Source organism: Chloroflexus islandicus (genome assembly GCF_001650695.1).
GTDB lineage: Bacteria > Chloroflexota > Chloroflexia > Chloroflexales > Chloroflexaceae > Chloroflexus > Chloroflexus islandicus.
Genome location: NZ_LWQS01000056.1, coordinates 1 through 53395, shown reverse-complemented (window position 1 = coordinate 53395; position 53395 = coordinate 1). Strand labels below are relative to the sequence as shown.

Annotated in this window: 49 protein-coding genes, 1 tRNA gene and 1 other RNA gene; 26 read left to right on the top strand and 25 right to left on the bottom strand. The window is 60.9% G+C overall.

The window, feature by feature from the left end; all coding sequences use genetic code 11:
• The 8 genes from A6A03_RS21095 to A6A03_RS10900 all read left to right on the top strand — a co-directional run.
• The coding region (locus tag A6A03_RS21095) for an EF-Tu C-terminal domain-related protein (RefSeq protein ID WP_156525324.1) at nt 1-78 on the top strand (78 nt) is incomplete at its 5' end.
• 120 nt (nt 79-198) lie between these two features.
• Nucleotides 199-378: a preprotein translocase subunit SecE gene (gene secE, locus A6A03_RS10930; protein ID WP_245668954.1), complete on the top strand. Its 180-nt coding sequence runs from the start codon at nt 199-201 to the stop codon at nt 376-378.
• A gap of 24 nt (nt 379-402) precedes the next feature.
• On the top strand, nt 403-960 hold the full coding sequence (gene nusG, locus A6A03_RS10925) for a transcription termination/antitermination protein NusG (protein WP_066787822.1): 558 nt from the start codon (nt 403-405) through the stop codon (nt 958-960).
• 83 nt (nt 961-1043) lie between these two features.
• Nucleotides 1044-1469 (top strand): 50S ribosomal protein L11, encoded by a 426-nt coding sequence (rplK, locus tag A6A03_RS10920; RefSeq protein WP_066787819.1) that lies wholly within the window; start codon nt 1044-1046, stop codon nt 1467-1469.
• A 57-nt stretch (nt 1470-1526) separates the two neighbouring features.
• The gene (gene rplA / locus A6A03_RS10915) at nt 1527-2240 is read left to right on the top strand and encodes a 50S ribosomal protein L1 (protein ID WP_066787816.1); all 714 of its coding nucleotides are present in this window, start codon (nt 1527-1529) and stop codon (nt 2238-2240) included.
• 223 nt (nt 2241-2463) lie between these two features.
• Nucleotides 2464-3006: a 50S ribosomal protein L10 gene (rplJ, locus tag A6A03_RS10910; RefSeq protein WP_066787813.1), complete on the top strand. Its 543-nt coding sequence runs from the start codon at nt 2464-2466 to the stop codon at nt 3004-3006.
• Nucleotides 3007-3104: 98 nt separating this feature from the next.
• Nucleotides 3105-3503, top strand: a complete 399-nt coding sequence (gene rplL, locus A6A03_RS10905) for a 50S ribosomal protein L7/L12 (protein WP_066787811.1) — start codon at nt 3105-3107, stop codon at nt 3501-3503.
• Nucleotides 3504-3593: 90 nt separating this feature from the next.
• On the top strand, nt 3594-6551 hold the full coding sequence (locus A6A03_RS10900; RefSeq protein ID WP_066787808.1) for a hypothetical protein: 2958 nt from the start codon (nt 3594-3596) through the stop codon (nt 6549-6551).
• Nucleotides 6552-6609: 58 nt separating this feature from the next.
• Here A6A03_RS10900 and ffs read toward each other — a convergent pair.
• An RNA gene (gene ffs, locus A6A03_RS10895) (signal recognition particle sRNA small type) lies at nt 6610-6708 on the bottom strand.
• A 90-nt stretch (nt 6709-6798) separates the two neighbouring features.
• Here ffs and A6A03_RS10890 point away from each other — a divergent pair.
• Entirely contained in the window at nt 6799-7446 is a 648-nt protein-coding gene (locus tag A6A03_RS10890) for a hypothetical protein (protein ID WP_066787799.1), read from the top strand.
• Nucleotides 7447-7552: 106 nt separating this feature from the next.
• Here A6A03_RS10890 and cdd read toward each other — a convergent pair whose 3' ends face one another.
• From cdd to A6A03_RS10870, 4 genes are all read right to left on the bottom strand, one after another.
• Entirely contained in the window at nt 7553-7963 is a 411-nt protein-coding gene (cdd, locus tag A6A03_RS10885; RefSeq protein ID WP_066787796.1) for a cytidine deaminase, read from the bottom strand.
• Nucleotides 7944-9296: a hemolysin family protein gene (locus A6A03_RS10880; protein ID WP_156525323.1), complete on the bottom strand. Its 1353-nt coding sequence runs from the start codon at nt 9294-9296 to the stop codon at nt 7944-7946. The genes cdd and A6A03_RS10880 overlap by 20 nt, the downstream gene beginning before the upstream one ends.
• Nucleotides 9297-9384: 88 nt before the next feature.
• The gene (locus A6A03_RS10875; RefSeq protein ID WP_066787793.1) at nt 9385-10323 is read right to left on the bottom strand and encodes a ribose-phosphate diphosphokinase; all 939 of its coding nucleotides are present in this window, start codon (nt 10321-10323) and stop codon (nt 9385-9387) included.
• A 150-nt stretch (nt 10324-10473) separates the two neighbouring features.
• Nucleotides 10474-10547: transfer RNA gene (locus A6A03_RS10870), tRNA-Gln, on the bottom strand.
• Nucleotides 10548-10662: 115 nt separating this feature from the next.
• Between A6A03_RS10870 and ettA the strand changes: the two genes are divergently transcribed.
• From ettA to A6A03_RS10840, 6 genes are all read left to right on the top strand, one after another.
• The gene (gene ettA, locus A6A03_RS10865; RefSeq protein WP_066787790.1) at nt 10663-12339 is read left to right on the top strand and encodes an energy-dependent translational throttle protein EttA; all 1677 of its coding nucleotides are present in this window, start codon (nt 10663-10665) and stop codon (nt 12337-12339) included.
• 179 nt (nt 12340-12518) lie between these two features.
• Complete coding sequence (locus A6A03_RS10860; protein WP_156525322.1) at nt 12519-14384, top strand: hypothetical protein; 1866 nt, start codon at nt 12519-12521, stop codon at nt 14382-14384.
• Nucleotides 14385-14716: 332 nt separating this feature from the next.
• A complete protein-coding gene (locus A6A03_RS10855) occupies nt 14717-16066 on the top strand; it encodes an acetyl ornithine aminotransferase family protein (protein ID WP_066787784.1) in 1350 nt (449 codons plus the stop codon).
• Nucleotides 16067-16203: 137 nt separating this feature from the next.
• Complete coding sequence (locus A6A03_RS10850; RefSeq protein WP_066787781.1) at nt 16204-17631, top strand: serine/threonine protein kinase; 1428 nt, start codon at nt 16204-16206, stop codon at nt 17629-17631.
• A gap of 7 nt (nt 17632-17638) precedes the next feature.
• Nucleotides 17639-18259 (top strand): GNAT family N-acetyltransferase, encoded by a 621-nt coding sequence (locus A6A03_RS10845; RefSeq protein WP_066787778.1) that lies wholly within the window; start codon nt 17639-17641, stop codon nt 18257-18259.
• A gap of 10 nt (nt 18260-18269) precedes the next feature.
• Entirely contained in the window at nt 18270-18821 is a 552-nt protein-coding gene (locus A6A03_RS10840; protein WP_066787776.1) for a nucleotidyltransferase family protein, read from the top strand.
• A gap of 7 nt (nt 18822-18828) precedes the next feature.
• Here A6A03_RS10840 and A6A03_RS10835 read toward each other — a convergent pair whose 3' ends face one another.
• From A6A03_RS10835 to gatA, 3 genes are all read right to left on the bottom strand, one after another.
• The gene (locus A6A03_RS10835) at nt 18829-19311 is read right to left on the bottom strand and encodes a Fur family transcriptional regulator (protein WP_066787775.1); all 483 of its coding nucleotides are present in this window, start codon (nt 19309-19311) and stop codon (nt 18829-18831) included.
• Between the two features lie 96 nt (nt 19312-19407).
• Nucleotides 19408-19653 (bottom strand): 30S ribosomal protein S18, encoded by a 246-nt coding sequence (rpsR, locus tag A6A03_RS10830; RefSeq protein WP_066787774.1) that lies wholly within the window; start codon nt 19651-19653, stop codon nt 19408-19410.
• A 103-nt stretch (nt 19654-19756) separates the two neighbouring features.
• Nucleotides 19757-21217: an Asp-tRNA(Asn)/Glu-tRNA(Gln) amidotransferase subunit GatA gene (gene gatA / locus A6A03_RS10825; RefSeq protein ID WP_066787773.1), complete on the bottom strand. Its 1461-nt coding sequence runs from the start codon at nt 21215-21217 to the stop codon at nt 19757-19759.
• Nucleotides 21218-21242: 25 nt separating this feature from the next.
• On the opposite strand from gatA, the gene A6A03_RS10820 reads away from it, so the two are divergent.
• Nucleotides 21243-23966: a clostripain-related cysteine peptidase gene (locus tag A6A03_RS10820; protein ID WP_066787770.1), complete on the top strand. Its 2724-nt coding sequence runs from the start codon at nt 21243-21245 to the stop codon at nt 23964-23966.
• Nucleotides 23967-24445: 479 nt separating this feature from the next.
• On the opposite strand, the gene A6A03_RS10815 is transcribed toward A6A03_RS10820, so the two are convergent.
• The 4 genes from A6A03_RS10815 to A6A03_RS10800 all read right to left on the bottom strand — a co-directional run bounded on the left by A6A03_RS10815 (nt 24446) and on the right by A6A03_RS10800 (nt 31008).
• The gene (locus tag A6A03_RS10815) at nt 24446-26341 is read right to left on the bottom strand and encodes an ABC transporter ATP-binding protein (protein ID WP_066787765.1); all 1896 of its coding nucleotides are present in this window, start codon (nt 26339-26341) and stop codon (nt 24446-24448) included.
• Complete coding sequence (locus A6A03_RS10810; RefSeq protein WP_066787760.1) at nt 26338-28263, bottom strand: ABC transporter ATP-binding protein; 1926 nt, start codon at nt 28261-28263, stop codon at nt 26338-26340. The genes A6A03_RS10815 and A6A03_RS10810 overlap by 4 nt, the downstream gene beginning before the upstream one ends.
• Nucleotides 28264-28326: 63 nt before the next feature.
• The gene (locus tag A6A03_RS10805; RefSeq protein WP_066787757.1) at nt 28327-28758 is read right to left on the bottom strand and encodes a MarR family winged helix-turn-helix transcriptional regulator; all 432 of its coding nucleotides are present in this window, start codon (nt 28756-28758) and stop codon (nt 28327-28329) included.
• Between the two features lie 213 nt (nt 28759-28971).
• The gene (locus A6A03_RS10800) at nt 28972-31008 is read right to left on the bottom strand and encodes a S9 family peptidase (RefSeq protein ID WP_066787754.1); all 2037 of its coding nucleotides are present in this window, start codon (nt 31006-31008) and stop codon (nt 28972-28974) included.
• 234 nt (nt 31009-31242) lie between these two features.
• On the opposite strand from A6A03_RS10800, the gene A6A03_RS10795 reads away from it, so the two are divergent.
• Both A6A03_RS10795 and A6A03_RS10790 read left to right on the top strand, forming a co-directional pair.
• The gene (locus A6A03_RS10795) at nt 31243-31953 is read left to right on the top strand and encodes a helix-turn-helix domain-containing protein (RefSeq protein ID WP_066787751.1); all 711 of its coding nucleotides are present in this window, start codon (nt 31243-31245) and stop codon (nt 31951-31953) included.
• 84 nt (nt 31954-32037) lie between these two features.
• Nucleotides 32038-33171 carry a glycosyltransferase family 4 protein gene (locus A6A03_RS10790; RefSeq protein WP_066787748.1) on the top strand — a complete coding sequence of 378 codons (1134 nt, stop codon included), beginning with the start codon at nt 32038-32040 and terminating at the stop codon, nt 33169-33171.
• 14 nt (nt 33172-33185) lie between these two features.
• Here the strand turns inward: A6A03_RS10790 and A6A03_RS10785 are convergent, their stop codons facing one another.
• Nucleotides 33186-33755 carry an SH3 domain-containing protein gene (locus A6A03_RS10785; RefSeq protein ID WP_066787741.1) on the bottom strand — a complete coding sequence of 190 codons (570 nt, stop codon included), beginning with the start codon at nt 33753-33755 and terminating at the stop codon, nt 33186-33188.
• A 12-nt stretch (nt 33756-33767) separates the two neighbouring features.
• Nucleotides 33768-34652: a GNAT family N-acetyltransferase gene (locus tag A6A03_RS10780; protein ID WP_066787738.1), complete on the bottom strand. Its 885-nt coding sequence runs from the start codon at nt 34650-34652 to the stop codon at nt 33768-33770.
• Between the two features lie 55 nt (nt 34653-34707).
• Here A6A03_RS10780 and A6A03_RS10775 point away from each other — a divergent pair, with 55 nt between their 5' ends.
• Nucleotides 34708-35235: a dual specificity protein phosphatase family protein gene (locus A6A03_RS10775; protein ID WP_066787736.1), complete on the top strand. Its 528-nt coding sequence runs from the start codon at nt 34708-34710 to the stop codon at nt 35233-35235.
• On the opposite strand, the gene A6A03_RS10770 is transcribed toward A6A03_RS10775, so the two are convergent.
• From A6A03_RS10770 to A6A03_RS10745, 7 genes are all read right to left on the bottom strand, one after another.
• A complete protein-coding gene (locus tag A6A03_RS10770; protein ID WP_066787734.1) occupies nt 35213-36130 on the bottom strand; it encodes a DUF2156 domain-containing protein in 918 nt (305 codons plus the stop codon). The two genes, A6A03_RS10775 and A6A03_RS10770, sit on opposite strands and share 23 nt — an antisense overlap.
• 71 nt (nt 36131-36201) lie before the next feature.
• On the bottom strand, nt 36202-36831 hold the full coding sequence (gene udk / locus A6A03_RS10765; RefSeq protein ID WP_066787830.1) for a uridine kinase: 630 nt from the start codon (nt 36829-36831) through the stop codon (nt 36202-36204).
• A gap of 72 nt (nt 36832-36903) precedes the next feature.
• A complete protein-coding gene (locus A6A03_RS20390; protein ID WP_156525321.1) occupies nt 36904-37044 on the bottom strand; it encodes a hypothetical protein in 141 nt (46 codons plus the stop codon).
• 3 nt (nt 37045-37047) lie between these two features.
• Nucleotides 37048-37755, bottom strand: coding sequence for a zinc metallopeptidase (locus A6A03_RS10760; RefSeq protein ID WP_066787733.1), 708 nt, complete (start codon nt 37753-37755; stop codon nt 37048-37050).
• Between the two features lie 138 nt (nt 37756-37893).
• Nucleotides 37894-38112 (bottom strand): hypothetical protein, encoded by a 219-nt coding sequence (locus tag A6A03_RS10755; protein WP_066787731.1) that lies wholly within the window; start codon nt 38110-38112, stop codon nt 37894-37896.
• Between the two features lie 236 nt (nt 38113-38348).
• Entirely contained in the window at nt 38349-39632 is a 1284-nt protein-coding gene (locus A6A03_RS10750) for a Glu/Leu/Phe/Val family dehydrogenase (RefSeq protein WP_066787722.1), read from the bottom strand.
• A 111-nt stretch (nt 39633-39743) separates the two neighbouring features.
• The gene (locus A6A03_RS10745; protein WP_066787719.1) at nt 39744-40808 is read right to left on the bottom strand and encodes a M42 family metallopeptidase; all 1065 of its coding nucleotides are present in this window, start codon (nt 40806-40808) and stop codon (nt 39744-39746) included.
• 207 nt (nt 40809-41015) lie between these two features.
• Here A6A03_RS10745 and A6A03_RS10740 point away from each other — a divergent pair, with 207 nt between their 5' ends.
• From A6A03_RS10740 to A6A03_RS10730, 3 genes are all read left to right on the top strand, one after another.
• The gene (locus tag A6A03_RS10740) at nt 41016-41369 is read left to right on the top strand and encodes a metallopeptidase family protein (RefSeq protein ID WP_066787718.1); all 354 of its coding nucleotides are present in this window, start codon (nt 41016-41018) and stop codon (nt 41367-41369) included.
• Nucleotides 41370-41401: 32 nt separating this feature from the next.
• Nucleotides 41402-42649, top strand: coding sequence for a glycosyl hydrolase family 18 protein (locus tag A6A03_RS10735; protein ID WP_066787717.1), 1248 nt, complete (start codon nt 41402-41404; stop codon nt 42647-42649).
• A 111-nt stretch (nt 42650-42760) separates the two neighbouring features.
• Nucleotides 42761-43825 carry a tetratricopeptide repeat protein gene (locus A6A03_RS10730; RefSeq protein ID WP_066787715.1) on the top strand — a complete coding sequence of 355 codons (1065 nt, stop codon included), beginning with the start codon at nt 42761-42763 and terminating at the stop codon, nt 43823-43825.
• A 688-nt stretch (nt 43826-44513) separates the two neighbouring features.
• Here A6A03_RS10730 and A6A03_RS10725 read toward each other — a convergent pair.
• Both A6A03_RS10725 and A6A03_RS10720 read right to left on the bottom strand, forming a co-directional pair.
• A complete protein-coding gene (locus tag A6A03_RS10725; protein WP_245668952.1) occupies nt 44514-46019 on the bottom strand; it encodes a carboxypeptidase M32 in 1506 nt (501 codons plus the stop codon).
• 57 nt (nt 46020-46076) lie between these two features.
• The gene (locus tag A6A03_RS10720; protein ID WP_066787710.1) at nt 46077-47282 is read right to left on the bottom strand and encodes a methionine aminotransferase; all 1206 of its coding nucleotides are present in this window, start codon (nt 47280-47282) and stop codon (nt 46077-46079) included.
• A 130-nt stretch (nt 47283-47412) separates the two neighbouring features.
• On the opposite strand from A6A03_RS10720, the gene A6A03_RS10715 reads away from it, so the two are divergent.
• Entirely contained in the window at nt 47413-47805 is a 393-nt protein-coding gene (locus A6A03_RS10715) for a hypothetical protein (protein ID WP_066787707.1), read from the top strand.
• Here the strand turns inward: A6A03_RS10715 and A6A03_RS10710 are convergent.
• Complete coding sequence (locus A6A03_RS10710) at nt 47783-48607, bottom strand: DUF3352 domain-containing protein (RefSeq protein WP_066787705.1); 825 nt, start codon at nt 48605-48607, stop codon at nt 47783-47785. The genes A6A03_RS10715 and A6A03_RS10710 overlap by 23 nt on opposite strands.
• 91 nt (nt 48608-48698) lie before the next feature.
• Between A6A03_RS10710 and A6A03_RS10705 the strand changes: the two genes are divergently transcribed.
• From A6A03_RS10705 to A6A03_RS10695, 3 genes are all read left to right on the top strand, one after another.
• Entirely contained in the window at nt 48699-49697 is a 999-nt protein-coding gene (locus A6A03_RS10705) for a molybdopterin-binding protein (RefSeq protein ID WP_066787703.1), read from the top strand.
• 151 nt (nt 49698-49848) lie between these two features.
• Nucleotides 49849-51201 carry a tetratricopeptide repeat protein gene (locus tag A6A03_RS10700; RefSeq protein ID WP_066787700.1) on the top strand — a complete coding sequence of 451 codons (1353 nt, stop codon included), beginning with the start codon at nt 49849-49851 and terminating at the stop codon, nt 51199-51201.
• 414 nt (nt 51202-51615) lie between these two features.
• Nucleotides 51616-52896 carry a glycosyltransferase family 4 protein gene (locus A6A03_RS10695; protein WP_066787697.1) on the top strand — a complete coding sequence of 427 codons (1281 nt, stop codon included), beginning with the start codon at nt 51616-51618 and terminating at the stop codon, nt 52894-52896.
• Here A6A03_RS10695 and A6A03_RS10690 read toward each other — a convergent pair.
• A partial coding sequence (locus A6A03_RS10690) for a DUF3267 domain-containing protein (RefSeq protein WP_342673058.1) occupies nt 52845-53395 on the bottom strand: 551 nt, incomplete at its 5' end. The two genes, A6A03_RS10695 and A6A03_RS10690, sit on opposite strands and share 52 nt — an antisense overlap.

The following is a 53395-nucleotide window of genomic DNA, read 5'->3' as shown; positions in this document are numbered from 1 at the left end:
GAAGAGGGTCTCCGCTTCGCCATCCGCGAGGGTGGCCGCACCGTCGGCGCCGGCGTCGTGACCAAGATCCTTGATTAACGCCTGAGGCCGGATTCGCTGAGCTGCCGGTGGCCTTGCCGCCGCCGGCAGCTTCAAAGTGAAGGGTATACAATGGCCGTGGCCAAAGATACAGAGCGCGACATTCAAGAAAACATCCTCGTGCGCACGTTTCGCGAGACGCGCAGCGAGTTACGGCAAGTCGTTTGGCCAAGCCGCGAAGAGACGATTCGCCTGACGGTGCTCGTGATTGCGGTGTCGTTGGTGATCGGGTTGCTGCTGTTTATTGGTGATTCGATCTTCACCTTCCTCTACACGAGCCTCGTGAGCCTCGTCCAGTAAGCTGTTCGCGAACGGGGGCTGCCCATGTCTGAGGAAAAAGAAAAAGAGACTGATGATCGGCGCTGGTACGTGATTCACACGTACTCCGGCTACGAGAATAAAGTGAAGCAAAATCTGGAGCATCGCATTGCTTCGATGGAGATGCAAGACCAGATTTTCCGTGTCATTGTGCCGACCGAAGAAGAGATTGAAATCAAGAATGGCCAGCGCCGCACGGTCAACAAGAAGATCTACCCCGGTTATGTCTTGGTGCAAATGCGCCTGACCGATGATTCGTGGTATGTGGTGCGCAATACGCCGGGTGTGACGAGCTTTGTCGGGCATGGGAATAAGCCGACCCCGCTTGAGGATGAAGAGGTAAAGGCCATCCTGCGCCAGATGGAGGGCGAAGCGCCGAAGGTGCGCGTCAGCTACCAGAAGGGGCAGGCCGTCAAGATTATCGATGGCCCGTTCACCGATTTCGAGGGTATTGTTGATGCAATCGACCACGAGCGGGGCCGCGTGCGGGTGCTGGTCTCGTTCTTCGGTCGCGAAGCGCCGGTAGAACTTGACTTCTTGCAAGTGACCCGGTTGGTTGAATAAGGTTGTTCCGTTGTCCGTGACCTCGCCGGCTGCGCGAGGGAGGGAAGCATTCCACTGCTTCCCGCTATGTAAGGAGTAGTGTTGTGGCTAAGAAACTTGTCGCAGTTGTCAAGCTGCAATTGCCGGCCGGTAAGGCGACCCCGGCGCCGCCCGTTGGCCCGGCGCTCGGCCAGTACGGCATTAATATCATGGCGTTCGTGAAGGAGTACAATGAGAAGTCGGCTTCACAAGCCGGCAGCATTGTCCCGGTCGAAATCACGATCTATAGCGATCGCTCCTTCGTTGCACGCCTGTTGACGCCGCCGGCTGCTGACCTGTTGCGCAAGGCTGCTGGCATTCAGAAAGGCGCGAGCAATCCGAAGCGCACGACGGTGGGCTCTATTACTCGTGCCCAGTTGCGCCAGATTGCCCAGCAGAAGCTGCCCGATATGAATGCGAATGATATCGAGGCGGCGGAACGGATTATTGCCGGCACTGCCCGCAGCATGGGCATCAAGATCGTTGAATAAGCGTTGTTAGTTGGTGGGAGGATCAATCGATCCGCCATCACCACCCGGAGTGTTACCATGCCAAAGCACGGAAAAAAGTATCTCGCCGCGCTGGCGAAGATTGATCGCTCGCGTCTCTATACCCCAGCCGAGGCACTGGCGCTGGTGAAAGAGACGTCGTATGCCAAGTTTGATGCGACGGTCGAAGCGCACCTGCGCCTTGGCATCGATCCGCGTCACGCTGATCAGAATATCCGCACGACGGTTGCATTGCCCCACGGTACCGGTAAGACGGTGCGGGTGCTCGTCTTCGCCCAAGGTGAGGCGGTGCAGGCAGCGCTCGATGCCGGCGCTGATTACGCCGGTGGCGATGACTTGATTGCCAAGATCGATCGCGAGAATTTCTTTGATTTCGATGTGGCGATTGCAACCCCCGATATGATGGGGAAGGTTGGTCGCATTGGCCGCAAGCTCGGTCCCCGCGGTCTGATGCCGAACCCCAAGAGCGGTACGATTGTGCCGGCTGCTGATCTCGCTCGCACCATCCGCGAAGTGAAGGGTGGTCGTGTTGAGTTCCGCAATGACAAAACCGGTATTTTGCACGTGGCGATCGGGAAGGTGAGCTTTACCCCGCAGCAGTTGGCCGAAAATTTTGTCGCCTTGATGGATGCAGTCAAGGCAGCGAAGCCAAGTGGTGCGAAAGGAACGTATATCCGTACCGTGACCCTGACCAGCACGATGGGTCCCGGTGTGCCGGTTGATCCGGCAGCGGCGCAAACCTTTAAGCCGTAATAGGTGAATATATCTCATAGCTGCCTGAGACAGCCGGTGAGCATGCGCTCCTAATGGCCCGTTGGGCCGCCGGCCGAGGTGGCGTCTGAGGTGCGATAGTCGTGAGCGTTGTGCTCGCTCTGTCGATAGTGCGCAGTGTTTGGCTGCGCTCATCTCGGTCGCTCGGTCTCAGGACGCGAGCGACCATTTTTATTGTGACTTCAACAGAGAGGAGGTGAGATAGATGCCAACGCAGCGCAAAATTGAAACAGTGCATGAGCTGACCGAGAAGCTGAGCCGCGCCCAGTTGGTCGTGGTGGCCGACTATCGTGGCGATGGTCGCGGCATGAGCGTGGCTGATATGACTGAACTGCGCCGGAAGCTGCGCGAGCACGGCGGCGAGGTCGTGGTGGCGAAGAATACGCTGCTCAAGATTGCCGCCAATCATACCGGTCGCGAGGCGCTTGATTCGTTGCTCTCTGGCCCCACCGCGGTGACCTTTGCATACGATGATGCTGGCAAGGTGGCCAAGGCGCTGCTCGATTATCTCAAGTCGGGCAACAAGAGCTTTACTGTCCGTGGCGCGTTGCTCGGCAAGACGCTGCTGCCAGCCGATGCCCTCGAGCAGGTGACGAAGCTGCCGTCGCGCGAGCAGGCGCTGGCACAGGTGGTCGGCGGAATCGCAGCGCCGGTTTCCGGTGTGGTTGGCGTGCTCAACGCCGCGATCTCCAATGTGCTGTACGTCTTGCAGGCCCGGATTGATCAATTGCAGCCGCAGAATTCGTAATTCGTAGCGGCACAGCGTTGCTGTGCCGTTGGGCACAGCAACGCTGTGCCCGTACCGGGAATTAGGTTATTAGTATCACATAAAGGAGTATACATACCATGTCGAAGATTGATTCGATTATCGAGATGATCGAGGGCCTGAATGTCCTCGAGCTGGTCGAGCTGAAGAAGAAGATGGAGGAGAAGTGGGGCGTGACCGCAGCAGCGCCGGTGATGGCGATGGGTGTGGCTGCGCCGGTGGCTGCCGCCGGTGATGGCGCTGCCGCTGCCGCTCCGGTTGAGGAGAAGACTGAGTTTGATGTCATCCTCAAGGAGGCTGGCCCCAACAGGATTCAGGTCATTAAGGTGGTGCGCGAGCTGACCAGCCTTGGCCTGAAGGAGGCGAAGGATCTGGTTGAGGGTGCGCCCAAGCCGGTGCGCGAGGGTGTGAGCAAGGAAGAGGCTGAGGCGGCCAAGGCCAAGCTGACCGAAGTCGGCGCTGTGGTTGAGGTGAAGTAAGCCGGTTTGCCGCACCTTTGAGTTGGTACGGGCACAGCAGCGCTGTGCCCGTACACTGTTTTAGCAAGGGTGTGGTATAGTACATACCCGATGACGCCAATAGTACCGCGCGCCTTTCGCGCTGTCGAGCAATTTAGCGAACTTTACGCCACCGTCGCGCCGGCGTTGCGCGCGCAGCAAGAACGGGTGCAGGCATGCTTGCGCTCGGCGATCGACCGGCCGGCGTTGCTTGATGCTGCGGTCGCCACGGTGCGCGATCAGCAAGGGATTGTCGCCCTCGAGGCGCCGATCGGCGCTGGCGCAACGACCTTGCTCTGCCAATTGGCGGTACGCTACGATTGGCCGCTCTGGCTAGCCGATGATGATGACGGCGGCGGCGCACTGGCGTTCTACGCTCAAATAGCTGCTCTGCGCCGGCCCTCGCTCCCGTTGATCGATCCAGCGGCGCTGACCGATCCGGCCGCGTGTGAACGGCTGTTGGCCGAAGTGGCCGATCCTTCCCAGCCGTTGGTGTTGCTGGTCAGCGCTCCCGACCGCGATCGGCAGCCGTTACGCTCGCTACCCCTGCCGTTGCCGTTTGATCTCCCCGCCGGGGTGACGCTGGTGATGCACGGTTCATTGCCAGTCGAACCGGATGCGCGTCTCGTTTTACCTGCTGCTGATCGTGAGTTGATCCAAACCCAGACGGCCTTGCTCGAACGGCGCCATTGTCCGCTGGCATGGCGCGCGCCGTTGCTAGCCGCGGCGCAGGGTAATCTGCTCTACTTGAGCTGGGCTGAACGCTGGCTCCATCTCGGGTTGCTCACGAGCGCCGATCTGCCTGCCGATTTAAACCATTTGCTGCTGGATTGGTGGCAAGCGCTGAGCCCAACCGAACGGCGGCTGGCGGTGTTGCTGGCTGCGAGCGGCGAACCGGTGCCAGTAGCGGCGCTGGCCGAGATTAGCGCCGAGTATCCGCATTTGGTGCTCGATCGGTGGGAAGAGCAGGGACTGGTGCATATCAACCTTCGTCGCTTGAGCGATGAAGATTCTCTGTTGCTGGTGCGTTATGCTCATCGCGCTGTGCGCCTCTTTCTGGCGCGCCACGTGCCCCGTGAGATGGATGCCGCTCACGGTGAATTGGCGCAGTGGTGCGCCGAACGCTTGCGGCGCAATCCCCTCGATCCGGTGAACCGGTACCTTGTGCGCCAATTGGCGCGCCATACCGCGCTGTGCCCGCCGGCTCAGCGACCGGCTCATCTGCCGACTGCTGACCAAACTGCGTGGTTGCGCGAACGCGAGTTGCGCGAAGGCTTGGCAGGCGCGTTGCGCGATGCCGGGTGGATGCTGCACGATGCCGCGCATGGCTCACCGTTAGCCTTAGCCCGCACCGCGGCGATCACCGGTACCCTCGCGACCCGGGCTCGCCAACTGAGCGGTGAATTGGTGACGGCGGCATTCCTCACTGCGGTTCAAACCGGTGGTCGCGAGGGCAGCCTGCGCCGGGTGACGGCCATCGTCGAGCAATTGCCCGATGGCGTGCCGAAAGCCGCTGTGCTGCGCCAGCTCGGTGAGGCGTGCTATAGCGTCAATATGCGCAGCGCCGCCATGCGGCTGCTCTCGCGCGCGCTCGATCTTGAGGCGCAACCGGTGTCACGGGCATGGCGCGATGCGCGCGATCAGGCGATCGAGGCCTTGGCGACGGCATGTCTTGAGGCGGGGGATATTGAGCGGGCCTTGGCGTGCGCTGAACAGATCGATCTGCTCGAACGGCGCGCTCACGTTGAGACGCTGGTCGTGCGCCGGTTATTGGCCGATGGCCAGTATGACCACGCATGGCGGCTGTCGCGCGCGATTCTGCACGAGAACCGGGCCGCATGGGCGCAGGCTGAAGTGGCGGTTGCACTAGCCCGGATCGGCGATCCACGGGGCGAGATGCTGCTCGAAGAATTGAAGGTGGAGACGGCGCGGGCATGGGCCGAGATTGAGTTGGCATGTGACCTTGCGTTGCGTAACGAAGAGGCGGCGTTACAACGCATAGCGGCCTTGGCTAGCCCGCATCAGCGTGATCGGGGCTTAGCCCGCCTTGCCCGGGTCTTTGCGCTGGCCGAGAAGGACGGTGATGCGCTGGCTGCCGCCGAACGGATTAGCAACCGCGAGTTACGGGTAACGACGCTCCTTGAGTTGCGGTTGTTGTTGCAAGGGTTGGTCGCCAATCTCGCCACCGAGCGCGCAACACGCGAGATCGATGCCTTGCAAGGCGAAGATCGACCGATCTTGCTTGCGGCCTTGGCTTCGGCCCACGCCGCCATTGGCCGTAAGGATCGGGCGCTGGCGATTGCGTATCAGTTAAGCGGCGAAGAATTGGAGCGCGCCTTGTCGCGGGTCGCGGTAGCCTGCGCGCAGGCCGGTGATTACGCCGGCGCGCAAGAGGTGTTGGCTGCGATGACCGATGATGATGAGCGTGACTGGGCCCGCGACGAAATTGCGCGCGCTTTGGCCGCTATCGGTGATTGGGAGGCGGCGAGCGCGCAAGCCGCGGCGATTGTGGCCGACGACCAGCGGGCGCGTACCAGCGCTGATCTAGCGATTGCGCGCGCGCGGGCTGGTGATGTGCTGGTTGCCGTCGATATGATCCGCGCAATCGAGGTGGCTGCCGAACGCGGGCGGGCGTTGGTTATGATTGCGCCGTTGTTGGCGGCAACCGATACCGGCTTGGCCGACCGTTTGGCTGAAGCATTGCTGGCTGGCGAGGCGCGCAATCGCTACCGCGCAGCCTTGGCTGTTGCGCTCGTCGAACGTGGCGAGGTGACAACGGCTGCCGCTATTGCGCGCCGGATTCGCCGCCGCAATGAACGGGTGCGCGCTGAATTGGCGATCGTAGCGGCGCTCGATCCATCCGATCCGATAACGCTGCACCGGCTGGCGAGCACACTGGCCAAGGCGGCGATTGGGCGCGAGGAAATGTTTCATGCGCTGAGCTTGGTTGTGCCGATGTTGCAGCGCATGGGTGGTACGCCGTTGTTGGCCGAACTGGCGGCGGCGATTGTCGCCGATGATCGCGCTTAGCGTATCCGGCTTTTAGCTAGCCGGCAACAGCGTCTCCTCAACCTGCTTCGCACCGGCCAAAAACAAAGCGCCGCGAACACCCAGAGGAACTCGCGTACCGTTGCTACCTCTCGGTCCTGGCGGGGTTCCGCAAGTATCTGCCGTTCGCGGCACTAGTTCATTATACCCCAAAATCGCGATTGCGCAACTCTTGCATCTACGAATAGGCGTGGTATTATTCGAGACAACTGTAGTTGTAGGAGGATGCATGAGCAACGAAACCACGCCTCGCCCCGTCAAGCGTTATGCGCGCATTGCCCCCCTCTACAAAGCGCTGATCTGGACATCGTTCATCATGAACGCGGTGCTGCTGGTGGTGCTAGGGATTGTGATTGGGATTTTGGCGATGAACCAGCGCCAAGTGGCGCAATTGGCCGAGAATTTGCCGGCCTTCGCCGCCAATAATCTGGCTGAGCTGCAAGATGTCGTGAACCATCTTGAGTCAGCGACGATTGTCTACACGGTGCCGCTAAGCACACGCTTGCCGATCGAGCTGGATGTGCCGATCAATGGCGCAACGATTATGACCGAGCGCAATGTGGTGAAGTTGACCGAGCCGGTTTCGTTGCAGGCGCCGGCCCAAATCGCGTTTCCCGGCGGCGGCGGCAATCTCAATGCCAGCGTGGCGATTGTCTTGCCCGCCGGGCTTGAGTTGCCGGTCGATTTGAATATGAATGTCAAGCTGGTGACATCGATCCCGGTTGAACTTGATGTGCCGGTGAACATCCCGCTTGCCGAGACCGAACTGGGACCGCAGTTCACCCGGCTTAGCGCGATTGTCGACCGGCTGGTCGAGCCGGTCGCGCCGCTGTTGCCGATGCCGGAGACCCCGCCGGATAGCAGCAAGCGGCAATAACACCCAATCGCGAAGGGTTTACCCGGATGGCGCTCGCTGCCAAAGGTGGCGTCACCGGATGGATGGCGGCAGGGTAGCTGCCGTCATCCATCCCTGTCGCCTGCGCTCACTCCCCCCGCAGTTGGTCAGGGCCAAAACCGTAGGGCAACAACTCAGCCGGCGTGGTGAGGCGGCGTTCGCTGGCATCGGCGTTGAGCAGAATGATCTGCGCGCGCGGCGCTAACTCAAAGATCACCTGCCGGCACGCGCCGCATGGGCTGGCGACGGTGGCGGTCGGCGTCACCACTGCTAGCGCCGTCACCGGCCCGGCAGCGGCCATGTGCGCGCTGAATAGCGCCACCCGCTCGGCGCAGATGGTCAGCGGGTACGAGGCATTCTCAATGTTTGCGCCGCTAAAGATGTGCCCATCCGCCGTGAGTACGGCTGCGCCAACGGCAAACTGCGAATAGGGTGCGTAGGCGCGGCTTTGGGCCGCTAACGCTGCGGCCACGAGTCGATCAAGGACTGCTTGATCCATGCGCTTCTTTGGTCAGCGGCAACATAGGCTTCTCGGCCTCCGCCGGCGCTGCCGCCTCTACCTCTTCCGGCGTTTGCCGCACAATGCGCAACCGTTCAGCGCGGATGCCTTTCAATGAGAGCACCGTGATCGTGACATCACCGCATGTCACTTCGTCACCCACCCGCGGAATCCGCCCCAACTGCTCGTACACCAAGCCGCCAATCCGGTCGGCAGTCGTTTCCGGGAATTCGACTTCCAGCAGTTCGGCCACATCATCAATCGGCACACGGGCATCGACGATGAACTCGCGCGGCCCTACTTCCACAATCGCCGGCTCTTCGGTGTCGTACTCGTCGCGGATTTCGCCCACGATCTGCTCGATCAAATCCTCTAGGGTGACAATGCCGGCGGTGCCGCCGTATTCATCAACCACGATCGCCATGTGAACGCGCCGGCGTTGCAAATCTTCCAAGAGCGCCTTGACCTTCATCGTCACCGGCACAAAATAGGCCGGGCGCAGCAGATCGCGCAGCGGTGTATCGCGCTTGCCGTCGCGCAAGACGGGGATGAGGTCTTTGGCGTACAGAATGCCGACCACATTGTCGATCGTCTCTTCGTAGACCGGAATGCGCGAGTGGCCGCGAGTGATCGCCATATCGAGCGCGCGCTCAAGCGAGCTATTGACTTCGAGCGCAGCCACATCAACCCGCGGGATCATAATCTCGCGCACCAGCGTATCGCCAAAATCCATCACACCCTCGATCATCTCACGCTCTTCGTGCTCGATCCAACCCGCCTCTTCACCGGCGCTCATCATCAGGCGCAGCTCTTCTTCCGTCACCAATGGCGTCGGCGGGGCCGGTTTGCCGCTCAAGAGGGTGAAAATGGGACGGGTAATGGCGTTGATCACGGCCATTAACGGCCACAAGATCGTGGCGACGATCACCAGCGGGCGGGCTAGCACCACCACGGTGGTGTCGGGGTTGCGGCGCGCGAGCGCCTTGGCCACCACTTCGCTGAGCAACAGAATCGCAAACAGCAGGGTGGCTAGACCGCCGATCATCGCGTTGGCGCCATACGGCGCGGTGAGTTGGATGGTCAGCGCGGTTACGGTGATGGTCAAAACGGCATTCAGAAAGATAATAGCCGACTTGATCCGGTACGGTTCATCGAGGAAATGGGCTGTGAAGCGGCGCGAGCCAAGACCAGCCGAGGCGAGCAGGGCGCTCAGGCGCGGACGGCTCACCGTCATCAAGACCGTATCGGCTGCCGAGGTAATGCCGAGGAACATGAGGCACAGGCCAATGCCGATCATCAGCGAACTAGGGCCGGGGTCCTCCAAGCGAATCATCCTCCTTTCCGCGGAACAGAGTGGCGCGCATCACTCTGCGGGTGCGCCCGAATGCTCCGTTGCCTTCGGGCGCATCATTGCCGCGTGATTACGAAAACAGCGCGCTCAGCGACAGATCTTTGTGGATCCGCATAATCGCTTCGGCAAACAGCGGCGCGACGCTGATCGTGCGTACCCGCGCGGCGGTTGCCTCAGGCGGTTGAGGAATGGTGTTGGTGATAATTGTCTCGATCAGATCAGATTTGGCGATCAGTTGCAATGCATTATCGGCGAAGATGCCGTGGGTTGCGCAGGCGTAGACGGCGCGCGCGCCGCGGGCCAGCAGGGTCTGGGCCGCTTCGATCAGCGTGCCGCCGGTCGAGATCATATCATCAACAATGATGGCCGTCTTGCCCTCGACTTCGCCGACCATTTCGATCACTTCGGCGGTGTCGGGTTCGAGCCGCTGCTTGGCGATAATCGCCAACCCGGCCCCGATTCGTTCGCGGAAGCGGTTGGCCCGCCCCACGCCGCCGGCATCGGGCGAAACCACCACCGGATTGGGCAGGTTCAGCTCGCGAATATAGTCGGCCAAAAGCGGCGACGCCTGCAAATGATCGACCGGAATGTCGAAGAAGCCTTCGATCGCTGGCGCGTGGAGATCCATCGTCAGTACCCGGTCGGCGCCGGCAGTGCGGATCAAGTTGGCGACCAGCTTCGCCGTAATCGGCTCGCGACCCGATGTCTTCTTTTCTTGCTTGGCGTAGCCGTAGTACGGAATGACCGCCGTTACCCGCGCCGCTGACGCGCGCCGGAAAGCGTCGATCATAATCAACAGTTCCATCAGATGGTGATCCACCGGCGTGCAGGTGGGCTGGATCACAAACACATCGCAGCCGCGCACATTGTCGTGGATCTTGACCCGCGTCTCGCCGTTCTTGAACGTGCCGACCAGCGCCCGCCCCAGATTGATGCGCAGGTTGCGGGCAATCTCTTGCGCTAACGCCGGGTTGGCGTTGCCGGTGAAAATGAGCAGGCGACCATCCATGATGCAGTCGTTCTTTCTTGAATAGAAACGCGCAGCGAGCATGCTCACTGCGCACGTATCAATTGGCCGAGCCAGAGATCCTGACCACCATCGCCGAGAGCAGATTGTGTGGGTTCAGTCGTTTCATTGCCTGTGGCACGGTTGTTGCCGTGGCTGCCGGGCTAGGACTCGAACCTAGACTAACGGATCCAAAGTCCGCTGTGCTACCATTACACCACCCGGCATCACGCTGAGTATTATACCATAAGCTTGAAATTGTGTTGTCAATCGCGCGCTGTATGTGGTTGGCCGCTCTATGCTACACTAAGAGCGGTATCACCCAATCCAAGGAGTGTTCGCATGACCGATACCCAAAAGATCATCTTCTCGATGTACCGGGTGGGCAAGGTGGTGCCCCCCAATCGCGAAATCCTGAAAGATATCAGCCTCTCGTTTTTCTACGGGGCCAAGATCGGCGTGATCGGCGCCAATGGTTCGGGCAAGAGTTCGCTCTTGCGGATTATGGCTGGTCTCGACCACGATTACAACGGTGAGATTACCCGCGCTCCCGGCTATACGGTTGGCTTGCTCGAACAAGAGCCACACCTCGATAATGCCAAGACGGTGCGCGAGGTGGTCGAAGAGGGCATGGCCGAGACGGTGGCTCTGCTGCGCCGTTACGACGAGATCACCGAGCAGTTTAACAATCCCGATGCCGATTACGATACGCTGATCGCCGAGCAGGCCGAACTGCAAGACAAGATCGATCACGTTGACGGCTGGAATCTCGATAGCCGGCTAGAACTGGCGATGGACGCGCTGCGCTGCCCGCCGGGAGATACGCCGGTGGCGGTGTTGTCGGGCGGCGAACGCCGCCGGGTGGCGCTCTGCCGGTTGCTGTTGCAGCAGCCTGATATTCTGCTGCTTGATGAGCCGACCAACCATCTGGACGCCGAATCGGTGGCGTGGCTGGAACGGCATCTGCAAGAGTACAAGGGCACCGTGATCGCGGTCACCCACGATCGCCACTTCCTCAACAATGTCGCCGGTTGGATTCTCGAACTCGAACGCGGGCAGGGCATTCCGTGGCGTGGCAACTATTCGAGCTGGCTTGAGCAGAAGCGGCAGAAACTGGCCGAAACCGAGAAGGCCGAATCGCAGCGCCAAAAGGCTCTCCAGCGTGAGTTGGAATGGATCAATATGGCTCCCAAGGGCCGCCATGCCAAGTCGAAGGCGCGTATCGCCGCCTACGAGCGCCTGCTCAGCGAGAGCCAAGATCAGCGTGATCGCGAGCTGGAAATCTATATTCCACCCGGCCCTCGTCTCGGCGATCTGGTGATCCGGGCCACCAATGTGACCAAAGCCTACGGCGACAAGCTGCTCTACGAAAACCTGAGCTTTGATGTGCCGCCGGGAGCGATTGTCGGCATTGTCGGCCCCAACGGCGCCGGCAAGACAACCCTCTTCCGCATGATCGTCGGCCAAGAGCAACCTGATAGCGGCACGCTCGCCGTTGGCGCGTCCGTCAAGCTTGGCTACGTCGATCAGAGCCGCGAGGTGCTCGATCCCAAGCAAACCGTCTGGGAAGCGATCACCGAAGGGAACGACCAGATTGTGCTGGGGGGGCGGCAAGTCAACTCACGCGCCTACTGCGCCCGCTTCAACTTTAGCGGCAGCGATCAGCAGAAACTGGTGGGCAGCCTTTCGGGTGGCGAGCGCAACCGCGTCCACCTTGCTCGCATCCTCAAGTCGGGGGCGAACGTCTTGCTGCTCGACGAGCCGACCAACGATCTCGATGTGCATACCCTGCGCGCACTGGAAGAAGGGTTAGAGAATTTTGCCGGCTGCGCGCTGATCATCTCGCACGACCGCTGGTTCCTCGATCGCGTTGCCACCCACATTCTCGCCTTTGAAGGCGATAGCCAAGTGGTTTGGTTCCCCGGCACCTATTCGGAATACGCCGCCGATTATCGCCGCCGCAAAGGGGCCGAGGCCGATCACCCGCACCGGATTGTCTACCGTAAATTGACGCGGTGATGGCGACGGTGGGGGCGCACGGAAGTGCGCCCCTACCTTTTTAGTGGATTGTTACCGGGAAGGGGGCGCGTATGCGTGCTCTCGTTACGTTCCTGCTCGTAGGGCTACTCGCCGGTTGCGTATTGCCTCTTGCTACGGAGCCAATTCCCACTGCCACGCTACCCCCATCGCCGCATCCAATGCCAGTGGCGATGTTAGCACCCACTCCTACAGTGACGATGATCGGCGAACCGTCAACGCCGCCCAGCTTCGATGGATTTAACGCTGAACGGGCCTTGGCAGCGCCGTTGCTGCAGGTCGATGCGGTGCGTGCCGTTCAACTTGATCAAACTGGCGAGGCATGGTTTCGCATTGACTTGCCAGCCGGCCAAGCCTATGAATTGTTTACCACCAATCGTTCTGAGGGTTTTGACCCGGTCTTAGCTCTCTTTAACCAACATGGAGATCAGCTAGCATATAACGATGATATTGATGGGGCGTCATCACGCATCGTCTATTGGCCGGATGAATCAGTGACGCTCTTTGTCTGGTTAGGCAGCGTTTCGCCCTCACCTGCTGGCGCCTCCTGTCAATTGCACCTGCGCGCGGTAGCGTTGCCGCCTGCTGATGCCTTTGAACCCGATGACACTCGCGATCAAGCGCAACCAATCGCTCTTGGCGAGGTGCAACATCGGCGCTTTACCCATTCCGGCGATGTTGACTGGGTGCGCTTCGAGGCTCAAGCTGGTCAAATCTACCTCTTCCGCACCTTCGATCTGGGAGAAGGAGTGGATACGGTATTAGAGCTCTATGATGGGCGTGGTCGTAAGCTGGCTGACAATGATGATACGTCTGAAGGAGTTGCTTCAGCCATCGTCTATGCCAGCGACGTAACTGAAACGTTGTATCTAAAAGTGTCGTTGCATGCTCCGCGTCTGTTAGACTCGACGTACCGGCTAACGGCCACGATCTTTGCTCCCGCGCCGCCCGATGCGTACGAACCAAACAATGGATTCGCCGCTGCGCATCCGATTATGGCGGGCGAAACGCAGCAACATACCATCAGCGACGAGCAAGATAGTGATTGGTTGGCGCTCACAACACGCGCTGGCTACGCCTATCGCGTTACCTTGCAAGCAGATCAGTTCGGAGTCGATATTGGGCTGAAGCTGATCGATCCTGCTGGTGCGGTGCTGGCTTTTCCTAAATGTGTTAATGAAATCACTTGTGAAGTGACTTATGTAGCTGATGACGATACAACCGTTTTTCTCGTTATTCAACCTTTACGCCTCTTCATCAACAATACTGGTTATCTGGTGCGTGTCGAAGAGGTGTTAGCGATTGCTCCTGATGCCTACGAGCCGGACAATGAGGTTGGCGCTGCGCATCCCATCGCCGTTGGCGAGACTCAACAACGCACGCTCCGTTCGACCTATGAGGCGGATTTCGTGCGTGTTCGTGTACGTGCCGGCGAAGCGTACCTCTTGCGCGCAACGTCTATGCGAGATGAATTAGCGCTATCGCTTCAGTTGCTCAATAGCGAGGGGGTCTCTCTTGTGGCTGATAGTTTGATTGAAACGGATGATGGTATTCAACTGCGCTACTTAGCCAATGCTGATGCCACCCTCTATCTCCGCATCACGGCCAGTAGGGCGCCCCTGATCGGTGCGCCGTATCAATTGTCGCTAGACACGAGCCCGCTTCCCCAACCCGATCCTTACGAACCTGACAACGACGACCAAAGCGCACGCCCGATCGCAGCAGGTGAAACCCAACAGCGCAATTTTCTTGGTTATGGGGATGAAGACTGGCTCAGGCTTGATCTCCAAGCCGGCCAGACCTATCTCATCGAGACGTTTGATCTTGCCGAGGGGGTTGATACCCGCATCGTGCTGTTCAATGAGCACATGAGTACGCTTGTTGCCAACGATAATAGCAATAGCGATGGTTACGCTTCACGGATCGAGTTCCGCCCGCCGCGCAGTGCGACCTACTATCTCTGCATCAGTAATCTTGGCCATACCTATTCCGGTGAACGATACCGCGTGCGGCTCAGCGTGCGGTAGCCGGTTGGCGTGGTGCGTTGCCCGATGCGCTCTCCGCTTGTCATTGCGAGCCGCGCGTAGGGGCAGAGCGTTGCTCTGCCCGCGCGCGGCGAAGCCATTGCAATGCGCTCAGGCATGGGTTGCGCTAAAGAGGAAGATTACTTCGGTCGGGTGGCGCCCGCTGCGCTGGTCGCCACCACTCCCGCGCAATGACAGGAGGGGCGCTACGCGCTTGCGCAATGACATAAGCTACCCTTCGCGCCCTTGCTATGCCCCTGCCTTGACGCCCTTAGCGCATGTCGGCTACAATATTTTGCCTGCAACTATCGTCACGATCTGCAAAGGAGCGCGTCATGACTGCTCATACCGACACGGCAAGGATGCCTGCTGAGTATATGCCCGAACCGGTGCCCGGCCCGCGCGCACAGGCGCTGGTGGCCCGCGATCGCGAAGTGATTGCGCCGTTGGGGCGCGTGTATCCGCTCGCCATCGATCATGCGCAGGGTTGTGAAGTGTGGGATGTCGATGGGAACCGGTTCCTCGATATGAACGCGGGGATTGCCGTGCTGGCCGCCGGTCATTGCCATCCGCGCCTGATCAAGGTGGCGCAAGAGCAGTTGCAGCGGTTTACCCACATGGCCGGCACCGATTTTTACAACGAGCCGATGGTGCGGGCTGCCGAGAAGCTGGTTTCGCTCATGCCCGGCGGCAAGGATTGGCAGGTCTTTTTCACCAATAGCGGCACCGAAGCGGTCGAGGCGAGCATTAAATTGGCCCGCTACGCCACCGGTCGCCAGAATATTATCGCTTTCTACGGCGCATTTCACGGGCGCAGCTACGGTAGCCTCTCGCTGACGGCCTCGAAGCCGCGCCAGCGCCGCGGCTTTTTCCCGCTCTTGCCCGGCGTGAGCCATACCTATTACCCGAATTGTTATCGCTGTCCGATTAACCTCCAATTCCCTTCGTGCGAAATCGCGTGTCTTGATTTGATCGAGCGCACGCTCTTCAAGACCACCACGCCGCCGGAAGAGGTAGCCGCGATTATCATTGAGCCGATTCAAGGCGAAGGCGGTTATGTCGTCCCTCCTCCCGGTGCGCTGGCCCGCTTGCGCTCGATCTGCGATCGCTACGGCATCCTGCTGATCGTGGATGAAGTGCAGAGCGGCATTGGCCGCACCGGCAAGATGTGGGCCTTCGAGCACGAGGGCATTGTGCCTGATATTGTGGCCTCGGCCAAAGGGTTGGGCGGCGGCTTGCCGCTCGGGGCCATGATCGCGCGCACCGAATTGGCGCGCCAGTGGCAACCCGGTTCGCACGGCAATACCTACGGCGGCAATGGCCTCACCTGCGCCGTGGCGTATGAATTGCTCTGTATGGTCGAAGAGGAATTGATGGCGAACGCGGCAACGGTTGGCGCGTATCTGCTTGAACAATTGCAGGCGTTGCAGCAACGCTTCCCGCAGATTGGCGCCGTGCGCGGGCGCGGGTTGATGATCGGGGTCGAGTTTGTTGATGACCAAGGCAACCCTGCCGGCGCGCTGGCCGATGCCGTCATGGAAGAGAGCTTCCGCAAGGGGTTGCTGGTGTTGACCTGTGGCGCTTCGACCATCCGGTTCTGCCCGCCGCTGACCGTGACCATGGCGCAGGTAGATGAGGCCGTGGCCCGGTTTGCGTTGGCGATTGAAGCATGCGTTGCTGGCTAAGGTAGCGCCGCCGATGATGCATAGTTGGCGTCTTAGCGGTATACTGGTAAGAGAAGATAAGCTGGCCGGCCCAACTGCAATCAGGCAGTGATGGCGGCTAGTCTGCTGTGGGTACGCCGTTTTGATGGATTAATCGCATGACCGCTCCTGAAGCGACAAAGGAACCAGTCCTCTTTGGCCGGTATCGTGTTCACGAAGCGCTTGGTGAGTCACGGTTGGCTGTGGTCTATAAGGCGACTGACTTGCGTCTGCAACGGACGGTCTTGATCCATCTGTTGCGCAAGGAATTGCGCGATAATCCGCGCAAACGAGCGCAATTCATCGCTGAGGCGGCCCAGAGTGCGCGCCGTTCGCATCCGGTGTTGCTCGAGGTGTTTGATAGCGGTGAGAGTGGCGACCGGCCCTTTGTGATCACCGAAGCGGTGGAGGGCCGGCCTTTGTTTGGCATCGGCGCATTGAGCGTGGCGCAGGCGCTCTTGATCGTGCGGCAAGTGGCCGAGGCGGTTGCGCTCTGCCAGCGCCATCGTTCGGCTGAATTGCCGCTCGGTCTTTTTCATCCGCCGATCAGCAGCGCCAACCTCTTGTTGATTGGTGATGGGCAGGTTAAGTTAGTGGACGGCTGGTTCTTCGCTCCGGCGCTGATTCCAGCCGATCTGGCGCACTATCGCGCGCCCGAACTCAGCGCCGGCCAGCCGCCGCAGCTTTCTAGCGCGGTATACGCTTTAGGCATTTTACTCTTTGAGCTGATCACTGGCCAACGCCCGATTCACGGCGACGATGCGCAGGCCACCGCACTGGCCCATCTTACCCAATCGGTGCCGCCACTAGCCCGTGTCCGCCCGACGATGTACCTGCCATCGGTGGAACGGCTGATCGCGCAGGCGACCGCTCGCGATCCGGCCCAGCGTTTCCCTGATGCGCAAGCGCTGGCATTAGCGATTAACGATCTCTGGCGTGAGTTGACGGTGCAGACCCGCCGGTTAGTGGTGGAACCGGCAGCCACTGCCCGTCCTCCTGTCGATCGCGCGGCCCAGCGCCAGCCGGTAACGCCGCCGGCAACCCCTCCTGTCCGTCCGGCGCCAACTCTTCCAGACGATCTGCGCAGCCGGGTGAGCCGTGCGCTGACTAATTCCTTTGACATCGACCAGTTTCGTCGCTATAACTTAAGCCGGAGCGTGATGGGTTGGGTGGTCATGGTCGCGCTCTTGCTGATGGTGGCCGGGGGGTCATTTTGGGCCGTGACGTGGGCGATTGGGCGGTTTAATTGGGGCGAAGCGCCGCGCTTGCCCGACCTGCCGGCGTGGTCGTTGCCCGATCTGAGCTGGCCGGGCAATGCTGCTCCTGAACTCTATGTGGTCAATATTGCTGAAGGGTTGAATCTCCGGTCGGCGCCAAACGCCCAACCTGACAACATTATCACCGTTGTGCCCAATGGGCTAGTGGTGCGCAAACTGGAAGGGCCGGTAATGGCCGATAATATCCCGTGGCTCAAAGTGCAGGTTGAGCTGAATGGCCAGACCATCGAGGGTTGGATGTCGCTCAACTATTTACGTCCGCAACCGTAGGAGAGAGATGGTGGCAGAGGAAGCGGAAATACGCGAATTGCTCGGCGAGCGGGTTCGCATCCGGCCATGGCGGCGAGCCGATACGCTGATGCAAGAGCGCTGGCCGCGTTATAGCGAACCGTTCAGCTCGCTATGGAATATTCCGCGCCCATACCAACCCGGTCAAGATGATAGTCATTGGACGGGTGCGACCGAGGCATGGGCGATTGATCTGCGGTCGGGCCCACTCATCGGGCGCATCTCGTTGCGCGAGATTGACCGGCAGTGGCAATCGGCCCGGTTAGGAATTTCGTTGGCCCAGCCGTATGTAGGGCAGGGGCTAGGCGGCGAGGCGTTGCGCCTCTTTCTCGCTTACTATTTCGGCTCGCTCGGTTATCGGCGGATGGTGCTCGATGTCGCTGCTTTTAACCTGCGCGCGGTGCGGTGCTATCAGCGACTCGGTTTTGTCGGCGTAGGCAGCGAATGGCGGCGCATTGGTAATGAACCGGTGCTTCGCTTGTTGGATGATCAACAATATCAACACCTGCGTCCCCATTTTCGGCGCAACCGGTTTGATGCGCAGGTTGAATTTTACGAGATGGAACTGACGCGCGAGGCTTGGCTAGCCGCAGGTGGCTCGTTGATATAGGGAGAAGACAATGTCACTTATCGCCGGAAATCTTGCTATCGTCCAACGCCTGCTCGACGGCGATCAGATGGCATGGGCCGTAATTGGTGGTGCGGCTGCGCATCTGTACGGTGATCGGCGTCCGCTCAACGATGTCGATGTTCTGGTGCAGCGGGGCGCATTGCCGCGGATTATCCAATTACTGCAACAATCGCATAAAGCAGTGCAATCTGACGGTTCGCGGGTAATCTGGCGCGGGATCAAGGTATTTGAAGATTTGACGGTGCGTCGCGGCGCTACCAGCCATCCCTTCTGGCTCGACGAGCCGATGCAGCGCCACCGCCGCCGGATGCCATTACTCGGCGCGCAAGTCTATGTCGCTGCGCCGGAAGATATTGTGGCCCACAAACTGCTGTTGCAGCGCGGGCCGGAACAAGGGAAGCACGATATCAATGATGTGGCCGGGATCATCCGGCGTTGTCAGCTTGACGTAACGTACCTTGAGGAGCGCCTCAAGACCATGGGAGCGCTTGACATTGTTCGCCCCCGCTTAAGCGAGTTTGGGGTGGTGTTGCCGTCGTAACGGTACGCTACGACGACGAAGCTTTCGCTTGGCATTGGGCGCAGCGGCCAAACAATTGCAGCAAATGCCCCTCGACGCTAAACCCGGTCTCTTTGGCGACACGGGCCAGCATCTGTTCCAGATCACAGCCTTCAAAACTGATCACCGCGCCGCATTGGGTGCAAACCAGATGGTGAAGATGGCCGGGATGGCAGGGCACGTACCCTTCTTCGCCGACCGAGCCATGGATGCGAGCGAGCCAACCACTCGCGTGCAGTTGCTCGATCGTGCGATAGACGGTGGCCCGTCCCGGCGCTTCGTTGTGCGTGCAGAGATCGGCGTAGAGCTGCTCGGCGCTGAACGGCGATCGGTACGATACGATCGTCTCGATCACGCGGAGGCGGGGGCCGGTGATGCGCAAGCCGCTGCGTTGCCATGCGGCGCGCACGCCGCTTAACCAAGCTTGGGTGTCGATTGGTGGTTGCAGCGATGAAGAAATGGAGGCTGCCATAAGCTACTTCCCGTGTAGTCAACGTGCGAGGGTAGCGCAGCATAAGAGCCGCCGCAACCCTCGCACGTCATCCGTACCGTTTCTGGCAATAATCGTTTAGCGCGTGTGCGCCGGCGCTGCCGGCAACAGCGCCAGATGGCGCGCGCGCTTGATGGCCACTGCCAACCGGCGCTGCATCTTGGCCGACACGCCAGTGCGGCGCCGCGGCAGAATCTTGCCCTGCGCAGTCAGATACTTCTGCAGACGCTTGACATCTTTATAGTCGGGCACAATCCCCAACTTGGTAAACTCACACTCGCGGCGGCGCGCCCGTGGCCGCCCAACCCCTCGCGAACGGCTCATTGATGATATCTCTCCTTGAATGATCCAATACTGACCGGTCGAGTTTTTATAAACCGCCTCTTAGTATACCACAATCTGCAGGTGTGTGGTGCAATGCATGCGCTCAGGCCAACGCTGGCCGGCGCGTATGCCAATCGGTGATGCGTTGATACGCATCGCCAACCCGCAATAACGTAGCTTCGTCGAATGGCCGCCCGATCAATTGCAACCCGACCGGCAGCCCTTCGCTAAAGCCGCAGGGCACAACGAGCGCCGGCACGCCGGCCAGATTGATCGGCAGGGTGCAAACGTCACTGAGGTACATCGCCAGCGGATCGTTGATCTTTTGGCCGATCGGGAAGGCCACGGTTGGCGAAGTCGGTGTTGCCAGCAGATCAACCTCCGCGAACACCTGATCGAAATCGCGCTTGATCAAGGTGCGCACTTGTTGCGCGCGCCGGTAGTAGGCATCGTAGTAGCCGGCTGAGAGTGCATAGGTGCCGAGCATAATCCGCCGGCGCACTTCGGGGCCAAACCCTTGCCCGCGCGTTTGCTCAATCTGCTCCCACATCGTTTCACCCTCGGCGCGGAAGCCGTAGCGCACGCCGTCGAATCGGGCCAAATTAGCACTAGCCTCGGCGGGAGCAATGATGTAGTATGTAGGCAAAGCATATTTGGTGTGTGGCAGCGACACCTCGACCAATGTTGCACCCTGTTCGCGCAGCGCCTCAATAGCCGCGCGGGTGGCAGCCTCGACACCCGGCTCCATACCCTCCACGAAATATTCGCGGGGAATCCCGATCCGCAACCCGCGCAGATCACCAGTTAAGGCTGCCGTATAGTCGGGCGTCGGAATAGGTGCGCTGGTGCCGTCACGCGGATCGTGGCCGGCAATGACGTTCATGATTAGTGCAAGATCAGCGACCGTCCACGCCATTGGCCCGATCTGATCGAGCGACGAGCCGTAGGCGATCAGGCCATACCGGCTGACCCGGCCATAGGTTGGTTTGAGGCCGCTAATGCCGCACAAGGCCGCCGGTTGCCGGATCGAGCCGCCAGTGTCGGTGCCGAGGGTGGCCGGCACTTGGCCAGCGGCAACTGCCGCCGCGCTACCGCCGCTGCTACCACCCGGCACCCGGCTGGTGTCCCACGGGTTGGTGGTGATCTGGTAGGCGCTGTTTTCGGTGCTAGAACCCATGGCAAACTCGTCGCAGTTGAGTTTGCCGATCGGCACTGCGCCGCCGGCAAGCAGCCGCTCGATGACGGTGGCGTTGTAGGGCGGGCGAAAGCCGGCTAAGATGCGCGAGCCGGCAGTCGTCGGCACGCCGTCGGTGCAGATGACATCTTTGATCCCGATCGGGATGCCGTCGAGCGGGCCGAGCGACTGGCCTTTCCGGCGCCGTTCGTCGGCAGCGCGCGCTGCGGCGAGGGCGGCGTCGGGAGTGAGATGCAGGAAGGCGCGAATCATTGGTTCAGTGGCGTTGATCCGCGCAAGATAGGCTTCAGTGAGTGCTACCGCCGTGATGTCGCCCGCTGCAAGCGCAGCTTGGGCAGCACTGACGGTAAAGTGATAGACTTCAGTCATATCGCCTCCAGCGGAGTTGTGGCGCATGGTCGCTTTATTGTACCAGACTTCAGCGCAGCGTTTGGCGATGGGGCAGCGCCTGATCGCGCTGTTGATCTGCGTTGGGTTACTCATCGGTTTTATTCCGCCGCCGATCGAGGCGGCCCATGATCCACCGCCTGAGCTGGCCAATTTGATCTGCACCGATGCGCTGGCTGATCCTGCGATCAGCCTTGCGCCATCGGCCTCGCCGTGGCGTACGGTGCGCGGTCAGGTAAACTTTACCACCGCAAGCGTGCGGGTCTTTTCACCGCCGCAGGCGATCTTTCTGACCGAAGATGACGACGGCGATAGCGATGGCAGTGTTGATGTCGATGCCTTCGGCCAGACCTTCACTGTACCGGCGGCTACCGAGCAGATCATAGGGTCGCTGCGGTACCGGATACCACCCGGTGCCTTAGGGCCGAACGATACGGTGACGCTGTCGTTGAACTTGCCCGATGACCCGACTCCATCGGGGCGCATCTTCGCCGTCGATTTGCCGCTGAGCGGGAGGGCTGACGGCAATTGGCGCAGCTTTTCATGGGCTGCTACGGATATTGCGCCATTAGTTGAAGAGGGGGCGGCGCAACTCGTCATCACGCTGCGCGGCGTGAATGATGGCCCGGCGATTGGCATCTCCTTTGATGACATTGAAGCGCAGGTGTGTACCCGCACCATCGCGACGCTCAGCGGGCGGGTGACGCAGCGCAATCGCACAGCACCCGCGCTAGGTGATGCGCAGGTGTTGCTAGTGCGTTACGATGGCAGCGGGCGGCAGGTGGTGGCAACAGCTCAAGTTGCGCCAGCCGAAGATGGCTTTCGCTATCAGTTCAGTGTGCCGCCATTGCCCGCCGGCGCTGCCTATCAAGTCTGGTTTGCGAATCAGCCGCTTGCGTCTACCCGTGACGAGCAACGGCTAGGCGTGTTGGCCGGGCCGGTGATTACCACCCTTACCGCTGGGCAAGAGGTAACTAATCTCGATCTTGAGTTGAGCACCGTGCGTTTGGTTACTCCTCCGCCCAATGCCACCGTGGTGTTGGCTCCTGATACACCGGTGCGGCTCCAGATCGAGCCACGCGGGATCGAGGGCGAAACCTACCAGATTTGTCTCTACGATCCGGCGCTGATCGTGCCTGAAACTGGCTTGCCGCCCCAATTGTGCAGCCCGGTCTTGACTGCGGACGAGCCATTCTTTGACCTTGTTCCAGCCAGCTTTGCTACATTCCGGCTCCGCTATGGTTATCCGTACCGCTGGTACGCCATCGTGCGCGATTCGCGTGGTACTGTTGCCTATCCAGCCTATGGCTACAGCTTTGCTGAGCATGCGATTACCTTCTTGCCGGCGCCACGCACGGTACCTGTCCAACCGGCCACCGACGAAGGATTGCCGGCTGGGGCAGCATCGGCCAATTGGACGGTGCTGATCTATGTGGCCGCCGATAACGCGCTAGGTGATCCAGCGCGGATGAGCATGGTTGCGCAGCCAGCGTTCGAGCTGGCGCGGCTGCAATCGTTAGCCGCATCCTATCCGAACATCTCGATCGTGACCTTCTACGATGGCTATGGCAACACTGGCGGCGAGATCTGCGCGCTGCGCGGCAGTGCCGTGGATTGCCGGCAGCAACTCGAACCGGATAGCGCCGACCCGATGACGTTGCGCGGGTTCGTCGAATATGGCTTGCGCCAGTTCCCGGCCAGCCGTACGATGCTGGTGTTGGTGGGGCCGGCCCATCCGGCGTTGGGGTTTGGGAGCGATGAATCGACGATCAACCAACCGGCGATGAGCATCGCCGATCTGGGTGCGGCGCTTACTGTTGCTACCAATGCAACCGGTAAACGAATCAATCTCGTGCTCATGCAAGCGCCGTTGACGGCCAATCTCACCACAGCGTTGGCTTTGGCCCCTGCCGCCGATTATTTGGTTGCGCCACCCGGCCAGATCTGGCGCACGGCATGGTTGGGTCGGGTATTGAACCGGCTCGTCGCGACCGGCGGTAATGATCCGCGTGCGGTGGCGAGTGATTTGCCGGTGCTGTATGCGGCTGCCGCGCGTGCCGATGGTGTGTTGCGCGAGTATGCGCTGGCCGCGTTCGATCTGACGCGCGCTAGTGCGGTGCAAACGGCGCGTGATGCACTGGCTGCCGAGCTGGACCGGGTGTTGAATGAACGTGGTACCGTTATCCAGCAAGCATTGGGAGATGTGCGTGCGGCCAGCACCGTCTATGACTCGTCGGGCAATGGCTTGGCCGATATGATGCGCGATGCAATCGGCGATCAGTATCCTGTGCCGGAAGATGCCTTCCTTGATCTCGGTGATTTCACGGCAGCCTTAGCCACTGCTCCCGCGTTGCAAGCCAGCGAGTTAGCCCCTGTGCTGACGGCAAATACGACGCTGGTGGCTGCGCTTGGCGGTTCAACGCCCTTCGTGATCAATGCTCGCCGGCAAGCTGCTGGTGTCCCCGGCGTGCCTACGTTGCCTCCCGGCGGTGGTCTGGCCGAGTTCTTCCCCCACCACTCGCTGTTTGGGGCGCAGCCGCTCTACGTTGAACGCTTGCTCTACCGCGGTCAAACCGATGCATGGAGCAGTTTTCTCCGCCGTTATCTCACGAGTGATCGGCCAGTTGGGGTGGGAGGAGTGACGGTTGCGCCTGCCGGTGGTACGGGGTTGCCATTGATTGCCGGACTCCCGATTGCATACGATTGGTACTTGCCGATCGTGAGCCGGTGATTGGTTGGGTACGGCGGGTACCTGCCGTGGCCAACCGCTTGCCGTTGCGTGGTGGTGGCATGTTGTCATTGCGAGGGAGGGACGGCCTCAGCAGCGCTGGGGCCGTCCCGACCGAAGTAATCCCCCGCTTCAGCGACAACCTATGCCTGAGCGGATATCTCCCGCTCCCTGCCTGTCCTTGCGAGGGGGCGCAGCACCCAAAGCCATCTGAACGGTGAGGGATGGCTCCCGTGCTCGCGGGGGATTGCTTCGCCTCGCTCCGCTCGGCTCGCAATGACAGCCGGGCCACATGTTCTTGCGAGGGGGCGCAACCTCCGAAGCAATCTCCCGCGGTAGCGGGAGCGAACGGTGAGGGATGGTTCCCGTGCTCGCGGGGGATTGCTTCGCCGCGCGCGGGCAGAGCGTCGCTCTGCCCCTACGTGCGGCTCGCGATGACAGGCGGAAAGGGTGCGCGGGCAGAGCAACGCTCTGCACCTACATTACCCCACGCGGGCCGGTTCCACGTCTGCCCCTTCACCAGCGGTAAATTGCTGCCGGTACAGCTCGTAATACGCGCCGCGCTGGGCCAATAGCTCGTGGTGGCTGCCGCGCTCGACGATCTGGCCGTCTTTGACCATTAGTACTAGATCGGCGTTGCGGATGGTGCTGAGCCGGTGGGCAATCACGAAACTCGTGCGTCCGGCCAGCATCTGGTCAAAGGCGCGCTGGATGATCCGCTCGGTGCGGGTATCGACGCTGCTGGTCGCTTCGTCGAGGATTAAGATGCGCGGATTGGCCAGCGCGGCGCGGGCAATCGCGATCAATTGGCGTTGGCCTTGGCTAAGACCGGTTCCGCGTTCGCCGAGCATCGTCTGGTAGCCGTCGGGCAACCGCTCGATGAACTCGTGCGCGCCAACCAGTTTGGCCGCCGCGATCACCTCATCGTCGCTGGCGTCCAGCCGGCCATAGCGGATGTTGTTCAGCACCGTATCGGCAAACAGGAAGGTGTCTTGCAGCACGATTCCGATCTGCGACCGCAGGCTGGCCGCCGTTACCTCCCGCACGTCGTAGCCGTCAATGGTGACGCTGCCCGCGCTTACGTCGTAGAAACGTGGGATCAGATTGACCAGCGTTGTCTTGCCGGCGCCGGTCGGCCCGACGATCGCGATCGTTTGGCCCGGTTCGGCCACAAAGCTGAGGTCGCGCAATACCGGTTGGCCCGGTTTGTATTCGGCCCAGACGTGATCGAACACGACCCGGCCCTTGATCGGCGGCAGCGGGCGGGCATTGTCGGCATCAACCAGATCGGGCTGCACGTCAAGCAGGCCAAAGATGCGCTCGCCGCCAGCAATCGCGTTCTGCACGTTCGTCCACAGCGAGGCAATCTGCTGGATAGGCTGATTGAAGCGCTGCACGTATTGGATGAAGGCGAAAATGGTGCCGAGTGAGATGACGGCTGTGCCGAAGAGGGGGGCATTACGTAGCGCGCTGAGCGCACCCACTACGACCACAATCGCGATCGCAACGTACCCTAATGCTTCCAGCACCGGGTTGAGCGCGCTGGTGAAGCTGGCGGCGCGAATGTTGGCGTCGCGGTTAGCGGCGTTAGCCCGCTCGAATTGGGCAATGCTCTCGGCTTCGCGGTTAAACGCCTGCACCTCGCGCGCGCCGGCGATGCTCTCTTGTAGACCGGCGTTGACGTTCCCCATCTGCTGGCGGCTGGTGCGAAACGCACGCCGGGCTTGGGTTGAGAAGTAGAACGTCGCGAGGATCATGAACGGCACGACACTCAGGCTGATCAGGGCATAGGGCAGATTACTCTGCACCATCGCGTTGATCGTCAACCCAATCTGCAAAAGACCGTTGACCACGCTCAACAGGGCAAAGCTGAGCGCCTGCTGGATGGTGTCGGTATCGCTGGTGATGCGGCTCATCACGTTGCCGGCCTCGTTGCGAGAGAAATAGCCGAGCGAGAGCCGGTGGATATGGGCGAAGACATCTTCGCGAATCTGGCGCAAGGCGCGCTGGCCAGTCCAGTTCATGCTAAAGAAGGCCAACCCTTGCAGGAATGCGCCGCCGATGAAGATCACCAACAACCAGCCGGTTAAGCCGGCTAATCCTCCCATCCGGTCGGCGATGGTGGCAGTGGGATTGACTGTCGTGTACCAGCAGGCATCGGCGCGCGGGAAGAGGTAACAGTCCACCGCTTGCCCGATCAGTTCAGGCGCCGTCACCTGCAATTGGGCGCTGGCCGTGATCAAGATCAGCGTCAAGGCCACGGCAAACCAATAGGGCCGGAAATAAGGCCAGAAGCGGGCGATGGTCGCCAAGACATTCTTGGGCTTCTGCACCTCGGTATTGAGCATGCGGCCGGGGCCGCCAAATCCTCCCATCATAGCGCGGATGCTCCTTCGCCAAGCTGGCCGTTCGGTGACGGCAGGGGGGCGTCTTCGATCAACTGGGAAGCGTAGATTTCGGCATAGATCGGGCTGTTTTCCAATAGCTCGGCGTGGGTGCCGCTGGCCACCAGCCGGCCTTTATCAAGCACAAGGATCAGATCGGCGTTGCGCACGGTGCTGATCCGGTGGGCAATCACGAAGCTGGTGCGATTGCGCAGCAACTGGTCAAGTGCGCGCTGAATCAGCGCCTCGGTCGCGACATCGACGTTGCTGGTGGCTTCGTCGAGGATCAGCAGGCGCGGATTGAGCAGTAGCGCGCGGGCGATGGCGATGCGCTGTTTCTGGCCGCCCGATAGGGTCATGCCGCGCTCGCCGACCCGGGTCTGGTAGCCGTCGGGAAAACTCATAATGAAGTCGTGCGCCGCCGCCGCCTTCGCTGCTGCGATCACCTCTTCATCGCTGGCGTCGGGCCGGCCAAAGGCGATGTTCTCGCGGATGGTGCCGCTGAACAGGTTGGTCTCTTGCAACACAATCCCGATCTGGCTGCGCAGGCTATCGATCGTCACCTCACGCACATCGTAGCCGTCAATCAGCACCGCACCTTCGCTCACATCGTAGAAGCGCGGGATCAGATTGATAATCGAGGTCTTGCCGCTGCCGGTCGCGCCGAGCAGCGCCACAGTTTGGCCCGGCTCAACCACAAAGCTGACCTCTTGCAACACCGGCGCGCTGCTGTTGAAGTAGCGGAAGGTGACATTACGGAACTCGACCCTTCCCTGCACCGGCGGCAAGACAATCGCGTTCGGGCGTTCGACAATCTCGCTTTCGGTATCGAGCACCTCGAAGATGCGGGCCGCCGACGCGCCGGCTTGCGCCAGCAGCGCGATGATAAAACCGAGCTGGCCGAGCGGGAAGAAGACGTACACCAGATAGAGGCTAAATTTCTGATACTGGCCTAGCTCAAGCGTGCCGTTGAGGATCTGCTGGCCGCCAAAGTAGAGGATCGCCGCTTGGCCGAGCTGGGCAATCAGAAACACGACCGGAAACAGAAAGGCGAAGATGCGGTTCACCTTAATCTGCTGCTCCATCAGCGCCGTTGCCGCTCGATCGAACCGTTGCTGTTCGTAGGGTTCGCGAGTAAATGCTTTGACCACCTTAATCCCGGCGACATTCTCTTGCAAAATGGTATTGAGCCGGGCTAGCCGCACTTGCACTTCCCCGAACAACGGCTGGCTTAGGCGGCCAAAGACGACAAAGACGGCCAGCGCGATTGGCAAAATCGGCAAGATCACCAGCGTTAGTTGCCAGTTAGTAAATGCGAGCACGATCAGCGCACCAGTGAGGAGCAAAAACGACTGGGCCACCAGCACTAACCCCTGCGCCACAAAGGTGCGCACCCGCTCGACATCATCGGTGGCGCGCACCATGAGCTGGCCGGTCTGGTTGCGGTCGTAAAAGCTGAACGACATCCGCTGGATCTTGCTGAAGATCGCATTGCGCAGGTCGAAGGCCAAGCCGTGCGAGGTTTGCTCAGCCATAAACGACTGCAAAAACGAAAAGACGCCACGCATCACGGCGAAGACTAAAATTAGCAATGCCGCGTTAATCACCAGTCCTTCAGCGTTGCTGGCGTCGCGTTGCAGTTGCTCGACGGTCAGGCCGAGTTTTGCGGCAGCGGCAGCCTGAAATGCCGCCGGCACCTCGGTGAGAATGCTGGTAGCAGTAATACTGCGCGTGACCGCATCAATCATGTTCTGCACCAATTGCGGTACAGCCAGTTGGGCCAGCGTCGCGATCACCAACGCGCTGTAGGCAATCGTCACGGTGCGGCGCTGCTTGCCGAGGTAGCGAATGGCGCGGATCAGTGCGCCGGGATTGGGCCGGTTAGCCGGCGGTTGGGCGACACGATGAGCTTGCATAGACAGTTCCTGCTGGCATTGTTTCCAAATCCTCGTCCTTGCGGCGAGAAGACGTTATTCGGGTCACGTGCGCATCGCGCGTTCGAGCAAATCGAGGAAGAGCTGCTGTTCGGCGTGGCTGAGGCCGGCCAACAACCGCGTCATCTGTCCTAGCCGCTCCGTTTCGAGATCACGATGCAGCTTGCGTCCGGCCTCGCTCAGCGCCAGCAGCGTGATCCGGCTATCGTCAGGATGCGAGCGGCGTTCGACCAAGCCGTTCTGCACCAACCGGCGGGTAAGGGCCGTCAACGACGGCGGCGTAATACCGAGCGCCTCGGCCAATTCGCGCATCGACAGCTCGCGATCAGGCGCCAACAAACCGAGCAAGCGCAAATGCGACATCGACAATCCCCACTCGCCAAGCTGCTGGAAGAGGGGGCTGCGTGGTTGGTTGGCCCGCATGCAGTCGATCAACTGGATCAGGCGTTGGGCATTGGCGATGGTGGTTGGATCCATACCATAGGTCAAAACAATTAGTTAGACAAACTAAGAGTATGATACGGCGGCAATGATTGACGTGTCAAATGAGAAATTGGTGAAGGGGCACAGCGCCGCTGTGCCCGTACAGGGGGGGGACGGGGCGCGGGCCGGGCGGGGCGCGGAACGGGCGGGGCGCGGTTTGTAGAGACGCACGGCCGTGCGTCTCTACGATCATAACGTGATCGGTATTTATGACCGGCAATACCGGTCAAACCATTCCAACGTCCGCCGCATGTGGTCGGCGCGGTGGCGCGGTTCGCCGCTGCGGGTCAATTCATGGCCTTCGCGTGGGTAGCGCACCAGTTCCACCACCTTCTTTTGGCGGCGGAGGATGGCGAAAAGCTGTTCGGCTTCGCTAATCGGCACGCGATAATCGAGCTCGCTGTGCAAGAGCAGCAGTGGCGTTTGAATCTTGTGGGCATGCGCCAACGGCGAATGATCCCACAGTTCTTCGTACAATTCCCACGGGTAGCCGCCGAACTCGATCTCGATCAGCTCGTGTGCATCGCTGGTGCTATGCTGGGTCAGCAGATTGTAGACGCCACGCGCGGCGACGGCGCAGGCAAAGCGGTCGTCGTGGCCGATCAGCCATGCCGTCATATAGCCGCCATACGAACCGCCGGTGACGGCAATGCGGTCGGGGTCGATGTAGCCGCGCGCGACGAGGGTGTCGATCCCGGCCAAAATATCGGGCGCATCGGCTTCACCCCAATTGCCGCGGATCGCGTCGCGCCAGAGTTCGCCGTAGCCTTCGCTGCCGCGCGGGTTACAGAAGAACACGACATATCCTCGCGCTGCTGCCACTTGCCATTCGTGCCACATCGAGCGAAAACCCGGCCCCCACATCACATGCGGCCCACCGTGGATATAGACCGCTAATGGATAGCGGCGGGCCGGATCGAAATCGGGCGGGTGCAGCACCCAGCCTTGCACTTCGCTGCCGTCAGGCGCAAGATAGGCCAGTTCTTCGATCGGCACGATGATCCGCTGGCGAAGCAGCCGGTCGTTGATCGCCGTCAACCGGCGCTCGTGGCCATCGGCGCTGCGGAAGTAGAGATCGCACGGATTGTCAGGGCTGCCGGCGATAAACGCGACACTGCCATCACGCCCCACGTCAAATTCGCTCACGATGCGCGGCCCGCCTACCAGCGTAGCCCCATTGCGGTAGGTCGGCGTGCCCGGCAACCCGATCTGGTAGACGTGGGCCTCGCCGCGCCAACCGGCGCTAAACAACACGCCTTGCCCGTCAGGTTGCCAGTGGAATTGCTCCACATTCAGGTCGGTATGCGCGGTGAGGTCGTGCGGTTCGCCTCCCTCGGCGGGAATAATTGCTACCCGCCGGCCTTCACCGAGCAGCCGTTCTTCATTCAGGCGCAAAAAGGCAATCTGGCTGCCATCGGGCGAGGGTTGCGGGTCAAAGTACGAAAAGCCGGGACTGGTCAGTGCCTGCGGCAGCGATCCATCAAGCGGAATGCGCATCACATCATAGTAGGCAAAGAGCGAGTCGGCTTCGGGGTCGCGGGTCGCAGTGCTGAGGAGCGCATCGCCGGCGGGCATCCAGACCGGTGCGCTGTAGTGGAGATCGCCGGACGTCAGGCGGCGCGGGGTGGCCGGTGTATCTTCGTCGCCGATCTCGATCACATAAATGTGCCGCCGGCGATCATCGAAATAGCTCGTGCCGCTGCGGTAGGGCAACTTCGTCACCACGCGCGGATCGTTGCGCAGCTCCTCGTCGTGCTGGCGCTGCTCGCGGGCGCGCCGGGCCTCCCACGCATCAGCCGGCGGCGGCGGCAGTGTACCGCTATCTTCCCGCGCCTGCTCTTCAGCGTTCACCGGCGAAAGGAACGCGAGCCATCGTCCGTCCGGACTCCATGCCGGATCGCTAGCGCCGTTGGGCATACTAGTGACTTGCCGGGCCTCGCCGCCATCAACCGGCATCACGTAGATCTGGCCCCGTTCATCGTCGCGGTTCGAGACGAATGCCAGCCACTTCCCGTCAGGACTCCAGCGCGGCTGGCGATCCTGCTTGCCGCGCGTAAACCGGCGCAGCGGCCCGCCAGCGGTTGGAACCAACACGATCTGGCGGCGATAGCCATTGTTTACCCGATCGACCGTAACCCACACAGCTGCCGCCATGCTCCCATCAGGGCTCAGGCGCGGGTCTTCCAGCCATCCCAGCTCGTAGAGGTCATCGATCGTAAAGCGACTAGGGGTTGGGGTTGTCATGAGCGGTCCTGCAATTATGAAACCGGTGCCAATGCCTTGCTATTGTAACACACTTCTCTGAGCATGTCACTTTGATATTTTTGTCAGAAAGTATCAAATGACCATAACATAAACCTTGACATTTTAGCGACATCCAACTATAATCCTACAATAGCGAGCGTGATTAAAGAGGTTTTCACAATTTCTTGTGTAATCATAGGATGAGAACTGCTGATAACGAAAGGATTGCCTCCGGTGAGCACGTCCGATCAAAAGATGCCGCTTTCGGTGCTCTTGTTCCATGCCGCGATGCAACGGCGCACATCGCTGGCTGATTTTGCCGGGATGCTGGGGCTCAGTGTCGCTACCTTGCGTTCGTACCTGTTTGAAGCAGGCGCACGTTCACGGATGCGCAGCAAAACGGTTGAGCAGATGGCGGAAGTCTTGAATATGCCGGCCAGTGAAGTCCGTGAACGGTCTGAATTATTGCCTTACGCCGGGCAAACATTCGGTGAGTGGTTGAAAGCGCAGATGCAAGGCCGGTTTACTCGCGCGAGCCTATGTACTGCCACCAAAATTAGCGACAGCGCGATGAAGAACTATATCAACGGCCAAACCACACCCGATCCCGATAACGCGATGAAACTGGCCGAGGTGTTGGGCGCTGATTCGCTCGAAGTGGCACGCCTGATCATCGCGACTGAATTGAGCCAGCGTGGCGTTGCGTTGCCGCCGGCGCCGAGCCATGAGCCAGCGAGCGCCGTGAATCCGGCGACGGTTGACTCGACTCCGGCTGCTGCTCCGGCCAACGCAGTGACAACGCCGGTGGTTGATGCGATGACCGATGAGGCAGTGGTGAATGCCTACACCGAGCAGCGCCTGCTCAATCTGTGGCGGCGCTTGCATCCCCAAGGTCGCCGGGCGACGTTGACCTACATTGCGTCGTTGCTGGCCGAAGGGATCTAGCAGGTGATAGGGTGAGGGCGGATGGAAGGGCGGGTTTCAGACCCGCCCTTCCATGCACTTGCCATCTGATCGCGCGTTGTTGCTATGCCCCCACTGCGCATCGGTTTTGATGCTCGCTATGCCAGCGACCACTTTCCCGGCATTGGCCGTTATATTACTGCGCTCTTGCCGGCCTTAAGCGAACTCTGCGCGCCTCATCGCCTGTTTATACTGGTCAATGCCGGGCAAGCATTGCCGCCGTTATCCGATGCTGTCACCGAATACGTCGCCGTACAGAGTGGCCCTTTTGCGCTGGGTCAGCAGCTTGAGATACCGTTGCTGGCGCGCCGGTTGCGCCTCGATCTGCTCCATTCGCCCTACATTGTCAAACCGTATCTGTTGCCCTGCCCCTCGGTCGTCACCATCTACGATGTCTTGCCGTTGCGCTACCCGCACACGCTGAGCCCGCGCGGGCGGCGCTTCTATCGCTGGTCATTGCGGCTCGCGGCCCAGAGTGCGCGCAAGTTGATCACTATCTCAACGGTTTCGCGGGATGATTTGGCCTTTCATCTCCGCATTCCGCGCGACCAGATCGCAGTGACGCCACTGGCCGCTGCGCCGGGTTTTGCCCCGCAGCCGGTGGATGAGATTACCGAGGTGCGGATGCGCTACGCTCTGCCGCGCCACTATGTGTTGTACGTCGGCTCAAACAAGCCGCACAAGAATATCGATCGTCTTGTCCGAGCATGGGAACGGGTGCTGCCGGATTTGCCAGCGGCCTTTGCCGATGCAGTGCTGGTGATTGCCGGCAAATTTGACCGGCGCTACCCGTTGCCAATGGCGATTGCCGCTGATCGCGGCGTGAGCGACCGGGTCACGGTATTGGCAAACGTTGCCGAAGCCGATCTGCCGGCGCTCTACAGCGGGGCCTTGCTGTTTGTCTTCCCCTCGTCGTATGAGGGCTTTGGCTTGCCGCCGCTCGAAGCGATGGCCTGTGGCGTCCCGGTGGTCTGCGCGTATGCCGGCAGCTTGCCAGAGGTGGTTGATGAAGCCGCACTGACGGTTGATCCGCACAGTATGCACGAGATCGCCGAGGGCATCTTGCGCGTGCTCCGCTCGCGCGATCTGCGTGAGCTGCTGCGCCAGCGCGGGTTGCGCCGGGCGGCGCTCTTCTCATGGCAGGTGACGGCACAAGCGACGCTGGCAGTGTACGAGCAGGCGGTAGCCAACGCACGGTAATTCATTGCCAGTTCCTACGGTTCGGGCGCGCTTAACAATGTGGCATTCACCCACCCCTCGGCGCCGGCGCTCACCCGTTCGGGAACGCAATTGCCCGCAGTTTCGACCACCCGCAACCGGTACCAACGGTTGGCGCCGTTAGTCGTCTGCTCTTCGAGCAGCACCACTCGATCGCCCACACACACTTGCCCAATCACCGTTTCGGCGGCGACGCGCGGTTCACGCCGGATATTGCCGCCGTTAATCACTTGCGCGCGGCCAAGGATTGGCTCTGGCGTCGGAGTAGGTGTTTCGGTTGCCGTTGTCGTTGCGGTTGGCGTGGCTGTAGCCGCCGGAATGGCGCTCTGCGTAGCTGCTTGCTGCGTAGTTGCTCGCGCCTCACGGGTTTGCAGCGCAATTTGGGTTTGGCGGGCAATGGCCCGGTTCGTTTCTAGTTGGTCAATGACAAAGGGTGTGAGCCCGATCAGACCAACGATGATCATCCCAATTACGAGCGCTGCGATCAGCGCGCTGAGCGGGCCGCGCCGGCGTTGGCGGCGTGCAAACAGCCGATCCCAGTCGCGTGGATCAGTTTTCGGTGGCACGGTTCTCCCTCTCTACAACCAGCGGCAGAGCACCGGTTGGCGTTCACCGGTCGGCGCAAAGCCAAACCAGCGATACAGCCGCTGGGCATGATGGTTGTACGCTTGCGTGTTGAGAGTGAGCAACCCGGCGCCGGCTTCAGCCGCGTAGGCGACGAATTCGGCCAGTAATCGTACACCGATGCCGCGTCCGCGCACATCAGGATCGACCGCGATCCGCACCAAGTGTACCAATCGGCCGCCAAAATGGCTGGTGGCATAACTGTATCCCGCTAGCTGCCCGTTGAGTTCAGCGACCACGAAAAACGACCCATCGGCAATGGCCGGCGCGAGAATGCTTTCGTCTTTGACCCATTGCGGTTCAAAGCAACGCATGTCGAGTTGCAGCACTTCGGCTAAATCAACGGCTTGGACGGGGCGAACTTGCACATCGCGATTGCCATTGGCGGGAATTTCCCAGTCGCGTTTTTCATAGACGACGACATCAGTTTGATGGTAGTACCCGGCCTGTTCTAACAGCGGGCGCAGCCACTGATCTGACTGATCATCGCCGGCATAATAGAGGTGGGTGATTGCCTGTTGGCGCGCGATCTGTTCGAGCGCAGGCGCGACTCGCGCTACTGCCTCGCGCGGTTGGAGCCGTTCGCTCACTGCGAGGGCGCGTAGCCATGCTACCTGATGAATGGGCCGGCTCAGCACTGCCGCCGCCAACACCTCACGTTCAAGCTGTATCACGACCGCGCGCCCTTCCTCGACGGCGGGGTAGAGTTCGCTGCCGCTGGCGGCGGCAAAGCGGCGGCTGGCGGCGTTCAAGAGATGACTGACCGCCGTGACGTCGGCCAGCTGGCTTGGCCGGACAAGAGCTGCACTGAGATCAACTGGTTTGCGAAACGGCCACATACTTGTGCTACCATACACGTAGAGGTCTGAAGTTGTATTGTACCAGAGAAGCGCAATGTTCAACCGGGTGCGCCAGTATTTTTCTACGCAGTGGCAACGATTCTTTGGTCTGAACATTACCCCGATCACGCCGATGTTGTTTGTCGGCGGCCAATTTCATCCGCAGCAGTGGCCGGCAATTTACGCGCTAGGGGTACGCGCAGTCCTTTCGTTGCAGGCCGAACGGGCTGATGTGTTTAGCGGGCCGTTGCCCACACGCAGTTTGCGCCTCTTAGTGCCGGATTTTCATCCGCCAACCATCGAGCAACTCGATGAAGGGGTGCATTTTATGGCCCATGCCATTGGCGATGGCCTGCCGGTCTTCGTCCATTGCCATGCCGGCGTGGGTCGGGCGCCGATGATGGCGGCGGCCTATCTGATGGCTCGCCACGGCCTCGATCATCGCGCGGCGTTGGCAACGTTGCGCATCGCGCGTCCGATCATTCGCCCGAACCGCCGGCAATTGGGCCGGTTGCGCGAGTATGAGCGGCTCTTGCGCCAGCGCCGCCAAGGTAGCCGTGCTACGCCGCCTGCCGGCGATTGAACCCGCTGGCAGCCAGTTCCAGACATCCCGATACGGTAAAGAGATCAACCAGCGCCAATAACGGCAGGCGGGGCCGGGCGCACAGGTAGACAGGCCGCCAGTAGGGGGCAAACTTGGCTTTAAACCGGTACAGGCCATCAGCATCATACACGGCGGCCATTTGCCTGCCGGCGAGCGTAATGAGCCATTCGAGCGGGCGCAAATGAGGCTCAAGATGGCGGAAGGGCGCTTCATTGAGGCTGAGGGTCTGGCATCCTTCGCTGCGGAGCTGATGGCCGGCGGTGGCGAAGATGGCTTCCATCACCCCCGCCGGTGCGTGTGGCCGGCGCAGCATCAATTCGGTGACGGCGGCAGTGGGAGATGGCTGGGTGAGCAATACCGCGCCTTGCCAATCTCCATCACGGTCAATAAAGACAAACAGGCGCGTTTCCGGTTCAAATGTCGTGCGAAAGAGATAGCGGAGCTGCGGACGCTGGCCGTGGCGCGCTTCGCAGGCCAGCCAGCGCAACCGGGCAACGGCGGTTGGGCTCCACGGGATTTCATGGACGCTGCCGAAGCGGGCGGCGGCGCGCGCCATTTTGCGCACGGTGCGCCGGTGCAAGCTTTCACCGGTGAGATCGATCACGCCTTCGATGCCGACCCGCACTGTTTCCCAGCCGGCGCGGGCCAGCCGCTGTGCTAACCCTGCCGGGCAGCCGCGTAGCAAGAGGCGGGCATGCTGGTCGTGCTCGTGGTGGAAGGCGCTGAAATGGCCGTTCGCCGGCACTGTGGCGTAAGCCAGCCACGTAAAACCAGACAACGGCAACCGCACCCGCTGGACACGCGGCGTAGCGAGGGCAGTGCGTGTCCAACTGAGTGGCAGCTCATCACTTTCAGACAGCAGGCTTAACGGCATCGTGGTTCGCAACCGGCGCTAGGCTGATCGAATTGCTCTCGCATGTAGTTTGCGCTCGGTTGCGAATGGCGTCAAGCAGTTGCTTGCAAGGCGGCTTCGATCCGCGCCACGACCATATCGATCGCGATCGGATTGCGCCCGCCGCCGGGGAAAATGACATCAGCGTACCGCTTCGTCGGTTCGACAAATTCAAGATGCATCGGGCGCACTGTCGCCAAATATTGCTCAATGACCGATTCAACCGAGCGTCCGCGCTCGGCAATGTCCCGTCGCAGCCGGCGGATGAAGCGTAAATCGGCATCAGTATCAACAAACAGTTTGATATGCATCCGGCGGCGCAACACCGGTTCGTAAAAGATCAAGATGCCTTCGACCAAGATGACTGGCCGCGGTTCGAGCCGCTCGGTTTGCGACAGGCGCACATAGGTAGCGTAGTCGTAGGTCGGCAGATCGATCGCTTGGCCGGCGCACAGGGCATCGAGATGCGCCACTAACAGATCATTGTCGAGTGCGTCAGGATGATCAAAGTTAAATTTGGCCCGCTCGGCGAGCGGCAGATGGCTCAGGTCTTTGTAGTAACGGTCGTGATCGATGTGGGCAATGCGGTCGGCGCCGACTCGTTGCAAAATCGCCTGCGCGACGCTGGTTTTGCCGCTGGCGCTGCCGCCGGCGACGCCAATGATGATGGGGTTGGTATGCATCATACAACCATCAATAAAAGAGTATCAGAGTAGGGGCTTAGCATTGCTAAGCCCCTACCACCCCTACCGCCCCTACGCCGTCTGCGATTCCGATTTTGATGGCTCGCCTAAAATCTTGTTCGTTAGATAGGTCGCCAACCACGCGGCTGCCAAGCTCAACACGAGGCTAATCAAGCCATGCACCAACTTTCGGCGCAATTCTTCCTCTGTCATGCGTTAATCCCTCCGTCGCATCAAAATCGTCACGAAGTAGAGCAACTGCGCGATCGCTTGCGCTGCCGCTGCCACATAGGTCAACGCTGCCGCGTTGAGCACGGCATTCACCCCTGCCGCCTCTTCTACCGTCACCAACCCGGCGCGCTGGAGCATCTCGCGCGCGCGTGCGCTGGCGTTAAATTCAACCGGCAGCGTCACCAGCGTAAAGGCAACCGCGGCGCTAAACAAGATTACGCCAACGACCGCTAGTTGGAAACCGAACCGGCTGCCGCCGCCGGCGCCGAGCAACATGCCGATAAAGAACAGCCACGTGCCGAGTTGCGAGCCGATGTTGGCGAACCCAACGATGCCCGATCGCACGCGCAACCACGCATAGCCCTCTTTGTCTTGCGCGGCGTGACCCAACTCGTGGGCAACGATCGCCATCGCGGCTACCGACGGTTGCACTGATCCTTCCGAGAGGCGAATGACCTTGCTCGCAGGATCGTAGTGGTCGGTCAACATGCCGGGAATGGTCTCGACGCCAACATGGTCGAGGCCTTCGTTCCGCATCAAGATGCGAGCGACATCAAAACCATTCAGCCGCCGCATGTTGGCGACCTGCGACCATTTATTAAAAGCCGACTGGACCTGAAATTGGGCCCAGAGGGCGAAGAGCATCGCTGGCACAGCAAAGAGCAGATAGGTTGGATCGAAGAAGAATGGCATAGGCGCCTCCCTTGAACGCTGAGATGCGGTCCTTGTCCGCTGCTGTGCTCAGTATACCACTCTCTTGCATGAGAAGAGTGTTGGTGGAATGTTTGAGTTTTGCAAAAGCGATGAGGCTGGCAGAGCAGTGCAGCACGTTCACAAGGGTTGCTCGCCGGTCAGGGTGTGGCGGGCCTGCCCTAGCCACGCTTGGGTGCGTTCGGCCAACCATGCGCGGAGCGCTGGCCCGTTGCGGGGCATCAACAGGGCCGCTGCGGCGGCGCCGCCGATCATGCCGAGCAGCAAACCGGTGATGAAGCGCCGGCCACTGGTGCGGCGCGGGATCAGGCTGTCGATCATCGCGTCGAGGTCATCCATAGCAACTCTACTCTTTACAGGAATACTACGCTTGCATCCAATCATACTACAGAGAGTGCGGCAGTCAATGATTAGCAGTGCTCTGAGCGCGCTAGAAACAGAGATGACTTGCATCCAATCATACTACAGAGAGTGCGGCAGTCAACCTGCCGCACTCCACAGCAATCCTATCATCAACATCATAGCGCATCGCCGGCGATCATATACCGGCTACATCCGCATGCGGTCTGATGGCGCTACGGATAGATCCCGCGCGTGGTCACTGCATCACCCACCCGCTGGATCGCCAGCATATAGGCGGCGGTGCGCAGATCAACCTGCCGCTCTGCCGCGACGCGCAACACTTGCTGCAAGGCATTGGTCATTATCCGGCGCAATTGGGCATTGACCTCGCGTTCGCTCCAGAAGAACTCTTGCAAGCCTTGCACCCACTCAAAATAGCTGACCGTGACGCCGCCGGCGTTGGCCAGAATGTCGGGGATCACGAGACAGCCGCGGTCGTACAAGATGGCATCGGCAGCTTTGGTGGTCGGGCCATTTGCCGCTTCGGCGATGATCTGCGCTTTGATCCGGCTGGCGTTCTGGGCCGTAATGACACCGCTCAACGCTGCCGGCACCAGCACATCACACTCGACTTCAAGCAACTCTTCGTTGGTCAGCGAGTCGGCGTTCGCGGCGCCGGCTACGCTGCCGGTGCGCGTTTTGTGCGCCAGCACCGCTTCGACGTCGAGGCCGTGCGGATTGTAGACACCGCCACGGCTGTCGCTCAAGGCGACCACTTTCATGCCCAACGCAACAACTTCCCGCGCTACGGTTGAGCCAACGTTGCCGCATCCCTGAATAGCGAGCCGGATTTCAGGAATCTTCAAGCCAAGATGCTGTGATGCGCTCGTGAGCACATACGTCAACCCGCGTCCGGTCGCTTCGAGCCGGCCTTCCGAGCCGCCAATATTGATCGGCTTGCCGGTGACGACTGCCGGTACGGTATGGCCCTGATGCATCGAGATGGTGTCCATGATCCACGCCATAATCTGGGGGTTGGTGCCGATGTCAGGCGCAGGAATATCGCGCTCAGGGCCGATGACGACACTGATTTCGGTGGCGAAGCGGCGGGTCAGCCGTTCGATCTCGCCGAGCGAGAGCTGTTTGGGATCGACGATCACCGCGCCTTTGGCGCCGCCGTAGGGCAGGCCAGCCAATGCGCACTTCCACGTCATCAACATCGCCAAGGCGCGCGTCTCGTCCAGCGTGACTGCCGGATGGTACCGGATGCCACCCTTCGTTGGGCCGCGAGCCAGATTGTGTTGGACGCGGAACCCTTGGAATACTTCGATCCGGCCATTATCGCGTTTGACGGGAAAGTTAACGGTCAGCTCGCGCTGCGGGGCGCGCAAGATGCCACGGAGGCGGGCCGGCAGATCGAGCAGATCGGCGGCTTCGTCAAATTGTTGCTGGACGGTGCTGAGCAGATCGGCGCCTTCAGAGGGCGCAGCAGTGTGAGCTACATCAGTCATCACCATGATGGTTAACCCCTCTCCGATGAGTAAGGGCGGCCAGCGCTGGCCGGTCGCGACAACGGCGGCGCGACAATGCTTATTGTACCACGATGCGATGGCGGTTGCGGAATAAGATTATTCATCGGCGGGAATGAATTCTGTCACACTTGCCACCGAATGGACAAACGCAGCAATCAGTTTGACTGCATGCGCCACATCGCTGATCTCAATCATCTCGTTGGGCGAGTGCATATAGCGATTGGGGATCGAGATCACCGCGCTGGCGATGCCGCCGCGCACGTGATGGATAGCATCAGCATCGGTGCCGGTGTAACGGGGCGCAATCTGAACGTTGTACGGGATCGACTCGCGTTCGGCCAATTCGACCAGCCGGCGGAAGACGCGGCCACTGTTGGCCGAACCGCGCGAGAGCACCGGCCCGCCGCCGAGCTTCACTGTATTCCACTGCCGCTGATCAGCGTCGGGATGGTCGGTAGCAAAGGTGACATCAACCACAATTGCGACTTGCGGGTCAAAGCTGAACGCGGCAGTGGTGGCGCCGCCGAAGGTAATCTCTTCCTGCGTGGTCGCTACGGCGGCAACGCAGGCTGCCGGACGGTTTTGGCTGAGCAAGCGCAACGCTTCCAGCACGGTAAACGCCCCGATCCGGTTATCAATCGAGCGGCTGACGATGCGCCCGCCGCGCAATTCATACACCGGCGCGTCAATCACGCCAGCATCGCCGACTTGTACCAATTCAGCCGCTTCGTCACGGCTCGCAGCGCCAATATCGATCCACATCTGCTCGATCTTGGTGGCTTGATTGCGCTCTTCTGGTTTCAGCAAATGGATCGGCTTCTTGCCGACGACGCCGAGCACTTCACCGTGCCGGCCCAGCAAGCGCACGCGCTGGCCGATCAGCACCTGTGCATCCCAACCGCCAATCGGGCTGAAATAGAGAAAGCCATGCTCATCGATATGGCTGATCATGATGCCGATTTCGTCAATATGGCCAGCCAACAAAATGCGCGGCCCGCTGCCTTCGAGCACAGCAAAGCTATTGCCGAGCACATCACTGTACACTTGATCGGCGAAGGTGCGCGCCTCAGCCCGCCATACCCGCGCCGCCCGATCTTCGTCGCCCGATGGCCCCGGCGCGCTCAGCAGGCGCTTGAGAAATGCGATTTGCGTGTCTTGCATGGGATGATCCTTGCCTGTCTTGTTGCGAGAAGGTGTAACAACGAGCTATTATCGTAACGCTCATGATAAGTGTTGCCGGTTTTTCGCTTATTCGATCAGACCAATATGCGTTTTTGGCCGTGTGAAAACCGGCAAAATGCTTGACGCCATTCAACCGCGACCAGTATAATAAATCGTGGCACTACATTATACTCGATAGCAAACGCAATGGAAAAACCCGACTTTGCAGATTTAGTCGCCGAAGTCATCGCGAGTTTACCCCCTGCCTTTGCGCGCCATCTCGAAACGGTCGAAGTGGTGATTGCGCCGCGCCCAAGCCGCGAACAACGGCGCGCGCTTGGCTTGAAGCCATGGCAGACGATCTACGGCCTCTACGAGGGGGTGCCGCTCACCGAGGAGTATGATGCGCCGGCGGTGATTACCATCTTCCAAGAGCCGCTCGAACGCGATTTTCGCACCACGGCGGCGTTGCGCGAGCAAGTGCGGCGCACTGTTTTGCACGAAATTGCCCACCATTTCGGGATTAGCGATGAGCGGTTGCGCGAGTTGGGCGCCTACTAAGCGAGGATCGGTTGTCGTTCAAGAGGTAGCACGTGCGGATCAGCACGATTATCACCGGAATCATGTATATTGGCGCGTTGGCGATTGCCGGTCTCTTGCTCTGGCAGACCGTGCAGATGTCGAGCGCGCTCATTGCGCTCTCGGCGAATGCGCCCACGCCAACGGCGGCGATAGCTCCCACTGCCACCGCGGCGCCATTGCTGGTGTTGCCCACGCCGGTGCCGCCGACGCCGTTGCCTACTGCTGCGCCGCCTCAACCGGAAACAGTTGGGTATCATCCCAAGAGCGGGCGCTATATTGCGGTCTGGCTGCCGCCGAATTTTGAGGGTGATGCGCGTGAGTCGTTTTTCGCCAATGTCGATATTATTGACGACATTAGCCCATTTTGGTATACCACCGACGCGAGCGGGCGGCTCTATGGCCGGCGCGATGACGATCTGGTGCGGATTGCGCACGAAAACAACGTGCGTATCATCCCCTCGATTCATAACGTTGGCAACCCCGGCGCGGTGGTGCCGGTGTTGACCAATCCGCAGTTACGCGCGCGCCACATCCAAAACATTGTCGATGAGGTGTTGGCGCGCGGTTACGATGGGATTGATATTGATTATGAATCGCTCGCCCCTTCGCTGCGCGACGATTTTACGGCGTTTATCGTTGATCTTGCTGCGGCTTTGCACGCGCACGATAAACTCTTGACGGTCGCCGTCCACGCCAAAGATCGTGATGATGGCGGTTTGGGTGCGTTTCAAGATTGGCGCGCGATCGGGCCGCATATTGATCAATTGCGGATTATGACCTACGATTATCATTGGCGCGGGTCAGGGCCGGGGCCGGTCGCGCCAGCCTACTGGATTGAAGCTGTCGCCAATTATGCCCGCGAAGTGGTCGATCCGGCTAAGGTGCTGATCGGCGTTCATTTCTACGGCTACGATTGGCCGCCAGACGGTAATGCTACTGCTCGGCCGTGGAAGATCATCGAAGAGATCATCAACGAGTATCAACCGACAGTGAGTTTTATCGAACGCAACGCCCGCGGGCGGGTTGGCGAGAGCACCTTTACCTATCGCACCAGCGCCGGTACGCGCACCGTGTGGTTTATGACCGATACCGGCCTTGCCGATAAGATCGCGACGGTGCAGAAGCTCGATTTGGCGGGCATTGCGATTTGGCAATTGGGGTACGAACGGCCAGAATATTGGCAGACGGTACGCGCCAATTTAGTGCAGGATTCAACGTTGATTCAACGGGCATTAAACGCCTTATTGCCGGAACACTAGGAGGGGCGCACGGTCGTGCGTCACCCGGCAGTGCGCCCCGGTGATCGGCGTAACCGTTCATCGTAGCGACGCACGGACGCGCGTCCCAGATTACATACATCGGACTGTACCATGACCACCACCGCAGGCGAACCCGGTGTCCGGGCCAATCCAACCGAAGCGCGTGATCTCGTCGAGCGCGGCATTGCAGCGGCGCGCGGCGGGCAGCGCCGGGTTGCGGCTGGTCTGCTGGCGCGCGCGCTCAAGCTCGATCCCCGCGATGAACGGGCATGGCTGTGGTTGAGCGGCGTGGTTGACGATCCAGCGCAGCGCGCCTTCTGTTTGCAAGCTGTCTTGCGCATTAACCCCAATAATCCCCACGCTCGTCGTGGTCTGGCCTATCTCGAACGGCAAGGCACAACGACTGCGCGCCCGATCGCTGACCTCGCGCCACCGGCAGCGGCGCCGGAACCAGCCGCCGATGCCGCGCCTGCTCCTCCACCCACGCCAACCGCGCAAACCCGCGATTGGTGGATTCAGTGGCGCTGGCAGCGCCGTGAAACGTCGCGGGTGCGGATAGTGCTGTGGGTATTGCCCATTGTGTTGTTGGCGGTGGCGCTGATCTTGCATCAGAGTGTGAGCGTCGCTCGCGAGCGCGCGCTTGCGGCGCTGGCTGCCGAGCAAGAACCGGCCTTTACCGTCGAAACTGTTCTGGCGACGCCGCTTGCGACTCCCACCCCCATTCCGGCATTGGAAGCCGAGCCGCTCGCCGTCGTCGAGAGCCTCACCGTGTCGTATCTGACCGCGATCGATGCGATCCGTGCCGATCTGCGCACTGCCACGGCTGCCTATCGGCAAGAGACCAGCCAACCCGGCGGCGCTTCGATCAACCACGTGGCGGCGACCCAACGGCTGCGAGCGACGGTGGCGCAGGCGCTGGCTAATCTTGGCGAACTGCGCGCGCCGGGAGTGCTGTTGCCGGCTCACGAAGATTACCGGCAGGGGCTCGAGCTCGAGCTGGCTGGCCTCGATGCCATCCTCAACTTCTACAGCACCTACGATGTGGCAAACGCCAATCGCGCCGCACTCCGCTTCCAAGAGGCGCGTGCGTTTATCGAGCGCGCCCAAGCCGGTTTTCAAGCTCAGCGCCAGCTCCTCGGCGAGATGAGCCTCATGAGCGCGTACACGATTCGCTGATGGGCCTACCTCCCGCTGTTGCAGGGATTGTTGCGCCGCTTGCGCCTCGCACTGCCGAGCCTGTTTGTCATTGCGAGGGCGCGCAGCGCCCGCAGCAATCTCCCGCTTCAGCGGGAAGGATGCCTGAGCGGATGGCACGCGCACGAATGGCACTCCTCCGCTGGAGGAGGGAACGATGTCACCCTCACCCCAGCCCCTCTCCCACGCCAGTGGGAGAGGGGCGTTGCTGCATTCCACTCCCGCCATGCTTTGCCCGCCATCACGCAGATCCCCCTCTCCCGCCAAGAGGTGGGAGAGGGGGTTGGGGGGTGAGGGCGTCAACGTGACGCCGCAAAGAAGCGCGGAGGGCGCAAAGATAGGTGGGATGGTCATCATCCTCTGTGTTTTCAGCGCCCTTCCCTGAGCGCCCCTACTCCCAACCCCTCCCCCGCTGGGGGAGGGGAGCGATGTTGCCCTCACCCCCGGCCCCTCTCCCACTGGCGCGGGAGAGGAGAGTTGCTGCGTTCCACTCCTGCCATGCCTTGCCCGCCATCGTGCAGATCCCCCTCTCCGGCCGAGAGGTGGGAGAGGGGGTTGGGGGGTGATGGCTATCAGCCCGCGTAGCGGGCTTTGTAAGCCTAGCCCGGCCCTTTAGGGCCGGGTTCCCTGCTTGCGGCTCAGCGGGGGAAAGGCAAGGAGTGGGGCATCCTCACCCCTCCAACGCGATTCCGTAGATCGCCGCATATTTCTGGCGCAGATAGGTCAGATACGGCTCAATCTCCATTGGCTTACCGGTCGCGCGCTCGATCAGTTCGTTTGGCGTGAATACACTGCCGTGGCGGTAGATATGCTCGCGCAGCCAGCCGTGCAAGGTGGCGAATTCACCCCGGCCAATCTCGTCATCAATTTCGGGGTGCGCCGCGCGGGCGGCAGCAAGGAACTGCGCGCTGAGGATATTGCCCAGCGTGTAGCCTTGGAACGCGCCGCCGATCAGGCCGCCAAACCAATGCACGTCTTGCAGCACGCCGTCGCGATAGTCAGGCACCGTCACCCCTAAATCCTCGGCGTAGCGCGCATTCCATGCTTCGGGCAGGTCACGCAGCTTCAAGCTGCCCTCGAGCAGCGCCAATTCCAGATCAAACCGGATCATCACGTGCAGATTGTAGGTGACTTCATCAGCATCGGTGCGAATCAGCGACGGCTGCACCCGGTTGATCGCGCGGTAGAATTCGTCGAGTGGAACGTTGCCGAGCTGTTGTGGGAAGGTCTGCTGCAACTCTGGGTAGAAATGCTCCCAGAATGGCCGTGAACGACCGATCAGATTTTCCCACAGCCGCGATTGGCTTTCATGCACTCCAGCCGACACGCCGCTACAGAGCGGGGTGCCTTCAAACGCCGGATCGACACCCTGTTCGTACATGGCGTGACCGGATTCGTGCAGGGTGCTGAACAGGCCATCGCCTAGATCGTGCTCGTTAATGCGGGTGGTGATGCGCACATCGCCAACCGAGAACTTGGTCGCAAACGGATGGTGGGTAAGGTCTTGCCGCCCGCGCTCGAAGTCATACCCGAATTGGCGAATGATCTGCTCGCCAAAGGCCAGTTGATCATTGCGCGGATAATATTTGCGCAGACACGAGTCGTCAATTGGCGGTTGGGCGACGATGGCCCGGATGATCGGGGTGAGACCGGCGCGCAGGCGGGCAAAGAGGTCGCGAATCACAGCGGCGCGCATGCCATAGTCGCTGAAATCGATCAGCGGGTCGGCGGGATGCTCGTAGCCGGGGAAGCAGTCGGCCACTCGCCGGCTCAGTTCGAGCGTGCGTTCGAGATACGGCACCATGGTGGCGAAATCATTTGCCGGGCGGGCTTGCGTCCAAGCGTGGTAGCTGGCCGCCGTGTGCGCCGCAATGTCGCTGGCGAGATCGACCGGAATCCGGATCATCCGCTCGTAATTGCGCTGCGCCACCCGGATCAGTGCCGCGTCAGGGTGATCGTATGGCAACTGTTCGCTATAGGGCATTAGCTCAGCCAGTAAGCGCCCCAAGGCGGGATCAGTGCTGCGCGCGTGGGCCAGCCGCGAGAGGGTGGCTAATTGGCGGGCGCGGGCAGGAGCGCCGCCGGGTGGCATATAGGTGCTCTGATCCCACCCTAGCACCGCGGCTGCGCTGTTGATGTCGTCAATTTCCTGCAACCGGGCGCGGAGTTCATGCAAACGGGCTTCCATGGGTATAACTCGCTTTCTAGTAAGCGCCAAGATGGATCTCAGGCATTACCCATCTTGTGCGTTTTGGCGTTGTCGCCACGCCAGCAACCGTTGCTGGGCGGCGCGGAGGGTCTCGTCGCGTTTGGCGAAGCAAAACCGGGCCAGCAACGGTAAATCGTGCTGGCGGGCGTAAAAGGCCGAGGGCGGGATCGCGGCGACGCCAACTTCTTGGGTGAGGAAGCGGCAGAAGGCGACGTCGTCGCGAAAGCCGGTTGATGAGATATCGGCCATCAAGAAGTAGCTGCCTTCGGTCGGCAACACTGGCAGATCAACACTCGCCAGTATCTCGGCCAAGAGCCGGTAGCGAGCGGTATACTCAGCCCGAAACTGGGCGTAATAGCCGTTGCGCAGCGCCTCTTCGAGCGCCGCCGCCGCCGCAAATTGCAACGGGGTGGCGGTGGCGAAGGTGATCCATTGGTGGGCCGCGCGCAGCGCAGCGTTGAGGTGGGCCGGGCCGACTGCGTACCCAATCTTCCAACCGGTGAGGCTAAAGGTCTTGCCAAGACTGTTGATCGTCAGGGTGCGCTCCCACATTCCCGGCAGGGTAGCGATCGGAATGTGTTCGGCGCCGGCAAACACCAACTGGTCATAGACCTCATCCGATACCACCACCACATCGTATGTCTGGCACAGCTCGGCGATCTGCTCAAGTTCGGCCCGGCGAAAGACCTTGCCGGTCGGGTTGTGCGGGGTATTCAGCATCAACAGGCGCGTGCGCGGCGAAAAGGTGGCTTGCAATTCCGCCGGATCAAACCACCACCCTGTCTGGCCGCCAGCCGGTGGGTGGAGGCGGACGAAGCGCGGCACGCCGCCGGCCATGGTCACATCAGGCAAATACGCATCGTAGAACGGCTCAAACAGAATCACCTCGTCGCCGGGGTTGACCAACGCCTGCACCGCTGCAAAGAGCGCTTCGGTTGCGCCGCTGGTGACAGTCACTTCGGTCTGCGGATCGATCGTGCGCCAGCCGTGGGCCTGCCACGTGGCAGCGATCGCTTCGCGGAGCCGGGGCACGCCAATGTAAGGCGCGTACTGGTTGGCGTCGGCGGCGATAGCGCTGGCAGCCGCTTGCTTGACCCATTCCGGCCCAGCGAAATCAGGGAAGCCTTGCCCTAGATTGACCGCGCCGCACTGCACGGCAAGGGCGCTGATTTCGGCAAAAATCGTGGTGCCAAACTGGCGAACGCGCTCGGCGCTGGGTGCTGTGGTCATCGGTGAACCTCTGGTGTCTGGCAGAAGAACCGGCTGGCTGTATGGTACCACAGACCGGTGCAACTTTTGCGACGGCACCGGCGTCATACCGGCAGTGAATGAAGGATAGGCGCACTGAAGGAGGAAACGTATGTCGTTGCAGCATGATCAGACCCGCCTGATCGGTCTGTTGCTGGTTGCGTTGGGCATTGTCGCGATCTTCAAGTTGTGGTGGCTGGTGCCGATTGCGTTGCTGGCCGGCGGCGGCATCGCCATCTACCGCCGCCAGCGCAGCCTTGGCCGCACCAACGAAGCAGTGCAGGCCTTGTTGTGGGGTGTGGGCTTGGCGCTGCTCTCGCTGATCAATTTGGTCTGGCCGGGCATTCTGGTGCTTGGCGGCGTGAGCCTGCTGCTGATTGGCCGCGAGGCAGCCGTCGAACAGCGGATGTGGGCATTGCTAGGGCAAGCGTTGAATTGGAACCGTCGCCCTACTCCGCCGCCGGCGAGCAACAAAGTGCAGATTATCGAGAAGGACGGTGAATAGCCGTCCCTTCCCCCAACACCTTCACCAACCACGTTCGCACCGCCGACCGCGCGGCCTCGGCGGCGGGTGAACCATCGGTGTAGAGCGCGCCGGAGCGCACGGTCGCTATCGTCTCACGGAATTGCTGAAATGCAGGCACGCTGGCGAGCCGGTCCGGTCGATCCGGGCCGGCTGCTAGATCAAGCAGCGCTTCTGGCCGGTTGGAAAAGACAAGGTAGTGCTCGATCAAGCCGACCGCGCGTAGCGGACTGGTAATCTCGCCAACATAGATCGTTGTGTCACCGGCCCGTTGCTCGGTAAACGTCTCGCCCCGGTTGCGGCGCACGTCCAGATATTTGTCTAAAAAGATCTTGGCGAGCGGATCGTTGCGCGACGCCAAAAAGACCAATACCTCGCCATTCTCGACCAGATCGGCGGCCACATCATTCGTGACCGGGGTAAAGTCACGCACCACGACCGCAATATCGCTCCCGATCCACGTGATCACATCGCTATCGAGCTTCACGCCAAGCACGGCGGCCACATTGGTCGCTGCATCTGCCGGCATGGTGAGGCCAAACACCTCGCTGAGCGCCCGTTCGATCCGCGGTTGTTCGGGTATATCACTGAGGGTTGGCGATAAACTCGCATAGAGCTGCACATCTGCCGGCAGTAATTCAGCCGGCGCCGGGCCGCGTTGGACAGTCGTGAACCAATAAATGAAGAGTGCGCCGAGCACGGCGGCGATCAGGGTGATGGCAAGGCCGCCGATGAAGGCGTAACCAAGCCCGCGTTCGCGGGGCATCGTTGATGTGTTGATCATAGTCTTGTCAGATAATCGTCCATTTCACTCTTAGCCATGGTACCATGATTTACAGACGTAGCTCGACAGCTTCTCACGATAGTGAGCCTCTATGCGGATCGAAACCTTGCCGCCGGCAGCGGCGGTTGGGCATATTCTCTGTCACAATCTGGCCGATGCGCAAGGACGAAAAGCCTTTAGTAAAGGCCGGCGGTTGCGCGCCGAGGATGTGCCGCGTCTGATCGAACTGGGGGTGCCGGCGGTGCGGGTGGCGGTGCTGGCGCCCGATGACATCCACGAAGACGAAGCGGCCATTCGCTTGGCGCAGATCGTGGCCGGGCCGGGAGTCGCGATCGGTGAGCCGTATGCTGGCCGGGTGAATCTAAGTGCAACTATTGCCGGCCCATTGCTGATCGATGCTGAAGCCTTATTGTCAATCAACCTGATCGACGGCCTCACCGTGGCGACGCTGCCGCCCTATACACTGGTGACGGATGGGCAGATGCTGGCAACGATCAAGATCATCCCATTCGCTGTACCAGAAGCCGATCTCGCCCAATCCGCCGCTGCAACCGGCGAATCCGGCGTATTGCGGGTGGCGCCATTGGTGCGGCGGCGCATCGGGGTTGCATTGGTGAGCAGTCCGGCGGCGCGGGCGCGGGTGGAACGAGGTATGTTGCCGGCGATTGCCGGACGGATTGCCGATCTGGGGGCGACGATGGTGGCGTGCCGGGATTTGCCGCCGGACGAACACGACGTGGCTGCCGGCCTCGCAGCGTTGCTGGCGGCGGGGGCCGATCTGATCATCACTGCCGGCGAAACATCAGTGGTCGATCGCGATGATGTCATCCCGCGCGCCGTGCAGCGGTTGGGTGGCGAGATTGCTCATTACGGCGCGCCGGTCGAGCCGGGGAATCTGTTGTTGCTGGCCTATCTTCACCACGCCGGTGATGCTGTCCCACTGATCGGCGCTCCCGGCTGTGTGCGTTCGCGTGACCAGAACATCGTCGATCTGATTCTGCCGCGCCTGATGGCGAATGAACGGCTGGGCCGGCGCGAGATTGCTGCTCTTGGTCTCGGCGGCTTGCTTGGCGCCTCTCGGCGCGGATAAAGCACAAACCGGCCTCGTTATGGATTGCGGCAGTTTTACTGCCGCATGTGTTACGGTGATACGCGATGATCTCCAGTGCAACTTCACCGCAGCCGTTTGCGTAATGGTAATATATCTGCCAGCACGCCTGAAACGCTGAAAGGGGGGAATAATGAACCTTGAAAGTCTGTACCACGACCGGCGCGAAGCGGCGTTGGCCGATTTCAACCGGGCTATTGCGCTCGACGAGAACTATGCGTGGGCCTACTTTCAGCGCGGGCAAGTGCTGCGTGAATTGGGAAGGATGGACGAATCGTTGGCTGATCTGACGCGAGCGTGTGAGCTTGATCCTGAAGATGCAGCGTATCACGCTGAGCGCGGTGAGACGTTGCGCATGCTGCGCCGCCACGAAGAGGCTATTACGGCCTTTTCGCGCGCGATCGAGTTGCGGCCTGAATATCCGTGGGCATTGGGGAGCCGTGGTCAAGTATGGCGAGCGATGCGCCGCCATCACGAGGCGCTCGCCGACTTTGACGCGGCGTTGGCGCTGAATCCGGCGTTGGCATGGGTGCATGCCGAGCGCGGCGAGGCGCTGCGCGCGCTGCGCCGCTACCCGGAAGCGATCGAGGCGTTTACGCAAGCGTTGGCCATTGACCCCGATTACCCATGGGCGCTGGGCCATCGCGGCATTACCTACCGCGAATTGCGCGATTATCCAGCGGCCATCGCCGATTTTGACGCCGCCATCGCCTTGCAAGACAATCTGGCATGGCTCTATGCCGAGCGCGGTGAAGCGCGTCGCTTAGCCGACGACTACGATGGCGCGTTGCTCGACCTCAGCCGCGCTATCGAGCTGGATCCTGAATACGCTTGGGCGTTAGGCAGCCGCGGCGCGACCTTCCGCGCGCTCGGTGATACCGAAGAGGCGCTGGCCGATTTTAACCGCGCGCTCGAACTCGATCCCGGTTATGCATGGGTCTATATGCAGCGTGGTCTTTTGCATCGCGCCGCCGATCGGGTTGATGAGGCGCTGGCCGATTTCAGTCGCGTGATTGAGCTTGAACCCAACCACGTGGGCGCATTGGCCGAACGGGGCGAGATTTTTCGCCTGCGCCGCCGCTACAACGAAGCGTTGGCCGATTTTAGCCGCGCGATCGAATTGCAACCCGATCATGCGTGGGCGCTAGGCAGCCGTGGGCAGGTGTATCGGGTGTTGAGCCGCTATGAAGAGGCGTTGGCCGATTTTAACCGCGCGCTCGAACTGAAACCTGATGTGGTGTGGGTGCTCGCTGAGCGCGGCGAGACTCATCGCCTTATGCGCCATTACAATGAGGCGATCGAAGATTTCAACCGCGCCCTTGAACTCAACCCCGATGACTCGTGGGTGCTCAGCCGGCGCGGCGCGACCTATCAGGCGCTGAAGATTTACGAAGAAGCGTTCATTGACCTGACCCGCGCCGTCGAGATCGATCCCAACAATGCGTGGGCATGGGCGCAGCGCGGCTCGCTCTTCCGCCAGATGTGAGCAGCGGTACTATGGAGTGCGGCAGTGCAACTGCCGCTCATGCGGGGGTATAGGCGCAGCGCGGCTCGCTCTTCCGCCAGATGTGAGCAGCGGTACTATGGAGTGCGGCAGTGCAACTGCCGCTCATGCGGGGGTATAGGCGCAGCGCGGCTCGCTCTTCCGCCAGATGTGAGCAGCGGTACTATGGAGTGCGGCAGTGCAACTGCCGCTCATGCGTGGGTATAGGCGCAGCACTGCTCCCTCTTCCGCCAGATGGGCGCAGCGGCGGATTATGGCGTGCGGCAGTCACACTGCCGCACAGAAACGGCTAGCAGCAGGTGGCCCCAATCTGCTGTGCATGCCGTTCCCTCTCTCAACTTGTGGTATCATCACCCCAACGGAGTGATACTCATTTTGAGGAAGGATTGCGCAGCCATGGACGCTACCCATCCGCTTCATCCCCGCCCGATCCGGGTGGCGATGCTGGCGCGCGCAGTCTTCCCGTTGCACGGCTTTGGCGGGATTGAGCGGCATGTCTACCATCTCACCAAGTATCTAACAAAGTTGGGAGTAGAGGTCACGCTCTATGTGCAGACGCCGCCGGCCAATGCTGAACGCGGCGATCTGCGTCCTCATGCGATCGAGACCCTCCGCTACGACTACACCACGCCCTTGCTGCCGCCAAACGGTGTGGTTGGCCGCCAGATCAATTTTCCCGTGTACAGTTGGCGAATTGGTCATCTTGCTGCGCAGTGCGTGCTGGCCGGCGCGTTCGATGTGGTGCATACACAGGGGTTGTGCGCCTTTGGCTACGCCATGGCCCGCCGGCGCGATCCGCGTCTGCACAGCACACCGTTTGTCGCTAACCCGCATGGCATGGAAGAGTTTCGCACGCCTGACCGGGCCAAATGGCTGGCCTACGCCCCGTTCCGGCTGCTCTACGCCTACGGCCATCGCCAAGCCGACCGGGCGATTGCGACCGACGCCTGTACCAAAGATGACCTGCCCCGCTACCTCGGCGTTGATCCGGCCAAGGTCGTGGTGATCCCTTCGGCGATCGATGTTGAGGAGTGTCTCAGCCAAGTGCGCAGCGATCTGCGCGCGGCGCTGCGGTTCCGGTTGGGGTTGACGAGTGGCGGCCCGATGTTGCTCAGCGTGGGCCGGCTCGAACCCAACAAGGGCTTTGATGTCTTGATCGCAGCGCTAGCCCGCCTGCGTAATGAATTGCCGGCCAATTGGCGCTGGTTGCTGGTCGGCAGCGGCTCGGCGCGCGAGGCGCTCGAACAGCAGGTGCGCGCAGCCGGGATTGCCGATCACACCCTCTTTGTTGGACGGCTGAGCGACGAAGAACTTCACAGTCTCTACGAAGAGATTGATCTCTTCGTTCACCCTACCCGCTACGAAGGCAGTTCGCTGGTCACGCTCGAAGCGATGATCCACCGCCGGCCTGTGGTGGCTAGCGCAATCGGCGGCATTCCCGATAAGGTTTTTCCGGGCCGCAACGGCTTGCTGGTGCAGCCGGGTGATGTCGATGATCTGACGGCCCAACTGCGCGCTGCGTTGGCGGCCCGCGCGCGCTGGCCGGAATGGGGCGTAGAAGGAGAGCGGATTGTGCGCTCAACCTTCGATTGGCCGGTCGTGGCCCGGCAGACGCTGGCCCTCTATCACGAGTTGCTGGCCGGCAACCATACCTCACACCCCGCCCGATCGGGATGATCAACCACCAACGCCGTGGCCGGATCGCGCCGGAGCGTCCACAAGATCAGCAGATCACCGCCGGCAGCGAGCGTCATCATTGCGCCGAAGCCGGTGACCATCGGCCAATTGCCGGCAATGCCGATTACGCCGGGGATGATGCCAAGCGCCACGCACGGCAGGGCCGTGCCGAAGCGGTAGGCGTTGATCGGCAACGGCTGTTTGGCATGGGCAAATGGGGCAAGACCTTTGATGCTGAAGCCGAACGTGATCGCGCTTGGCGGCAGGTGTCCGGCAATCATCCACCCCGCAGCATGCAACCCTTCGTGAACGAGAACGCCAATCAAGAAGGCTAGTAATAGTTCCCACGATGCGGTCAGTAACATCGTTTGATGAATGAGGGTGTGCGCAACAATGAACAACAGGGCCAGCGGCAGGCCAAACATCAGCGCGCCAAGGTTGGCTTGCGCAAACGAGACCGAGCGGTCGATCCGTTGGTAAGCGGTTTGGGGGGTGTTCA

Bases quoted from the DNA above. Each gene is read 5' to 3' on its own strand.
- nusG (WP_066787822.1), top strand. From the start codon at position 403: ATGTCTGAGGAAAAAGAAAAAGAGACTGATGATCGGCGCTGGTACGTG.
- A6A03_RS10760 (WP_066787733.1), bottom strand. From the start codon at position 37,755: ATGCCATTCTTCTTCGATCCAACCTATCTGCTCTTTGCTGTGCCAGCG.
- A6A03_RS10745 (WP_066787719.1), bottom strand. From the start codon at position 40,808: ATGCAAGACACGCAAATCGCATTTCTCAAGCGCCTGCTGAGCGCGCCG.
- A6A03_RS10730 (WP_066787715.1), top strand. From the start codon at position 42,761: ATGACCACCACCGCAGGCGAACCCGGTGTCCGGGCCAATCCAACCGAA.
- A6A03_RS10810 (WP_066787760.1), bottom strand. From the start codon at position 28,263: ATGCAAGCTCATCGTGTCGCCCAACCGCCGGCTAACCGGCCCAATCCC.
- A6A03_RS10835 (WP_066787775.1), bottom strand. From the start codon at position 19,311: ATGGCAGCCTCCATTTCTTCATCGCTGCAACCACCAATCGACACCCAA.
- rplA (WP_066787816.1), top strand. From the start codon at position 1,527: ATGCCAAAGCACGGAAAAAAGTATCTCGCCGCGCTGGCGAAGATTGAT.
- A6A03_RS10900 (WP_066787808.1), top strand. From the start codon at position 3,594: ATGACGCCAATAGTACCGCGCGCCTTTCGCGCTGTCGAGCAATTTAGC.
- gatA (WP_066787773.1), bottom strand. From the start codon at position 21,217: ATGACTGAAGTCTATCACTTTACCGTCAGTGCTGCCCAAGCTGCGCTT.
- A6A03_RS10780 (WP_066787738.1), bottom strand. From the start codon at position 34,652: ATGTGGCCGTTTCGCAAACCAGTTGATCTCAGTGCAGCTCTTGTCCGG.
- rpsR (WP_066787774.1), bottom strand. From the start codon at position 19,653: ATGAGCCGTTCGCGAGGGGTTGGGCGGCCACGGGCGCGCCGCCGCGAG.
- A6A03_RS10720 (WP_066787710.1), bottom strand. From the start codon at position 47,282: ATGACCACAGCACCCAGCGCCGAGCGCGTTCGCCAGTTTGGCACCACG.
- A6A03_RS10770 (WP_066787734.1), bottom strand. From the start codon at position 36,130: ATGCCGTTAAGCCTGCTGTCTGAAAGTGATGAGCTGCCACTCAGTTGG.
- A6A03_RS10855 (WP_066787784.1), top strand. From the start codon at position 14,717: ATGACTGCTCATACCGACACGGCAAGGATGCCTGCTGAGTATATGCCC.
- A6A03_RS10820 (WP_066787770.1), top strand. From the start codon at position 21,243: ATGGTCGCTTTATTGTACCAGACTTCAGCGCAGCGTTTGGCGATGGGG.
- A6A03_RS10705 (WP_066787703.1), top strand. From the start codon at position 48,699: ATGCGGATCGAAACCTTGCCGCCGGCAGCGGCGGTTGGGCATATTCTC.
- A6A03_RS10755 (WP_066787731.1), bottom strand. From the start codon at position 38,112: ATGGATGACCTCGACGCGATGATCGACAGCCTGATCCCGCGCCGCACC.
- A6A03_RS10715 (WP_066787707.1), top strand. From the start codon at position 47,413: ATGTCGTTGCAGCATGATCAGACCCGCCTGATCGGTCTGTTGCTGGTT.
- ettA (WP_066787790.1), top strand. From the start codon at position 10,663: ATGACCGATACCCAAAAGATCATCTTCTCGATGTACCGGGTGGGCAAG.
- rplL (WP_066787811.1), top strand. From the start codon at position 3,105: ATGTCGAAGATTGATTCGATTATCGAGATGATCGAGGGCCTGAATGTC.
- A6A03_RS10850 (WP_066787781.1), top strand. From the start codon at position 16,204: ATGACCGCTCCTGAAGCGACAAAGGAACCAGTCCTCTTTGGCCGGTAT.
- cdd (WP_066787796.1), bottom strand. From the start codon at position 7,963: ATGGATCAAGCAGTCCTTGATCGACTCGTGGCCGCAGCGTTAGCGGCC.
- A6A03_RS10710 (WP_066787705.1), bottom strand. From the start codon at position 48,607: ATGATCAACACATCAACGATGCCCCGCGAACGCGGGCTTGGTTACGCC.
- A6A03_RS10695 (WP_066787697.1), top strand. From the start codon at position 51,616: ATGGACGCTACCCATCCGCTTCATCCCCGCCCGATCCGGGTGGCGATG.
- rplJ (WP_066787813.1), top strand. From the start codon at position 2,464: ATGCCAACGCAGCGCAAAATTGAAACAGTGCATGAGCTGACCGAGAAG.
- udk (WP_066787830.1), bottom strand. From the start codon at position 36,831: ATGCATACCAACCCCATCATCATTGGCGTCGCCGGCGGCAGCGCCAGC.
- A6A03_RS10750 (WP_066787722.1), bottom strand. From the start codon at position 39,632: ATGGTGATGACTGATGTAGCTCACACTGCTGCGCCCTCTGAAGGCGCC.
- A6A03_RS10845 (WP_066787778.1), top strand. From the start codon at position 17,639: ATGGTGGCAGAGGAAGCGGAAATACGCGAATTGCTCGGCGAGCGGGTT.
- A6A03_RS20390 (WP_156525321.1), bottom strand. From the start codon at position 37,044: ATGACAGAGGAAGAATTGCGCCGAAAGTTGGTGCATGGCTTGATTAGC.
- A6A03_RS10775 (WP_066787736.1), top strand. From the start codon at position 34,708: ATGTTCAACCGGGTGCGCCAGTATTTTTCTACGCAGTGGCAACGATTC.
- A6A03_RS10740 (WP_066787718.1), top strand. From the start codon at position 41,016: ATGGAAAAACCCGACTTTGCAGATTTAGTCGCCGAAGTCATCGCGAGT.
- A6A03_RS10805 (WP_066787757.1), bottom strand. From the start codon at position 28,758: ATGGATCCAACCACCATCGCCAATGCCCAACGCCTGATCCAGTTGATC.
- A6A03_RS10700 (WP_066787700.1), top strand. From the start codon at position 49,849: ATGAACCTTGAAAGTCTGTACCACGACCGGCGCGAAGCGGCGTTGGCC.
- A6A03_RS10880 (WP_156525323.1), bottom strand. From the start codon at position 9,296: ATGATTCGCTTGGAGGACCCCGGCCCTAGTTCGCTGATGATCGGCATT.
- A6A03_RS10860 (WP_156525322.1), top strand. From the start codon at position 12,519: ATGCCAGTGGCGATGTTAGCACCCACTCCTACAGTGACGATGATCGGC.
- A6A03_RS10875 (WP_066787793.1), bottom strand. From the start codon at position 10,323: ATGGATGGTCGCCTGCTCATTTTCACCGGCAACGCCAACCCGGCGTTA.
- A6A03_RS10790 (WP_066787748.1), top strand. From the start codon at position 32,038: ATGCCCCCACTGCGCATCGGTTTTGATGCTCGCTATGCCAGCGACCAC.
- A6A03_RS10840 (WP_066787776.1), top strand. From the start codon at position 18,270: ATGTCACTTATCGCCGGAAATCTTGCTATCGTCCAACGCCTGCTCGAC.
- A6A03_RS10815 (WP_066787765.1), bottom strand. From the start codon at position 26,341: ATGATGGGAGGATTTGGCGGCCCCGGCCGCATGCTCAATACCGAGGTG.
- A6A03_RS10800 (WP_066787754.1), bottom strand. From the start codon at position 31,008: ATGACAACCCCAACCCCTAGTCGCTTTACGATCGATGACCTCTACGAG.
- A6A03_RS10890 (WP_066787799.1), top strand. From the start codon at position 6,799: ATGAGCAACGAAACCACGCCTCGCCCCGTCAAGCGTTATGCGCGCATT.